The 56,582-nt window shown below is 66.9% G+C and carries 48 protein-coding genes (1 of these 48 running past the window's edge); 18 read left to right on the forward strand and 30 right to left on the reverse strand.

All coding sequences use genetic code 11. From position 1 onward, the window contains the following. Positions 1-125: 125 nt before the first annotated feature. A complete protein-coding gene (locus BMW87_RS31970; RefSeq protein ID WP_093082041.1) occupies positions 126-530 on the reverse strand; it encodes a YkvA family protein in 405 nt (134 codons plus the stop codon). Positions 531-785: 255 nt separating this feature from the next. Here BMW87_RS31970 and BMW87_RS31975 point away from each other — a divergent pair, with 255 nt between their 5' ends. From BMW87_RS31975 to BMW87_RS31985, 3 genes are read left to right on the forward strand one after another with little or no spacing between them, the layout of a single operon-like run. Then, entirely contained in the window at positions 786-1,829 is a 1,044-nt protein-coding gene (locus BMW87_RS31975) for an SAM-dependent methyltransferase (protein ID WP_093082044.1), read from the forward strand. Next, positions 1,826-2,629 (forward strand): DUF1295 domain-containing protein, encoded by an 804-nt coding sequence (locus tag BMW87_RS31980; RefSeq protein WP_093082046.1) that lies wholly within the window; start codon positions 1,826-1,828, stop codon positions 2,627-2,629. Before BMW87_RS31975 ends, BMW87_RS31980 begins: the two co-directional genes overlap by 4 nt. A 23-nt stretch (positions 2,630-2,652) precedes the next feature. Then, positions 2,653-3,654, forward strand: coding sequence for an alpha/beta fold hydrolase (locus tag BMW87_RS31985; protein WP_093082139.1), 1,002 nt, complete (start codon positions 2,653-2,655; stop codon positions 3,652-3,654). A gap of 9 nt (positions 3,655-3,663) precedes the next feature. Here the strand turns inward: BMW87_RS31985 and BMW87_RS31990 are convergent, their stop codons facing one another. From BMW87_RS31990 to BMW87_RS32000, 3 genes are all read right to left on the reverse strand, one after another. Further along, positions 3,664-6,708, reverse strand: coding sequence for an autotransporter outer membrane beta-barrel domain-containing protein (locus BMW87_RS31990; RefSeq protein WP_093082049.1), 3,045 nt, complete (start codon positions 6,706-6,708; stop codon positions 3,664-3,666). Positions 6,709-7,030: 322 nt separating this feature from the next. After that, positions 7,031-7,669, reverse strand: a complete 639-nt coding sequence (locus tag BMW87_RS31995) for a LysE family translocator (RefSeq protein ID WP_093082051.1) — start codon at positions 7,667-7,669, stop codon at positions 7,031-7,033. Continuing rightward, a complete protein-coding gene (locus BMW87_RS32000) occupies positions 7,657-7,962 on the reverse strand; it encodes a DUF2917 domain-containing protein (protein ID WP_177192894.1) in 306 nt (101 codons plus the stop codon). Before BMW87_RS32000 ends, BMW87_RS31995 begins: the two co-directional genes overlap by 13 nt. A 152-nt stretch (positions 7,963-8,114) precedes the next feature. Between BMW87_RS32000 and BMW87_RS32005 the strand changes: the two genes are divergently transcribed. Next, complete coding sequence (locus BMW87_RS32005; protein WP_093082055.1) at positions 8,115-9,554, forward strand: aminotransferase-like domain-containing protein; 1,440 nt, start codon at positions 8,115-8,117, stop codon at positions 9,552-9,554. Here the strand turns inward: BMW87_RS32005 and BMW87_RS32010 are convergent. Beyond that, positions 9,540-10,205, reverse strand: coding sequence for a TetR/AcrR family transcriptional regulator (locus BMW87_RS32010; protein WP_093082142.1), 666 nt, complete (start codon positions 10,203-10,205; stop codon positions 9,540-9,542). The two genes, BMW87_RS32005 and BMW87_RS32010, sit on opposite strands and share 15 nt — an antisense overlap. 274 nt (positions 10,206-10,479) lie before the next feature. Here BMW87_RS32010 and BMW87_RS32020 point away from each other — a divergent pair, with 274 nt between their 5' ends. Then, on the forward strand, positions 10,480-11,145 hold the full coding sequence (locus BMW87_RS32020) for an O-methyltransferase (protein WP_093082057.1): 666 nt from the start codon (positions 10,480-10,482) through the stop codon (positions 11,143-11,145). A 148-nt stretch (positions 11,146-11,293) separates the two neighbouring features. Further along, positions 11,294-12,502, forward strand: coding sequence for an MFS transporter (locus BMW87_RS32025; RefSeq protein WP_093082144.1), 1,209 nt, complete (start codon positions 11,294-11,296; stop codon positions 12,500-12,502). Here the strand turns inward: BMW87_RS32025 and BMW87_RS32030 are convergent. From BMW87_RS32030 to BMW87_RS32055, 6 genes are all read right to left on the reverse strand, one after another. Then, positions 12,465-12,806 carry a hypothetical protein gene (locus BMW87_RS32030; protein WP_093059460.1) on the reverse strand — a complete coding sequence of 114 codons (342 nt, stop codon included), beginning with the start codon at positions 12,804-12,806 and terminating at the stop codon, positions 12,465-12,467. The genes BMW87_RS32025 and BMW87_RS32030 overlap by 38 nt on opposite strands. Before the next feature lie 36 nt (positions 12,807-12,842). Continuing rightward, a complete protein-coding gene (locus tag BMW87_RS32035; RefSeq protein WP_093082060.1) occupies positions 12,843-14,150 on the reverse strand; it encodes a c-type cytochrome in 1,308 nt (435 codons plus the stop codon). Continuing rightward, positions 14,147-16,513 (reverse strand): xanthine dehydrogenase family protein molybdopterin-binding subunit, encoded by a 2,367-nt coding sequence (locus tag BMW87_RS32040; RefSeq protein ID WP_371258881.1) that lies wholly within the window; start codon positions 16,511-16,513, stop codon positions 14,147-14,149. Before BMW87_RS32040 ends, BMW87_RS32035 begins: the two co-directional genes overlap by 4 nt. Continuing rightward, positions 16,408-16,911, reverse strand: a complete 504-nt coding sequence (locus tag BMW87_RS32045) for a (2Fe-2S)-binding protein (protein WP_093082065.1) — start codon at positions 16,909-16,911, stop codon at positions 16,408-16,410. Before BMW87_RS32045 ends, BMW87_RS32040 begins: the two co-directional genes overlap by 106 nt. A gap of 164 nt (positions 16,912-17,075) precedes the next feature. Beyond that, entirely contained in the window at positions 17,076-17,297 is a 222-nt protein-coding gene (locus BMW87_RS32050; RefSeq protein WP_093059467.1) for a DUF1059 domain-containing protein, read from the reverse strand. A gap of 19 nt (positions 17,298-17,316) precedes the next feature. Beyond that, on the reverse strand, positions 17,317-18,378 hold the full coding sequence (locus tag BMW87_RS32055; protein ID WP_093082067.1) for a class I SAM-dependent methyltransferase: 1,062 nt from the start codon (positions 18,376-18,378) through the stop codon (positions 17,317-17,319). A 143-nt stretch (positions 18,379-18,521) separates the two neighbouring features. On the opposite strand from BMW87_RS32055, the gene BMW87_RS32060 reads away from it, so the two are divergent. Beyond that, on the forward strand, positions 18,522-18,992 hold the full coding sequence (locus BMW87_RS32060) for a helix-turn-helix transcriptional regulator (RefSeq protein ID WP_093082070.1): 471 nt from the start codon (positions 18,522-18,524) through the stop codon (positions 18,990-18,992). 34 nt (positions 18,993-19,026) lie between these two features. Here the strand turns inward: BMW87_RS32060 and BMW87_RS32065 are convergent, their stop codons facing one another. Continuing rightward, positions 19,027-20,340: an MFS transporter gene (locus BMW87_RS32065; protein WP_093059473.1), complete on the reverse strand. Its 1,314-nt coding sequence runs from the start codon at positions 20,338-20,340 to the stop codon at positions 19,027-19,029. A gap of 67 nt (positions 20,341-20,407) precedes the next feature. Beyond that, positions 20,408-22,048 (reverse strand): GMC family oxidoreductase, encoded by a 1,641-nt coding sequence (locus BMW87_RS32070; protein ID WP_093082072.1) that lies wholly within the window; start codon positions 22,046-22,048, stop codon positions 20,408-20,410. A 114-nt stretch (positions 22,049-22,162) separates the two neighbouring features. Here BMW87_RS32070 and BMW87_RS32075 point away from each other — a divergent pair, with 114 nt between their 5' ends. Further along, the gene (locus BMW87_RS32075) at positions 22,163-22,981 is read left to right on the forward strand and encodes an IclR family transcriptional regulator (RefSeq protein WP_093082075.1); all 819 of its coding nucleotides are present in this window, start codon (positions 22,163-22,165) and stop codon (positions 22,979-22,981) included. 16 nt (positions 22,982-22,997) lie between these two features. Here BMW87_RS32075 and BMW87_RS32080 read toward each other — a convergent pair whose 3' ends face one another. Further along, entirely contained in the window at positions 22,998-24,053 is a 1,056-nt protein-coding gene (locus BMW87_RS32080) for a DNA methyltransferase (RefSeq protein ID WP_093082077.1), read from the reverse strand. Then, entirely contained in the window at positions 24,046-25,230 is a 1,185-nt protein-coding gene (locus BMW87_RS32085) for a hypothetical protein (protein ID WP_218149800.1), read from the reverse strand. The genes BMW87_RS32080 and BMW87_RS32085 overlap by 8 nt, the downstream gene beginning before the upstream one ends. A gap of 103 nt (positions 25,231-25,333) precedes the next feature. Between BMW87_RS32085 and BMW87_RS32090 the strand changes: the two genes are divergently transcribed. Beyond that, positions 25,334-26,542, forward strand: coding sequence for a DUF2252 domain-containing protein (locus BMW87_RS32090; protein WP_093082082.1), 1,209 nt, complete (start codon positions 25,334-25,336; stop codon positions 26,540-26,542). Positions 26,543-26,570: 28 nt separating this feature from the next. On the opposite strand, the gene BMW87_RS32095 is transcribed toward BMW87_RS32090, so the two are convergent. The 8 genes from BMW87_RS32095 to BMW87_RS32130 all read right to left on the reverse strand — a co-directional run bounded on the left by BMW87_RS32095 (position 26,571) and on the right by BMW87_RS32130 (position 35,833). Then, on the reverse strand, positions 26,571-27,368 hold the full coding sequence (locus tag BMW87_RS32095; RefSeq protein WP_093082085.1) for a sulfite exporter TauE/SafE family protein: 798 nt from the start codon (positions 27,366-27,368) through the stop codon (positions 26,571-26,573). After that, positions 27,365-28,882, reverse strand: a complete 1,518-nt coding sequence (locus BMW87_RS32100) for an AMP-binding protein (protein ID WP_093082088.1) — start codon at positions 28,880-28,882, stop codon at positions 27,365-27,367. Before BMW87_RS32100 ends, BMW87_RS32095 begins: the two co-directional genes overlap by 4 nt. A gap of 2 nt (positions 28,883-28,884) precedes the next feature. Next, positions 28,885-30,321 carry an acylating sulfoacetaldehyde dehydrogenase gene (locus tag BMW87_RS32105; protein ID WP_093082147.1) on the reverse strand — a complete coding sequence of 479 codons (1,437 nt, stop codon included), beginning with the start codon at positions 30,319-30,321 and terminating at the stop codon, positions 28,885-28,887. A 17-nt stretch (positions 30,322-30,338) separates the two neighbouring features. Next, positions 30,339-31,328, reverse strand: a complete 990-nt coding sequence (locus tag BMW87_RS32110; protein ID WP_093082090.1) for a tripartite tricarboxylate transporter substrate binding protein — start codon at positions 31,326-31,328, stop codon at positions 30,339-30,341. Then, positions 31,325-32,137 carry an IclR family transcriptional regulator gene (locus tag BMW87_RS32115; RefSeq protein WP_093082093.1) on the reverse strand — a complete coding sequence of 271 codons (813 nt, stop codon included), beginning with the start codon at positions 32,135-32,137 and terminating at the stop codon, positions 31,325-31,327. Before BMW87_RS32115 ends, BMW87_RS32110 begins: the two co-directional genes overlap by 4 nt. A gap of 136 nt (positions 32,138-32,273) precedes the next feature. Next, positions 32,274-34,010, reverse strand: a complete 1,737-nt coding sequence (locus tag BMW87_RS32120) for a cobaltochelatase CobT-related protein (protein ID WP_093082096.1) — start codon at positions 34,008-34,010, stop codon at positions 32,274-32,276. Next, positions 34,007-34,990: an AAA family ATPase gene (locus BMW87_RS32125; protein ID WP_093082098.1), complete on the reverse strand. Its 984-nt coding sequence runs from the start codon at positions 34,988-34,990 to the stop codon at positions 34,007-34,009. Before BMW87_RS32125 ends, BMW87_RS32120 begins: the two co-directional genes overlap by 4 nt. Before the next feature lie 24 nt (positions 34,991-35,014). Then, positions 35,015-35,833, reverse strand: a complete 819-nt coding sequence (locus BMW87_RS32130) for an IclR family transcriptional regulator (RefSeq protein ID WP_093059496.1) — start codon at positions 35,831-35,833, stop codon at positions 35,015-35,017. A 172-nt stretch (positions 35,834-36,005) separates the two neighbouring features. On the opposite strand from BMW87_RS32130, the gene xsc reads away from it, so the two are divergent. After that, complete coding sequence (xsc, locus tag BMW87_RS32135) at positions 36,006-37,829, forward strand: sulfoacetaldehyde acetyltransferase (protein ID WP_093082101.1); 1,824 nt, start codon at positions 36,006-36,008, stop codon at positions 37,827-37,829. Between the two features lie 8 nt (positions 37,830-37,837). Further along, positions 37,838-39,040 carry an acetate/propionate family kinase gene (locus BMW87_RS32140; protein WP_093082103.1) on the forward strand — a complete coding sequence of 401 codons (1,203 nt, stop codon included), beginning with the start codon at positions 37,838-37,840 and terminating at the stop codon, positions 39,038-39,040. Positions 39,041-39,046: 6 nt separating this feature from the next. Here BMW87_RS32140 and BMW87_RS32145 read toward each other — a convergent pair whose 3' ends face one another. After that, on the reverse strand, positions 39,047-39,991 hold the full coding sequence (locus tag BMW87_RS32145) for a LysR family transcriptional regulator (RefSeq protein WP_093082105.1): 945 nt from the start codon (positions 39,989-39,991) through the stop codon (positions 39,047-39,049). An 82-nt stretch (positions 39,992-40,073) separates the two neighbouring features. Between BMW87_RS32145 and BMW87_RS32150 the strand changes: the two genes are divergently transcribed. From BMW87_RS32150 to BMW87_RS32165, 3 genes are read left to right on the forward strand one after another with little or no spacing between them, the layout of a single operon-like run. Beyond that, a complete protein-coding gene (locus BMW87_RS32150) occupies positions 40,074-43,013 on the forward strand; it encodes a molybdopterin oxidoreductase family protein (protein WP_093082107.1) in 2,940 nt (979 codons plus the stop codon). Further along, positions 43,010-43,885: a 4Fe-4S dicluster domain-containing protein gene (locus BMW87_RS32160; RefSeq protein WP_218149801.1), complete on the forward strand. Its 876-nt coding sequence runs from the start codon at positions 43,010-43,012 to the stop codon at positions 43,883-43,885. Before BMW87_RS32150 ends, BMW87_RS32160 begins: the two co-directional genes overlap by 4 nt. A 4-nt stretch (positions 43,886-43,889) precedes the next feature. After that, a complete protein-coding gene (locus tag BMW87_RS32165) occupies positions 43,890-44,822 on the forward strand; it encodes a dimethyl sulfoxide reductase anchor subunit family protein (RefSeq protein WP_093082114.1) in 933 nt (310 codons plus the stop codon). A 44-nt stretch (positions 44,823-44,866) separates the two neighbouring features. On the opposite strand, the gene BMW87_RS32170 is transcribed toward BMW87_RS32165, so the two are convergent. The 3 genes from BMW87_RS32170 to BMW87_RS32180 all read right to left on the reverse strand — a co-directional run bounded on the left by BMW87_RS32170 (position 44,867) and on the right by BMW87_RS32180 (position 47,380). Continuing rightward, positions 44,867-45,793: an IclR family transcriptional regulator gene (locus BMW87_RS32170; protein WP_256216997.1), complete on the reverse strand. Its 927-nt coding sequence runs from the start codon at positions 45,791-45,793 to the stop codon at positions 44,867-44,869. A 14-nt stretch (positions 45,794-45,807) separates the two neighbouring features. Further along, complete coding sequence (locus BMW87_RS32175; protein WP_093082116.1) at positions 45,808-46,770, reverse strand: Bug family tripartite tricarboxylate transporter substrate binding protein; 963 nt, start codon at positions 46,768-46,770, stop codon at positions 45,808-45,810. Positions 46,771-46,942: 172 nt separating this feature from the next. Then, complete coding sequence (locus tag BMW87_RS32180; protein ID WP_256216998.1) at positions 46,943-47,380, reverse strand: PaaI family thioesterase; 438 nt, start codon at positions 47,378-47,380, stop codon at positions 46,943-46,945. Between the two features lie 149 nt (positions 47,381-47,529). Between BMW87_RS32180 and BMW87_RS32185 the strand changes: the two genes are divergently transcribed. From BMW87_RS32185 to BMW87_RS32195, 3 genes are read left to right on the forward strand one after another with little or no spacing between them, the layout of a single operon-like run. Continuing rightward, positions 47,530-49,083: an acetate--CoA ligase gene (locus BMW87_RS32185; protein ID WP_093082119.1), complete on the forward strand. Its 1,554-nt coding sequence runs from the start codon at positions 47,530-47,532 to the stop codon at positions 49,081-49,083. A 49-nt stretch (positions 49,084-49,132) separates the two neighbouring features. After that, the gene (locus BMW87_RS32190) at positions 49,133-50,272 is read left to right on the forward strand and encodes an FAS1-like dehydratase domain-containing protein (protein ID WP_093059516.1); all 1,140 of its coding nucleotides are present in this window, start codon (positions 49,133-49,135) and stop codon (positions 50,270-50,272) included. Positions 50,273-50,316: 44 nt separating this feature from the next. Beyond that, entirely contained in the window at positions 50,317-51,522 is a 1,206-nt protein-coding gene (locus BMW87_RS32195) for a CaiB/BaiF CoA transferase family protein (protein ID WP_093082121.1), read from the forward strand. Here the strand turns inward: BMW87_RS32195 and BMW87_RS32200 are convergent. Genes BMW87_RS32200 through BMW87_RS32210 form a run of 3 tightly spaced genes read right to left on the reverse strand, consistent with a single transcriptional unit; the run spans position 51,519 to position 54,506 of the window. Then, a complete protein-coding gene (locus BMW87_RS32200; RefSeq protein ID WP_093082124.1) occupies positions 51,519-52,448 on the reverse strand; it encodes an SMP-30/gluconolactonase/LRE family protein in 930 nt (309 codons plus the stop codon). The two genes, BMW87_RS32195 and BMW87_RS32200, sit on opposite strands and share 4 nt — an antisense overlap. A 25-nt stretch (positions 52,449-52,473) precedes the next feature. Then, positions 52,474-53,922 carry a DUF2314 domain-containing protein gene (locus BMW87_RS32205; protein WP_143062643.1) on the reverse strand — a complete coding sequence of 483 codons (1,449 nt, stop codon included), beginning with the start codon at positions 53,920-53,922 and terminating at the stop codon, positions 52,474-52,476. 53 nt (positions 53,923-53,975) lie between these two features. After that, positions 53,976-54,506 carry an Lrp/AsnC family transcriptional regulator gene (locus tag BMW87_RS32210; RefSeq protein WP_093059524.1) on the reverse strand — a complete coding sequence of 177 codons (531 nt, stop codon included), beginning with the start codon at positions 54,504-54,506 and terminating at the stop codon, positions 53,976-53,978. 92 nt (positions 54,507-54,598) lie between these two features. On the opposite strand from BMW87_RS32210, the gene BMW87_RS32215 reads away from it, so the two are divergent. Next, positions 54,599-56,582: the 5' portion of an indolepyruvate ferredoxin oxidoreductase family protein gene (locus BMW87_RS32215; RefSeq protein ID WP_093082129.1), read on the forward strand. Its footprint extends 1,625 nt past the window's final position; the window shows 1,984 of its 3,609 coding nt (coding positions 1-1,984); the start codon lies at positions 54,599-54,601; the stop codon falls past the right edge of the window.

Here is a 56,582-nt window from a genome sequence, read left to right on the forward strand (position 1 = left end):
TCGAAGGATCCTAGCGGAGAACGCAGCCTGAGTAGGCCAGTACAACGTCTTTCGGATGTCTGCTATCGAGGATCGGGGACGTCTCTTTTGGGCCCAACACGGCCGTACGTTTTTCTCCGAAGCCGTCATTCAAGAACGTATAGATGCGGTTTAAGCCAAAACCATACTGCTGCGCCCACGGCCAGCCACAGGACCACGACGAGGAGTGCGCCGGCCCGGCTGCTTGGCTTCGAGCCCTTCGTCTGCATCCACTCGTCTGCTTGGCTGCGACATTCCGCGAGGACTTCAGGCGGCAGCAGCCTGATGGTCAGCCAGATTAGGACGGGAAGTAGCAGAACGTCATCGACGTAGCCCAGCACGGGGATAAAGTCTGGAATCAGGTCAATGGGACTCAGCGCATAGGCCACCACAAAAACACCCAATGCCTTCGCGTACCAAGGCGTTCGAGGATTTTTGCCTGCAAACCAAAGCGTCACGCCGTCGCGTTTGATTCGCTTGGCCCAAGTCTTCAAGTTGTCGCTGATTCGCATGGGCGCAAGCATGCCAGGGTCACGTGGCCGAACTCTGCCCGCGGCTTCGAAGGACTGCTGATCGCCGATAGTACCCGTCCGCACACACCCTATCGAACAACAGCGACGAGCCTGAAGCGGGGGCGGAGCCTGAACTCAAACGACCGTTCTTGGCACAGACGTCCACAATTGGCAAAGCCTCATCCAAAACCCATCCAGCCGCGTACACGCACCCACGGCACACACTCCGAAGTGCCCCCAACGAGGAAACCGCACATGCCGCAGGACATCGCATTCGCCATCCGCTGGGTCGAGAAGGGCCTGGTGCCCGACACCGTCGTCCGCCAGGGCATCCGCCGCCTGTTGAAAGACCGGCTCGCCGAACTGCACGCCGGCAACGCCCTGGCCGTGGCCGATCTGACGCAAGACTTCGTCGCCCGTATGGCCGCTGAGAACCTGGCACCCCTGCCCGAGAAAGCCAACGAGCAGCACTACGAAGTCCCCGCCGCCTTCTTTGCCGAGGTGCTGGGCAATCACCGCAAGTACAGCAGCTGCTACTGGCCCGAGGGCACCCGCACGCTGGAAGATGCCGAGTCCGCCGCGCTGGCTGCCACCTGCGAGCGCGCCGGCTTGGGCAACGGGCAAGACGTGCTGGAACTGGGCTGTGGCTGGGGTTCGCTCACGTTGTGGATGGCCGAGCGCTATCCGGGCAGCCGGATCACGGCGCTGTCTAACTCGAATTCGCAGCGCGAGTACATCGAGACGCAGGCGGCGCAGCGGGGGCTGGGCAACGTGCGCGTGCTGACGCGCGACATCAACGTCTTCGACACCGACGAGCGATTCGACCGGGTGGTGTCCGTCGAGATGTTCGAGCACCTGCGCAACTGGCCGCAGGCGTTTGCCAATGTGGCGCGCTGGCTCAAGCCCGAGGGGCGCTTCTTCATGCATGTGTTTGCCCATCGTGAGGCGCCGTACCCTTTCGAGGTGCGCGACCCGAGCGATTGGATGAGCAAGTACTTTTTCTCCGGCGGCATGATGCCCAGCGACGATCTGGCGCTGCACTGCCAGGACGACTTGCGGCTGCTGCGCCGCTGGCGCTGGGAGGGCAGTCATTACCAGCGCACGGCCGAGGCCTGGCTGCGCAACATGGACGATCGCCGCGACGCGCTGCGTCCGCTGTTCCAGGCCACGTACGGTGCCGAGGCCAATGTGTGGTGGACGCGCTGGCGGCTGTTCTTCATGTCGGTGGCGGAGCTGTTCGGCTTCGACCATGGGCAGCGTTGGTGGGTGAGCCACTATCTGTTCGAGCGCAGGGCATGAGCGGCGTGGCAGAGGTAGCGCTGGCGGGCCTGGCATGGACCGCATCGCTGGCGCTGCTGACGTGGGTGGCGAGCCTCGTGCGCCACGACGCCAGCCTTGTCGATCGCATGTGGCCGGTCTTCATCGTGGGCGCGGGCCTCGTGTATTTCGCGCTGCTGCCGGTGCAGACGGTGCGCGGGTTATGGATGGCCGTGCTCGGCGCGGCATGGGCGGTGCGGCTATGCCTGTACATCACTTGGCGCAACTGGGGCCACGGCGAAGACCGGCGCTATCAGGCGATTCGCGCGCGCAATCAGCCGAACTTCGGCTTCAGGAGCCTGTATCTCGTGTTCGCCTTGCAGGCGGTGCTGGCGTGGATCGTCTCCGCGCCTTTTCTGCCGGGCATGTTGGCGGCACGACCGCTGGGCGTGCTCGATGTGTTGGGCGCGGCACTGGCGCTGTTCGGCATCTTCTTCGAGGCCATCGGCGATGCGCAGATGGCGCGCTTCAGGGCCGACCCGAAGAATGCGGGCCAAGTGATGGGCCGCGGCCTGTGGCGCTACACACGGCACCCTAACTACTTCGGTGAGGCCTGCGTCTGGTGGGGCATCTGGCTGATGGCCATGGGCGGGGCAGGGTGGAGAGGCTCGTGGAGCGTGGTGTCGCCGCTGCTCATGACGTGGCTGCTGCTCAAGGTTTCGGGCGTGCGCATGCTCGAGGCCGACATCGGCGAGCGTCGCCCCGCATACCGCGAGTACATCGCGCGCACCAATGCCTTTGTTCCGGGGCCGGTGCGGCGGTGGCACTATCCGGATCAGTGAAGCCCTCGTTCAAAAGTCTGCTGATGCGCATCGTCCTCTGGAGCACGGCAATCGTCGTGCTGGTCGTCCTCGTGGGCGTGGTGTACGAGCAGGTTGGCCGCTACCGCGCGGCGCGCGACTTTCCCGCGCCGGGGAAGATGGTCGACATCGGCGGGCGAAAAATCCACCTGGATTGCCGCGGCTCGGGCTCGCCCACCGTCGTGTTCGAGGCGGGGCTGAGCGTCGACGGTTCGTTGAGCTGGTCGGCCGTGCAGTCGAAGGTCGCGGCACACACGCGTGCGTGCTCGTACAGCCGCGCGGGCTTGATGTGGAGCGACGCTTCGGATGCACCCTATAGCGCCAGGCAGGTGGCGCAAGACCTTCACGAGGCCCTGACCCGTGCGGGCGAGCACGGCCCCTTCGTGCTGGTCGGCCAGTCGCTGGGCGGTCTTTATGCGACGAGCTTCACGAAGTACTTCGGCGCCGAGGTGGCGGGGCTGGTTCTTGTCGACCCATCGCATCCGGACCAGGTCGCGCGTGTCGCGGCTTTCATGACGGAGACGCGGTCGCTGCGCTCTCGCATCGCCGTGTGGCTTGCGTGGTCCGGCCTGTTGCGCGCGGCGGCTCCCTCGCTGCTGCCGCAGGCACCGAACCAGACGGCGCGCGATTCACAGGCGGTTCACGCATTTGCGCCGAAGTCGATGGTCACGCAACTGGCGGAGAGCGATGCGACCGATGCGTCGCTCGCCGAGGCCGGTGCCTTTCGGAACTTGGGCAACCGGCCGCTGGTGGTGCTCACCGCGATGGCGCCTTACACCGAGGCTGAACTCCGGGGAATGAAGATCACGCCCGAGCAGGGCAAGCAGGTGCAGGCCATCTGGGAGAAGCTGCACGAGGACATGGCGACATGGTCCTCGCGCAGCACGCACCGGCTGTTGCCGAACGCCGGGCACGACATCCAGTTCGACGACCCGGCTGCGGTGATCGATGCGGTGATGTCAGTCGTCGAAACGGTCCGCGCGGACCGCGACAACGGGTCGCACTGACGCTGCGCCTCACCAGCGGATCTTCACGCCCACGCTGCCGTTGACTCCGCTCTTCGTGCGCGTCGCGCCGCCCGAGTCCCACAGCTTGCCGAGTTCCGCATACACGCTGGTGCTTGGCGTCAGCTGCAGCGTGGCGCCCACCGCTAGCTCGGTGCTCGTGCCGCCTGTGCGGGTGGCGATGTCGGTGTACGCGGCCGGGCCGATGAAGCGGCTGACGTCGGTGCCGCTGCTGCTGCGGTAGACATTGGCCCGCACATAGGGCTGCAGCAGGCCGGCGGATGTAGCGATCTCGCCCTTGACCCGCACGCCCGCGCGCGCCAGCCAGCCGTTGTGGCTGTCTTGTTGCACCAGGGCGCCCGTGATGCTGCCGTCGTCGAGGTTCACGCGCTGATGCACCAGCTGCAACTGGGGCTCGATGGTCCAGCCCGGGGCGATGTTGAAGGCCTGGCCCACCTCGATGGAGGCCAGCAGGCTGCTGCCCTTGCCGGAGCTGCCGAAGCCCAGCGTGGGCGACACGGTGTAGCGGTGGCGCCCGGCCTGCAGCACGCCGTCGACGTACAGGCCGCTGTCGTTCTTCCAGGTGGCGTAGGCGCCCAGGTACTGGCTGCGCAGGTCGTTGGAGCCGGCTGCGTAGTTCACGATGCCGCGCGCGAAGCCGGTCACGCTCATGTCGCCGTCGAGCTGGCCGACGTAGACGCCGGCGCGCCAGTTGGCATCGGCCCACAGGTCGGTGCCGGCCTGGAAGCCCGTGAGGCGCCCCTTGCTGGTGGGGCTGACGGTGCCGCTCTGGCTGATGGTGCGGTCGGTGCTGATGATGCGGGCCCAAGCCTGGCGGTAGCCCTGGTCTGGCGTGGCGGTGTTGGCGCCGGTCGGGCCGTCGTCGCCTACGCGCTGATGCATGTTGCCGAGCATCGCCAGGTTGGACTGGCGGAACTGCTCGGGCAGCGCGGCGTAGAGCGGCACTTCGGTGCGGTAGGTGGGCACGGTCACGCCGCCGCCGCTTCCGCCACCGCTGGCCGGTGGAACGACGGTGGCAGTGGAGCGCAAGTACCAGTTCTCGCCCGCGCCACTTGCGTCGGCGGCGTACAGCCGGTACTCGTAGGCGCCGGCATCGACGTGGCCGCCTGCCAGGGCGAAGGCGCTCTTCGTGGTCTGTGCGGTGGTCGTCGCCCCGTTCAGCGCGCTCACGACTTCGATGCCGCTGCCGCTGGTCAGCGCGCCCAGGCCTCCGAGGTTGGTGATCTGCACGTTGGTCGTGCCGCTGGCAATGGCGGTGCTGCCGCTGAGGATCAGCCGGTCGCTTGCGCTGCTGCTGTCGCCCAGCGCCGTGCCAAGGCGCAGCGTGCCGCCGCTGCCCACCCACGGGCCGGTCACCGTGAGGGTGGTGCCGGGCGCGGTACCCACCAGCGAGACGGTGCCGCCGTTGGCCATCGACGCGATGGTCTGGCTCCGGCCGGCCAGGTCGAGCGTGGCGCCCGATGCGACCGTGAAGGCGCTGGCGCTGCTGAGTGCGTTGGCCGCACCGGCGCGCAAGGTGCCGGCGGCGACGTTGGTGGCGCCGGTGTAGATGTTGGCGCCGGCCAGGGTCAGGGTGCCTGCGCCACTCTTCACCAGGTCGCCGGCGCCCGAGATCGGGCCCGACCAGCCCATGTCGTGGCCATTGGTGTTGATGGTGCCCGTGCCGCCCAGAAGCAGGGCATTGCTCATGCTCAGGCCGTCGGCGCCGGCAATCACGCTGGCGGTGGCGCCACTGTCGATGGCAACGGCGCCCGTCAGCGCCGCGCCGGCGTTCAGGGTCAGGCTGTTGCTGCCGCCGGTGAATTCCACGGCCGACGCACGGGTGAGGCCGTCGCCGGCCAGCCCGCCCGAGATGGCGCCGCTGTTGGCGATGGTGAGGTTGGCGCCCATCACGCCGACGCCGCCCACACCGTTGGCGCCGCTCGCGCCCCCGTTGCTGTTGGAGCCACCGGTGCTGCCGGCCCCGCCGGTGATGGAGCCGCTGTTGGTGATCGTTGCGCTGGCACCCGTGGCCCACAAGCCGATGCCGCCGTCGCCGCCAGCCCCCGGTGCACCGGTGCCGCCCGCGCCGCCGCCACCGGCTCCGCCTGCACCCCCTGCGCCACCGGTGACCGTGCCGGTGTTGGTCACCGACACCGCGCTGCCGGCCAGCGTGATGCCGTTGCCGCCGGCCCCGCCGCCGCCGCCCGATGCGTTGCTGCGCGCCGGCAGCAGTTCCGATCCGCCGGTGCCGCCCGCACCGCCAGCGATGGTGCCGCTGTTGGTGAAGGTGAGCCCCGCCGTCGTGGCATTCAGGAAGAACCCGCCGCCGCCGCTGCCGCCGCCACCGGCTTGCGAGAAGGCATTGCCGCCATTGCCGCCCGCGCCGCCCGTGGAACTGCCGGAGGCCGTGTAGTTGCCGGTCGGCCCGATGAGGATGGAGCCGAAGCCGCCCGCGCCGCCGCCGCCGGCAGCCCAATAACCGTTGCCGCCCACGCCCCCGGTGCCGCCGGTGTAGCTGTTGGGAGAGGAGGTAACGGCGCTGCCGATCGACGAGCCCTGGAATCCGCCGCCACCGCCGCCGCCATATCCGTTGCCGTTGGCGGCGTCGCCGGTCTGCGATTGGCCCGCGCCGCCGTTGTCGCCCTGCAGTACGCCGGGGCTGACGACGTTGCTGGTCGTGCCCGCCGCGCCGCCCGTGCCTGCGGTAGCGCCGGCAAAGGAGCCGATGTTGGCAGTGGAGCCCGCCGTAACGCCGGCATCGGTCGACGATCCGCCGGCTCCGCCGTTCGCACCCACCGTGGTGTCGTTGAGCCCGCCGCTGCCACCGCTGCCGTTGCTGCCGCCCGCGCCGGCGTGCAGCGAAGGGTCGCCGACGGGCTGCCCGCCAGCGCCGCCGGCCGCCATCGCCGGCCCGGCGCCCAGGAGCAGCACCGCGACGGCGACGGCCCCCAGTTCGCCTAGTCTGGCCGATCGCGCGTGGCCGCGAGATGTTTCAGGAGCGGCTACCCAAGTGCCGAGCGTCGGATTCCAGAGGGTGCGAAAAATCTTGTTCATGGCTTCAATTTGTTCGTTTGTTGTTACCTGACAGGCAGGCTCCCGTGCGCAGGTGCGCTCTCTCTTGCGTCTGCGCGTTCCGTCGTTTTCCATTTACAAGTCAAAAATGTAAGTACGCGTACACGCTGGCGATATGCCTGAAAGCGGGTACCCCCTGAGGGAGTGATTGGCGAGGAACGGGAGCACCAGGCCCGTCCCGAGGCTGCGTACTGAGGCCTACGGCACTACAGGCGCAGCGCCGCCTGACGCAGGTCTACCCTGAACTGCGTCTGAAAGTAACCAATGATTCGCGGCGGATACAAAGATCCGCCCGCAAGGCGAGCTAAGCGCCCGGCCTTTGGGAGATCGCCAGGCGCGCGGCCAGGCCGGCCAGCACCGAGCCCATCGCATAGCGCTGCACGGCCAGCCAATGCGGGTTGTGCTCGAACCATCCGGCAATGCGGGAGGCAGACATCGCCATGGTCAGCAGCACGACAAAGCTGATCGCGATCTGCGTGGCGCCGAGCATCAGGCTCTGCGCGAACAAGGAGCCGTGCTCCGGCGAAATGAACTGCGGGAACAGCGAGAGATAGAAGAACGCGACCTTCGGATTCAGCAGGTTCGTCAGCAACCCCATGACGAAGAGCTTGCGGGGCGAGTCGTGCGGCAGCTGCCGCCCCTGGAACGGTGAGCGCGCGCCGGGCCGAACAGCCTGCCAGGCCAGGTACGCCAAGTACACAGCGCCCGCCCACTTCAGCAGCTCATACGCCAGCGGCACGGTCACGAACAGCGCCGAGAGGCCCAGCGCGGCCGCCATCATGTGCGCGACGAACCCGGCGAGCACGCCGAGCAGCGAAACAAAACCGGCCTGTCGGCCCTGGCAGATCGACCGCGAGATCAGATACACCATGTTGGGCCCGGGCGTGATGGCCAGCAGAACCACGGCACCGGCAAAGATCGCCAGATCGGTCAGGGGGACCATGGCAGCCTCCGTGCGGAAGACGACGTGACGATGCGCAGCACCGCGGCGCTTGCGCCATCGCTCTGCACCACGACCGGTCCGTTGTGATGCAGCAGCAGCGATTCGCCGCTGGCGACGAAGTGGTCGTCGAGGTCGCCGGGTTCGGTGAGCCACACGCGGCCGCTCGTCACTTCGAGGCGTGCGCCGGCGCGGTGGCGCAGCGTGCGCGCCTCGCCGATGGGTAGCGTCATGAGAGACGGGGCGGATGCGCCGTGGCGTGTTCCGGGCGATGGGGTGTGGGTGAGTGTGTTCATGGACTCGACAGTAGAGATCGGGCGTCGAGTCGCACAGCCACAGGCATTCGCCATCTGGTGTGATACAGACCGGGCGCAGCCGCATCTGTGCCAGTCGCGGCGGCCGTCATCTGTACCTGTCGGGCCGCGCTGGTGCGGTACAGAATGCGGCCATGCCCGAGCACGACCAAGCCGAGGTGCTGTACCTGCAGATCGCCGAATCGATCGCCATGCCGATCCGCACCGGCACGCTCGCGCGGGGCGAGCGCATTCCGTCGGTGCGCGAACTGGCGCGGCATCACAGCGTGTCGCTGGGCACGGTGGTGCAGGCCTACCGCATGCTGGAGGATTCGCGCCTGATCGTGGCGCGCCCGCGCTCGGGCTACTTCGTCGCGGCCCGCCCGCCGAGGCCACCCGAGCCAGAAACCTCGAACCCGCCTGCGGACTCGATGGCGGTCGATGTCAGTTCGCTCGCAGCGCGCGTGATGCAGCTCGCGCACGACCCGGGCTACGTTTCCTTCGGCGCCGCATGCCCGAGCGCCGACCTGTTTGCCGAAGAGCGCGTGCGCCGCGCAACCAGCCGCGCCGTGCAGCGCCATCGCGCAACGCTCACCCAATACATCGTCGGCTCCGGCGATGAGAGCCTGCGCCGCGCAATCGCGCGCCATGCGCTGCGCATGGGCTGCCAGCTCGACGCGCGCGACATCGTCGTGACGAACAGCTGCCTCGAGTCGATCACGCTCTGCCTGCGCGCGGTAACGCAGCCCGGCGACGTGGTCGCGCTCGAATCGCCGACGCTCTTCAGCTTTCTGGAGATCCTCGAAGACCTGCACCTGCGTGCGCTGGAAATTCCGACGCATCCGCGCACCGGGCTCTCGCTCGACGCGCTGCAGCTGGCCTTCGAAACGCAGCCGGTGAAAGCCGTGCTCGCCGTACCCACGCTCTCCAATCCGATGGGCGCGAGCATGCCGCCGGCCGACCGGCGCCGCCTCGCGCAGATGGTTGCCGAACGCGGCATCCCGCTGATCGAGGACGTCACCTACAACGACCTTGCCGAGCAGGACGAGCAGCGCCGTGCCGTGCGCTCCTTCGACACCACGGGGCACGTGATGCTGTGCTCCTCGTTCTCCAAGACGGTCGCACCCGGGCTGCGGCTGGGCTGGGTCGATGCCGGGCGCTGGGGTACGAAGGTCGCGCGCATGAAGCAGGTGACCAGCGGCAGCCAGTCGGCGATGCTGCAGCGCGCAATGGCCGACCTGCTGATGCAGCCGGGCATCGAGGCCAACTACCGCCAGATGCGCTCGACCATCGCGGCGCGCGTCGATGAAGTGCGGGGGCTCATCGCGCAGCACTTTCCGAAGGGCACGCGCGTCACCGATCCTCCGGGCGGGTTCATCCTGTGGGTCGAACTGCCGCACGGCACCGATTCGCTCGCGCTGTTCCAGGCCTGTCTTGCCGAGGGCATCGTCATTGCTCCAGGCACGATGTTCAGCGCCACGAACCACTTTCGCCACTGCATCCGGCTGGGGCTCGCCGGCCGCTGGGACGACGCCCATCGCCATGCACTGCGGCGTGTGGGCGCGTTGGCAGAAGCCATGTCAACGCCGCGCTGAACGGCTGGTGCGTTTCTTCTGGCCGTGCCCGAGGCTTTGGAGGTACGCGCAGAACATGTCGGCCATGGCGTCTGCATAGGCTTCGATCTCCGCGTCGGTTCGCTGGCTTTCAGAGAACTGCTTTCCCACCGCGCTGAACGTCGTCGTGATCAGGTCGCCGGCCAACGCGCGCGTGGCTTCGGAGGCATCGGGCAGGGCCTCTTGCATGAAGGCCTGCACGGTGCGGTCTCCGGCGGCCCTGGCCTCATGCGCCTCGGGTGCGTCCCGGTAGAGCGGGGCGGCGTCGCTCAGCGCCACGCGCATTCCGGCTTCTTCGCACTCCGAGCGGATGAAGGCGTGCACCAGCATGCGCAGCCGCTCCAGCGGCGGCCTTTGTGCGTCTTCGAGGATGCCGCACAGCATCTCCGTCGTCTGCCGCCATTCGTCGCTCTGGAGGCGAAAGAGGATCGACGCCTTGTTCGGAAAGTACTGATACACCGACCCGACACTGACGCCGGCCCTCTCGGCCACTCGCGTAGTGGTGAAGCGGTTTGCGCCTTCTTTCGCCAAAACCTGAAGGGCGGCTTCGAGGATCGTGGCGACGAGCCCGGTCGAGCGGGCCTGCTTGGGCTGTCTTCTAGAGGAGATTGGTGCGCTTCGGCGTTCGGTCATCGGTGGGGCTCGCAACGCGAATAGGAAATGTGAATGTTCCTTCATAGCCACTCGCGTAGTGGTGAAGCGGTTTGCGCCTTCTTTCGCCAAAACCTGAAGGGCGGCTTCGAGGATCGTGGCGACGAGCCCGGTCGAGCGGGCCTGCTTGGGCTGTCTTCTAGAGGAGATTGGTGCGCTTCGGCGTTCGGTCATCGGTGGGGCTCGCAACGCGAATAGGAAATGTGAATGTTCCTTCATATTATGAGCACTCGTTCACTCCAACACGAAGACCCCTGTGACAACCCTGACCACCACACCGCTTGCGCCCTTGCTGGAGCGCCTGTTCGAAGAGGCCGCCGCCGCGTCGCCTGCAATGAGCTCCGCAGTCGCCGATCTCTCCAGCGAAGAGCGCACGCGCCTGATGCGCAGCAAGACCGACTACCTCGACTTCTACGCAAAGCTGAAGGACGTTCCGCTCCCCGTCTCGCGCGAGACCGGCGCACTGCTCTACATGCTGGCGCGCAACAGCGGCGCGCGAACTGTCGTCGAGTTCGGAACCTCGTTCGGCATCTCGACCCTGCACCTCGCCGCGGCCCTTCGGGACAACGGCGGCGGCCACCTCATCACCACCGAGTTCGAGCCGTCCAAGGTGGCGAGGGCTCGCCAGAACCTGGCGGCCGGAGGCCTCGACGACCTGGTCGAAATCCGCGAGGGAGACGCGCTGCAGACGCTTGCCGCCAACCTCCCGGATTCGATCGACCTGCTGCTGCTCGACGGCGCCAAGGCGCTCTATCCCGAGATCCTGGAGCTGGTCGAAAGCCGCCTCAGGCCAGGCGCTTTCATCGTCGCCGACAACGCCGACTACAGCCCCGACTACCTGGCGCACGTGCGCTCGCCTGAAGCGGGCTACATGTCCACGCCGTTCGGCGGAGATGTCGAACTGTCGATGCGGCTCGGCTGACAACAACACCAGCGCGGACACAGCGTCCGCGGTGCCAGTCGCACTGGCCGTAAGCGTCTGACGTCAAGCAACGCACTCAACGATCCTCGTCGGTCGGAGTGCGTGCGTTTGCGCGCTTCCGTCGATGGGGAACAGCCTGGACAACACCATGACTTCTCAATCGACACAGTCGACAACATCTTCGACACGCCATCCGGCGCAAGGCCGCCTGCTGCTGCTGACGGCCATCCTCTTCATTTCCTATCTTTGCGTCGGCATGTCATTGCCCATCGTGCCGATCTTCGTGACCGGGCGGCTGGGGCTCGGCAATGTGTGGGCCGGGCTCGGCGTCGGCATCGCCTTTCTTGCCACCGTCGTCAGCCGGGCGCATGCCGGCAGCCTTTCGGACCGTCGCGGGGCCAAGGTCGCGGTGGCGCGCGGGCTGTCTTTCTATGTGGGCGGGGCGGTGGTCTCGCTGATTGCGGGGCTGTCGTTCCTGGCGCCGTGGACGGCCTTTCTTGTCCTCATCGCCGGCCGGCTGCTCATCGGGCTTGGCGAGAGCCTTGTTGCGGTCGGCGTGATCGGCTGGGGCATCGGCCTCGTCGGCCCCGCCCGTTCGGGCCACGTGCTGGCATTGGTTGGCGCCGCCATCTACGGCGCTCTGGCAGTTGGCGGGCCCATCGGCCTGGCATTGCTCGACCGGTTCGGATTTGCCGGCGCGATGGGCGTCAGTGCGATCCTGCCCTGCCTCGGGCTGCTGACCGTCTGGCGCATCGCAGGCGTTGCCGTGCACCCTGGCACAGAGCGCCCGCCGTTCTGGCGCGTGATCGGCAGGATCTGGCCGCACGGTTCCATCGTCTGCCTCCAGGGCATCGGCTTCGCCGCGATCGGGGCGTTCTTCACACTCCATTTTCTGGATCAGCACTGGCGCTATGCCGGGCTGGGCCTGACAGCCTTCGGCAGCGGATTCGTTCTGGTCCGCGTGCTCTTCGGCCATCTGCCGGACCGCGTGGGCGGCCTGCCCGTGGCGATCGGATCGCTCGCCGTCGAGACGCTCGGCCAGGTCCTGATCTGGAGTGCGACCGATCCGGTGCTTGCCCTTGTCGGCGCGTTTCTCACAGGGCTCGGCTGCTCGATGATCTTTCCGGCCATGGGGCGCGAAGTCGTGCGCCTTGTGGAGCCGCATCTGCGCGGCACGGCGCTGGGCGGGTTCTCGGCATTCCAGGACATCGCCTACGGCCTGACGGGTCCCGTGGCCGGGTTTCTGGCCGACCGGGAGGGTTACAGCGGCGTCTTCCTCATCGGCGCAGGTGCTGCTGCGGCGGGTCTTGTGATTGCGATCAGTCTCCGCCAGGTGCAGAGAGTTGCTCCAGGTTGATTTCGCAGGCCGCCTTCAAAGCGGCCGCGACCTTCTCCGGCTCCAGGCGTAATTCCGCGATGTCGCGCTCCCCGACGCAAAGGCCGTCGAGCCGCACGTAGATGCGTGAGAAGTCGCCACCGAGCGCCCGCGCCACGTCGCTCAGGCAGTCGGCAAGCGTGGCGAAGCCGCCGTCGCGGTACGAACTGGGCGGTATCACGCCCTTGGACCGCGGCGCGCGAACGGAATACGCGTACGCCGCCGCTTCCTTCCGGAGCTCCACCACGGGCTGCAGGCAGCGTTGAACTTCCCCGGTCTTTTTCATGAACTCAGTTTAGATGCGGCGCTGCGCCCCATCCAGCTAGCGCGTGCGCTGCTTTGCAACGAATTCCGGCGTCACCGTGCCCTGCTTGTTGCCGAACTGCGCGATGACGTAGTTGGCGAGCGCCGCGACTTCGGTGTCGGTGTAGGCCTTGCCGAACGCCGGCATGTAGACCTCCCTGTCGTGCACGTGCATCCGCACGCCCTGCAGGATCATCTGCGTGACGTTGGAGCCGTCAGGGTCGTTCACGCCGCGCGTTCCAAGCAGCGACGCGTTGGCGGTCTGCTGGCCTTGTCCGTTCCACTGGTGGCAGCTCGCGCATGCCGCCGCGAAGAGCCTCAGGCCTTGCTCGTGGCCTTCGGCCGTGTTGGCGGCAGGCGCCGCCGCGCTCGCGGCCACGGCCCATGGCGCCTTTGCGTCGACCTCGATCGGGTCCTTGCCGGCCTTGGCAGGCACCGTGCGCAGATAGCTCACCAGCGCCGAGGCGTCCTCCGGCTTCAGGTACTGCAGGCTGTGCTCCACAGCCTCGCCCATGGGGCCAGAGGCCGAGCCGCGGCCATCGGCGTGCCCAGTTGTCAGGTACGAGGCAATCTCTGCATCGCTCCACGCGCCGATGCCGTTCTTCGCATCCGACGTGATGTTGTAGGCGCGCCAGCCCTGGATCGATTCGCCCGCGAGGTTGTTGCCCGCATCCATCGCGAAGGCGAAGTTGCGCGGCGTGTGGCATTCCGCGCAGTGGCCCAGCGCCGTGGCGAGGTACTTGCCCTGGTTCCACGCAAGCGGTTTCGACGCGTCGGCCTCGAAACGGCTGCTCTTGAAGAAGGCCGCGTTCCAGAAGCCCATGGCCCAGCGCTGGTTGAACGGGAAGCCCAGGTCGGCCTCCTTGTTCGGCTGGTTCACCTTGGGCAGGCTGAAGATGTAAGCCTTGATCGCGAGCACGTCGTTGCGGCTCAGCGTGGTGTACGAGGTGTACGGGAACGCCGGGTACAGGCGTTTGCCGTCGGCGCGCACACCGTCGTGCAGCGCGCGCACGAAGTCGTCGTCGCTCCATTTGCCGATGCCCGTTTCCGGGTCGGCCGTGATGTTCGACGAGTAGATCGTGCCGAAGGGCAGCACGAAGGGCAGGCCGCCTGCAAAGGGCTGCCCCTTGCCGCCGGGCACCGTGTGGCAAGCGATGCAGTCGGCGGCCTTGGTGAGGTATTCGCCGCGCACGAGCAGCGCCGCGTCGCTGGGCGCGCCGGCCAGCACCGGCGCCTCGCCCTCGGAATTGTCGGTGCGGTTCAAAAAGAAATACAGCGCCGCCCCAACGACGAACACCGCCACCAGAAATTTGAGAAGCCGCTTCATGCTGCGCTCCTTTCGCCGAGCCCGGTGGGCCCACTGGGTTCGGCACTGGCGATCTTTTTCTTCAGCGCCTCCTTGTCCTGCGCCAGCAGCGCGCGGTTCACCGGCAGCTCGCGCAGGCGCACGCCCGTTGCCGCGAAGATCGCGTTGGCCAGCGCCGGTGCGGCAATGGCGGTGCCGACTTCGCCAAGCCCGCCGGGGGCCTCGCCGCTCTTGACGGTGTGCACCTCTATCGGCGGTGCCTCGTTGATGCGCAGCATCCGGTAGTCGTGGAAGTTGCTCTGCTCGATGGCGCCGTCGCGCACCGTGATCTCGCTGAACAGCGCCGAGCTCAGCCCGAACAGCAGCCCGCCCTGGATCTGCGCCTCGATGGAGCTCGCGTTCACCGCAATGCCGCAGTCGAGCCCGACCACCGCGCGCCGCATGCGCACTTCGCCCTGCGGCGTGACCTCGGCCTCGACGATGGCGCACACGCGGCTGCCGAAGGCATCGCCCACCGCCACGCCGCGCCCGACACGCGCCGGCAGCGTGCCTTGCCCCCAGCCGATCTTGCTTGCCGCCAGGTCGAGCACCGCGAGCGTGCGCGGGTTTTTCTTCAGCATGGCGCGCCGGTAGGCCACCGGGTCTTTCTTCGCGCGGTGCGCCAGCTCGTCGATGAAGCTCTCCATCACGAAAAGGTTGTGCGTCGGCCCCACGCCGCGCCACCAGCCGACGTTCAGGCCGGCCGGCATGTCGTGCCGTACCCATTCGACCTTGAGGTTCGGCAGGTCGTAGCAAGGCTCGGCAACGCATTCGATCAGGTCGCCGTCCATGCCGTCCTTGCCCATGAAGGCGGGAGCCCAGCGGCCCAGCACCGTGCCGCCCGAGATGCGGTCGCCGAACCAGAGGATCTGGCCCTCGCCGTCGACCACGGCCGAGATGTCGTCGTGGTACATCGGCCGCACGATGTCGTGGCGGATGTCTTCCTCGCGCGTCCACACCACCTTGAGCGGGTAGGGCACCTGCTTGGCGAAGGCCACGGCCTGCTCGACCGAATCGGTCTCCAGCCGTCGGCCGAAGCCGCCGCCCAGGTACTGGTTGTGCACCACGACCTTGTCTTCGGCCAGGCCGGTGATCTTGGCGGCGGCGCTCACGCAGCGCGTGGGCACCTGCGTGCCGACCCAGATCTCGCACTGGTCGGGCCGCACGTGCACCGTGGTGTTGAGCGGCTCCATGGTCGCGTGGGCCAGCATCGGAAGGTCGTAGGTGGCCTGCACCAGCGTGCCCTCGGGCCGCTTGCCGGCTTCCTTGCCGATGATGGCCTTGTCTTTTGCCAGCGCGTTGGCCAGCGCCGCACGCAACTGCTGCGTGGTGAGCGTGGCGTTCTGCCCCGGCGTCCACTGGATCTTCAATGCATCGAGGCCGCGCTTCGCGGCCCAGAAATGCTCGCCCACCACGGCGACCGCGTCCTTGATGCGCAGCACGTCGATCACGCCGGGAATCGCCCGTGCCGCCTTGTCGTCCACAGAGGCCAGCACGCCGCCGAGCGTGGGAGAGGCCTTGACCGTCGCCACCTTCATGCCCGGCAGGCGCACGTCGATGCCGAATTGGGTGGTGCCGTTGACCTTGCCGGCCGAGTCGACTCGCCGCAGCGGCTGGCCGATCAGCTTGAAATCCTTCGGCTCCTTCAGCGTCACCTTTTCCGGCATCGGCAGCTTGGCGGCGGCGCTGGCAAGCGCGCCGAAGCCGAGCTGCCGGCTGGATGCCGCATGGCTCACCACGCCGCGCGCGACCGTGCAGCTCGCTGCGTCGACTTTCCACTGCGCGGCGGCGGCACTCACCAGCAGCGTGCGCGCCACGGCGCCAGCTTCGCGCAGCACGCCATAGGTGCCGCGCGTGCTGGTCGAGCCGCCGGTGATCTGCCCGCCGAGCAGCGGCATGCCGTAGAGCGCCTCGTTCGGCGGCGAATGCTCCACGCGCACCTGGTCGAGCTCGACGCCGAGTTCCTCGGCCAGCAGCATCGCCGAGCCGGTGTAGATCGCCTGGCCCATCTCGGCCATCGGCATCACGAGGCGCACGCCGCCGTCGGCATCGATGCGGATGAAGGCATTCGGCGCGAATGCCGGGTTGCCGTCGGCGAGCGCGGCGGCCGCGTCGGCCGGCTGCTGCCTGGGGCTGATTGCGGCGAAGGCCTTGCTGCCTCCGACCCAGGTGAAAGCCAGCGCAAGGCCGCCGGCCTGCAGGGCGGCGCGCCTGCTGATGCCACCGATGCCGGCGGCCTTCACGATGCGCTCCTTGCCGGCATCGCGACCACCGACTGCAGCACCTCGGCCTTGCCGGTGGCGGCCTGCTTGATGGCCGCACGAATGCGCGAGTAGGTACAGCATCGACAGACGTTGCCCGACATGGCCAGGTCGATGTCGGCGTCGCTCGGGTTGGGCGTGCGCTGTATCAGCGCTGCTGCCGACATGATCTGGCCGGACTGGCAGTAGCCGCACTGCACCACGTCGACATCGAGCCAGGCCTTCTGGATGCTCTTGCCCGCAGGCGTCTGCGAGACGGCTTCGATGGTGGTGATGGCCTTCTTGCCGATGGAGCCGACCGGCAGCACGCATGAGCGCACGGGCTGGCCGTCGAGGTGCACGGTGCAGGCGCCGCACTGCGCGATGCCGCAGCCGAACTTGGTGCCGGTCAGGCCGACGATGTCGCGCAATGCCCAGAGCAGGGGCATGTCCTCGGGCGCGTTGAGGGCAACGGACTGGCCGTTGATGTTGAGATCGATCATGGGCCCCGCCTTTTTTCTGGTTCGCCGTGGGTGGCAGCGCGAACCATAGCGCGACTTCGGAAAGTGCGCTTGGCGGGCAGGGCAACGCTCAACCGGGTTACCCGGATTTCATCGACGGGCGCCTATCGAAAGCACCCGAAGGTATTCATCGCCGCGCAGGATGGTCAGGCGGGCACCTTCTGCGCGGGTGCCTGCAGCGGCGGCGTGCCGGTCTTGAACAGGCTTGCCAGCTGCGTGCGCAATTCCGGCGTGTCGGCATGGCCGTGGACGGCCACGGCGTGTTGCACGGCAGCATCGAGCAGTTCGCTCTCGGAGTCGGCAGATAGCGCGACGCTGCAGTTCGTCGTGCTCGGATACTCGCGGCAGTCGATGTATTGGCGTGACATGGTGGCTCCTGGAATGTCCTTACGGACGTGCTTCGAAGATCAGGTTGAACGGGGTCTCGCTGGCGCGGCGGAAGTGCGAGAAGCCGCCTTGCGTGACCACCTCGCGAAGGCGCGCTTCGCCGGCCTGCGCACCCAGGCATAGGCCCACTTCCTGCGAGCGCGAGGCAGGCGTGCAGATGAAGCTCGAGGCCGAATAGAACACGCGCCCTACGGGGTTGATGTTGTCCTCCAGCCGGTCGTTGGCAAAGGGCTCGACGATCATCCAGGTGCCCTGCGGCTTCAGGCTGCGCCGCACGTGCGCCGCCGCGCCGACGGGGTCGCCCATGTCGTGCAGGCAGTCGAAGACCGCGACAAGGTCGTAGTTTTCTCCGGGGAAATCCTTGGCGCTCGCGACCTCGAAGCGCAGGCGCTTTTCATCGTCGACACCGGCCTTGCGTGCCGTTTCGCGGGCACGTTCGATCGAAGGCGCGTGATAGTCGAAGCCGACGAAGCTGGACTCGGGATAGGCCTGCGCCATCAGCAGTGTCGATGCACCGTGCCCGCAGCCCACGTCCGCCACGCGCGCGCCGCGCTTCAGCAGGGGCTCGATGCCTTCGAGCGCCGGGATCCACTGGCTCACCAGATTGGCCGCGTAGCCGGGCCGGAAGAAGCGCTCGGTGCCATGGAAGAGGGCCACATCATGCTCGTGCCAGCCGATGCCCAGGCCCGTGCGCATGGCCTGGACCATCTTGGGAATGATCTTGAACTGCGCCACCGCGATCTGGAAGGCGCCGGGCACGAAGGCCGGGCTGCCTTCCTCGGCGAGCGCGAAGGCCTGTTCCTCGGTCAGCGAGAACAGCTCGCCTTTGGGGTCGTACTCGACGTAGCCGCTGGCGGCCTGGGCCGAGAGCCATTCGCGCAGGTAGCGCGGATCGGTCTCGGTGCGGCGGGCCAGTGCCTCCGCGGTGGAGGGGCCTTCGGCCAGCGCCTTGTACAGGCCGAGCTGGTCGCCGACGACGATGGTTGCCGCGTGCATCACGGCGCCGATGTCGTGGACGAAGTTACCCATGAACGCGTTAAGCCGTGTTTCGTCGATAGCCATGTGTATCTCCTTCGCCGGTGGGCGGCCCGCGCGCCCCCCGCCTGCCTATACTGTTCGCGGCAAAGGGCCTGCAAGCATCCTGCGTCTCGATGCGTGCAGGCGCCATACGCAGCAATGCGTATGCACCGTGAAAGGGGCATGCCATGACGAACCTGACGCGCAACAATCGCGCGAGCGCACTTCGCCTGCTGGAACAACTGGAGTCCGGGCATTCGCCCGTGCGGCATCACGGCGCCGGCAACGATGGCTTGCGCGCAATCCACCGCATCGCAACAAAGTCGCCGGGCCGGCGCGAATTCCGCCGCGCTGCGCTGCAGGCCGACTACTACCGGCGCGCGGGGTTGGAGCACGCGGTGGCGGTTGCCTTCCTGTACCGGCTGGCCTGCCGCGCCGAGGCGCCGTTGCCCGAAGCCCCGGCTGCCGGCCTCACGCCCCGCGAGGGCGACGTCATGCACTGGCTCTCGCGCGGAAAGACCGACGCCGAGATCGCCGCCTTGCTGGAGATAAGCCCACGCACCGTGCACAAGCACCTGGAGCATGTGTACGTGAAGCTGGGCGTCGAGACGCGCACGGCGGCCGTGATGCGTGCGCTCGGCATGGACAGGAGCCCATAGGGAAGGAGCAGCCGGGGCCGGCCGGCCCTCGCCGTCAGCGCGAGGCCACCGCCACCGGCGCATCGGCCGGCGAGGCAGACCGCCCGATCATCCACGCGCACACCGCCGACACCACGCCCGCGAACAGCACGTACAGGCAGATCTGCCACGGCTCGCCGCCGCCAGACTTCAGCAGCGCGGTCGCGATGATCGGCGTGATGCCCGAGGCGAAGATGCCCGAGAACTGGTAGACGAAGCTGATGCCCGTGTAGCGCACCTTCGCATCGAACAGATCGCAGAACAAAGCAGCCTCCGGCCCGTACACCGATGCATACAGGATGCCGAAGGGCACGATGATCGACAGCCAGATGAGCATCACGTTGCCGCCGCTGTGCGTCATGAGCCAGAAGCCCGGGAACGCCGACACGGCAGTAATGAGCGAACCCCACATGTACACCCGGGGCCGACCCAGCCGGTCGGACATGCGCCCGAAGAAGGGAATGGCAAAGCACATCACCACGGCCGCCGCCATCACGCCCAGCAGCGCTTCGGTGCGGCTGATCTTGATGGTGGTCGTGAGGTAGTTGATGGAGAACACGCCGAAGATGTTGAAGAACACGCCGTCGATGTAGCGCGCGCCCATGCCCTTCAGAACATTGCCCGGGTAGCGCCGGATCATGTCCATGAACGGAATGCGCAGCTCGGCGTTGCGCGCCTTCACGGCGGCGAACTCGGGCGTTTCCTTCACGTGCAGGCGGATGTACATGCCCACCATCACCATCGCGCCGGAGATGAGAAAGGCGATGCGCCAGCCCCAGGCCAGGAACTGCTCGTCGGTGAGCAGCGACGACAGCAGCGCCACCACGCCCGAGGCCAGGCACAGGCCGATGGCCAGCCCGATCTGCGGCAGCGAGGCATAGAAGCCGCGCTTTTCCTTCGGCGCGTATTCGTACGCCATCAGCACCGCGCCACCCCATTCGCCGCCCAGGCCGATGCCCTGTGCCACGCGAAGCAGCAACAACAGCAAGGGCGCCGCGATGCCGATCTGTGCGTACGTGGGCACCAGCCCGATCAGGAAGGTGGCCACGCCCATGATCATCAGCGTGATGATGAGCATGCTCTTGCGGCCGATCTTGTCGCCGAAGTGGCCGAAGATCACGCCGCCCAGCGGCCGCGTGACGAAGCCTACCGCGAAGGTCGTGTACGCCAGCAAGGTCGACACAACCGGGTCGCTGCCCGGAAAGTAGAGCTTGTTGAACACGATGCCGGCCACCACGCCATACAGGAAGAAGTCGTACCACTCGATGGTGGCGCCCACCAGGGCAGAGACCACCACCCTGCGAATCGCTTTCTCGTCGCTTGCGCTCATGTCGTTGTCTCCGATGAGGTTGTCGTGGCGGCCTCTGCGGGCCTTGGGTTTGCAAAAAACAAAAAACTCAATGCGCGGCTGCCGCCGCTCTTGCGTCCTCTCTGATCATGTCGATGGCCTTCTCGGCCATCATCACGGCGGGTGCGTTGGTGTTGCCCGACACCAGCGTCGGCATCGCCGAACAGTCGATCACGCGCAGCCCCGCCACGCCGTGCACGCGCAGGCGCGCATCGACCACGGCGAGCGCATCGCTGCCCATGCGGCAGGTGCCGGTGGGGTGGAAGATGGTGGCGCCGTTGTTGCGGCAGAACTCCAGCAGGTCGGCGTCGCTCGCGGCATCGGGGCCGGGCTTCACCTCGCGCTTCACGTAGGGCCGCATCGCGGGTGAATCGGCGATGGCGCGCGCGGCCTTCACGCCGGCCACGGTGGTCGCGCGATCGAGCTCGGTGGCGAGATAGTTCGGCTGCATCTCCGGCGGCTCGGCCGCGTCGAGCGAGCGGATGCGCACATGGCCGCGCGACTCCGGCCGCAGCTGGCACACGGACATCGTGAAGCCCGAGTACGGATGCACCTTGCCGCCTGCCATGTCGGCCGAGAGCGTGGCCACGTGGAACTGGATGTCGGGCGTGGCTGCCATCGGGTTGCCGTTTTCATCCTTCAGCGCACGCATGAAGCAGCCGCCCTGGTTGATGCCCACCGCCAGCGGGCCGGTGCGGTGCAGCAGCCATTCCAGCCCCATGCCCATCTGGCCGAACCAGGAGTTGAGCTGGTCGTTGGTGGTGATGGGCTTGGTGCACTCGTAGCCGAGGCGTATCTGCAGATGGTCTTGCAGGTTCTCGCCCACGCCGGGCAGCTCGTGCACGACCGGAATGCCGAAACGATCGAGCAGCGCGCGCGGCCCGATACCCGAGAGCTGCAGCAGCTGCGGCGACTGGATCGAGCCGGCCGACAGCAGCACCTCGGCACGGCAGCGTGCAGTCTTCAGCTCGCCGCCTTGCCGGTACGTGACACCGGCGGCACGCCCGCCATAGAACACCAGCTTCTGCGCCATCGCCTCGGTCTCGATGCGCAGGTTGGGGCGGCGCTTCACGGCCGGCGTCAGGTAGGCCTGGGCCGTGCTGCAGCGCCAGCCCCTGTGCGTGGTCAGCTGGTAGTAGCCCGCGCCTTCCTGCGCGGCGCCGTTGAAGTCGTCGGTGCGCGGCACGCCTGTCTGCCCGGCGCCGTCGATGAAGGCCTCGATCAGCTCGTGCTTCGCGGCGATGTCCGAAACCTTCAGCGGGCCGTTGCCGCCGTGGAAGGCGTCGCTGCCGCGCTGGTTGCCCTCTGATTTGATGAAGTAGGGCAGCACGTCGTCGTAGCCCCAGCCGGCGTTGCCCAGCGCGGCCCAGTGGTCGTAGTCCTCGCGCTGGCCGCGGATGTAGATCAGCCCGTTGATCGCGCTCGATCCGCCCAGCGTCTTGCCGCGCGGCCAGTAGATGCGCCGGCCGTTCATGTTCGGGTCTGGGTCGGTCTCGAAGCGCCAGTTGTAGGTGGGGCTCCACATCGTCTTGCCGTAGCCGATGGGCAGGTGGATCCACAACGAGCGGTCGGCAGGCCCTGCTTCGAGCAGCAGTACGCGCGCGGCCGGGTCTTCGCTCAGCCGGCCAGCCAGCACGCAGCCGGCCGAGCCGGCGCCGACGACGATGTAGTCGAACTCTTCTTCAGGCATGAAGGGGTCCTGTAGGGGCCTGTGGGGTCCGGGAGTGGAACAATCGCTTCGCTCGGCCGCATCCTAGGCTAATGATTTTCGGAACGCAATGTTCCATTTTTAAGGTTTACCCGCATGCCCCGTTCCGCGCGCACGCCTGCCGCAGTGATCTCAGCAGTGATTTCTCCAGAGGAGGCGGAGTCCGCTTCCGGCTCCGGTTCGTCGGCCGAGCGCAGCCTGCGCCTGCTGGCGCTGCTGGCCAACGAAGGCCGCGCGCTCACGCTCGCCGAACTGGCCGCGCAGCTCGGCCTGCCCAAGGGCACCGCGCACCGCATCTGCACCCAGCTGCTGGCCACCGGCTTCCTGGCGCGCGACGTGGACGAGCGCTCGTTCAGCGTCGGCCCCGCGCTGCGCAAGCTCGCCTTCGACACGCTGAACCACGGCGTGGTGCGCGGGCTGCGGCACGAGGTGCTGTCGGAACTGGTGCGCCAGGTGGGCGAAACCTGCAACCTCACCACGCTCGACGGCGCGCAGGTGCTCTACCTCGACCGCGTGGAAGCGCAATGGCCGCTGCGGCTGACGCTCGACGTGGGCTCGCACGTGCCGCTGCACTGCACGGCCAGCGGCAAGTTGTTTCTCGCGCAGATGCCGAAGAAGGAACGCGATGCGCTCATCGACAAGCTGCCGCTGGAACGCATGACGGCCAACACCATCACCAAGGCCGCTGCGTTGCGCACCGAGTGCGAGGCGGTTGCGAAGAGTGGTTACTCGTGCGACCGCGAAGAGTTCATCGCCGGGTTGGTGGCCGTGGCCGTGCCGGTGTGCGATGCGGCGGGCGCGGTGCGCGCCGCGCTCGCGGTGCATGCGCCGACCGCGCGCATGTCGATGGACGATGCAGTGAAGCGCATCGATGCGCTGAAGGCGGCGGCGACGAAGATGAGCGGGCTGCTCTGAGCTTGCCGGCCTGCTCTTACTCTTCGTAGCCGATGTCCAGCCTCACCATGGCGCCGACGCTGTCGATTCTTTCCGCGCGGAAGTAATAGCGCCCGCGGTAGCTCTCGAAATGAAGGGGAAGGGCGACGGGTTCGTCCCAGCTTGTCAGCGCGAAGCCCTGGTTGCGCAGTTCATGCAACAGCGCATCCAGGCGCTGCGGATCGGGGTCGACGCGAATGTCGGCATCGGCCGGCGGTGTGCCTTGTGGGTCGCGCAGCCATCGCGCGAAGCTGCCGATCAGGGTGAAGACGTGGCCCTGTGCGCGGAGGGCGTCGAGCAACCGGGCTGTGCCCTGCAGGTCGATACGCGCGCGCTGCTTGCGAAACACCAGCGCGTATTCGTGGCGGCGATCCGTGCGCGCTGCGCAGGCTTCGCTGTCGGCGGTCGCTTTCTCCTCGTGCGGATAGATCAGCACACGCTCTTCTTCCATGGTGAAGAGCGCACCGAGGATGCGCGCGAGGTCGAAGGCCAGGGGCAGCACGCGATCGCCGAGGCGAATGTTCTGCACCATCGCAATGCAATGGCCGCCTTCGCGCAAGCGCGTGCGAACGGCGTGGAACACGTTGCGCAAGCCCTCCAGGTGCTGCGCATAGCTGCGGCTGTCGTAGAGCTGCGAAGCCGTGGAGGCGCCCGGCCATTGGCATCCGAAGTAAGGCACGTTGGTGAGGCAAAGCTCGAAGGGCTGCAGCGCGTCGCTCTCGAGCGTGTCGCATGAGCCGTGCAGCAGGGTGACGTCGTTGTCACCGATGCCGTGGCGCGTCAGTCGTTCGTGTATGAGCTGGATGCGGTCCGCGTCGATTTCGCAGCCTGCCGCCAGTCGGTTTTCCAGGCGCGCCGCAAGCAAGGTCGTGCCAAAGCCCGCGAAGGGATCGAAGACCGTGTCGCCGCGCTGCGAGAACTGGCGCACGAACGGCGTCATCTGCTCGACCCACCCGCAGTCGCGTGCGCCCAGCGGGTCACGCGCACGCAGATCGTCGGGCAGCCGATGAAGCGGCGACTCGTGGTCGAGCATCAGCCAGCTGTGGCTAGGCATCGGCATGCTCCTGCATCGAACGGGTGTCGAGCAGCACGTCGCGCCCGGGCTCCCAGCCGGCGCACAGCCGTCCATCGGGAAAGTAGACCAGCTTGTAGATGTCTTCGGTCGCATGGCGCGCGTGCATGGCGCCGTAGTCGGAACTCTCGAAGATCACGGACAGGCCATTCGCGGTGCGCAGGCGCAGGTTCCAGAAGTAGTAGCCCTCGGTCAGGCTCTCGACAGTCCATCCGCGCGAGACGGTGGCGTCGTCGAGGCAGGCTGTCAGCAGCGCGTCCATTGGCACCCGTTGGGCGTGCAGGTAGCGCGCCGTGGCGTTGTCCCGGTAGCTGCCGTCGAGCCGGGAGAACTCACGGAAGACGACGGTGCCTGCGCCGCAGCGCTGCTGGGTCCACGAGAGATAGGCCGAGACGTCCCGTGGCTGTGCGACGCCGCTGCGCTGAAGAATGCACACCAGGCGCAACGGCATCGCATCGGCCAGTTGCCGCGCTGTGCGTTCGAACACCACCTGATCGCTGATTTCCAGCCCGGGCCTGAAACGCATGATGGCCTGGTTGGTTGCACCTTCGTGGTGATGGCGGGACAGCTCCAGCCAGCTCAGTCCGAAGTCTTGCAGCGCACGCGTCAGAGTGGCGCCGCCTGCCTTGGCAAAGCCGGCACCGTTGGTGTACAGCACGCGGTCTTCGACGCGCGGGCCGTCGCTTGCTTCGGCCGCGGCCAGCGTGGCCAGCAGTTGCAGCATCCAGCCGGCGTCGTCGCTGGTCTCCAGGCCCGAGAGCGACCACGAGAGCGGCACGCCGCGCAAGGCCCGCAGCGCATGGGCAAGGCCATCGAAGTAAGTGCCGTCCGGCCGCAGCCGGGAGGCCGGCACACCGCCATCGGCCTTGCGAAGATTTTCCGAGCAGAAGCCGCAGCGCGCCGAGCATGGCTGAACGGCCGCATAGGGCGTGAAGGTCAGGGGTTGCGCAAGGCGCCGCCGGACACCGCCAATGGTGTGCGAGTGCCAGCGCGCCGCCTGCCGTGGGTCGGGCGCACGCAGGTTGACCTGTGCGGCGGCGGCGCGCAGGCGCTCGAAGAACGGAGAGCTTGCGCTGCGTGGCAGATCGGCGACGGCCACGCTGCCCATGGGGACGGTGGGGGAGCGCGTGGCACTGTCGGAAGGCGTTGCGGAAGGCATGTCGGGCGAAGGAGCCAGGAGTCGATGCACCCGCAACGATACGACACTGCGCTGCGCGCGTTGAACGAGAATCTGCCGCTCACCAACCGGGAGAAGCAACGCCATGGCGAACGTCGTCAAAACCATCCGCAACTTCAACGCCGGTCGCGACCCCGAGCGCCTGGCGATGAAGTACGAGAAGCTGCGCTCCAGTCCGTTCGTCTTCCTGCGCGGCACCTGCCACCTGTTTCACGACCGCCTGCCGGCCGATGCGCTGTTCACCAGCAAGGCACCAACGGCATGGCTGTGCGGCGACGCCCATCTGGAGAACTTCGGCAGCTACAAGGGCGACAACCGGCTCGCGTACTTCGATCTCAACGACTTCGACGAAGCGGCCCTCGCGCCGGTGACGTGGGAACTGGTGCGCTTCCTCACGAGCATCCTGGTGGCCGGCGACAGCCTGCGCGCCTCGCGCGGCGATGCGGATGCGCTGTGCAAGGTGTTTCTTGAAGGCTATGCCGGCGCATTGGCGCTCGGCAAGGCCGGCTGGGTGGAGCGCGACACAGCCAGTGGCCTGATCCATGAGCTGCTCGCGAAACTCAAGGCCCGCAGCCGCCCCGATTTCCTGAATAAGCGCACCGAACGGAAGAACGGTCGCCGAAGCATCCTGCGCGACGGCGAGCATGCGTTGCCAGTCGACAAGGTCGGGCGTGAACGGGCGAAGAATCTGATCGGCGCATTCGCGGCAACGCAGGACAACCCCGACTTCTTCAAGGTGCTCGACGTGGCGCGGCGCATCGCCGGCACCGGCAGCCTGGGCGTGGAGCGCTATGTTGTCCTCGTCAAAGGCAAGGGATCGCCCGACGACAACTACCTGCTCGACCTGAAGCAGGCGCCCGTGTCGTCGCTAGTGCCGCACCTGAAGAAGATCAAGCTGCCCGCGTGGCCGTCGAATGCACACCGCATCGTGGGGCTGCAGCGCCGCATGCAGGCCGTGTCGATGGCCTTCCTGCACCCGATCGTCGACGGCAAGTCTTCCTACGTGCTGCGCGACCTGCAGCCCAGCGAAGACCGGGTGACCCTCGACGTGCGCCACACCGGGCTCGACCAGGTCCGCGACGTGATCGGGGAGATGGGGCAGATGATGGCCTGGGCGCACCTGCGCAGCTCAGGACGCCAGGGTTCGGCCATCGCGGATGCGCTGGTCGACTTCGGCGCTTCGGCGAAGTCGTGGCGGCGCGACCTGCTGGATGCGGCGCACCAGTGCGCGGCGCAGGTCGAGAGCGACTGGGAGGTCTACTGCGAGGCCTACGATGCGGGGAAGCTGGCGTAGCCTTCCTGGTCGTGTCCTGGTGGCCGACTTACCCGATCAGCCCCACCACCGACCGCACCACACTCACCAGCGCCAGCGCAATCAGCAGGTTCAGCACATGCCTCCTGAACTGCTCCGGCGACACGCCCTTGAACGAACGCTGTCCGTACCAGATGCCGGCAAGCATCGCTGGTGCGAGCCACAGCGCCCACTTGAGCGTGTCCGGCCCCAGCAGGTTGCCGGACGCGTGGGTTGAAGAGGGCATCAGCGCCGCGCAGATCAGCGACACCACGTCGCTGAACAGCAGCAGCGCAATCAGCGTGGCCCGCAGCGCGGCCGGTGCCATCTTCGCCGTGCTGAGCAACACCGCGATAGCGATGCCGCCGATGGCCGCCACGCCATTGATGAAGCCAGAGGCCAGCCCTGCCGCCAGCCGCACGCCGCGCGTGGGCACCAGCGTGACGTGCGCGCCGCCGCGCAGCAGCAGCGCGGCCGCCATCAGCAGCGCGCCGATCAGCAGGCGCAGCGGCGTCTCGGGCAGCCATGCGAGCAGCGCCACGCCGATGGGAATGCAGATCAGGTTGCCCAGCATCAGCCAGCTGAGCCAAGGCATGTCGACATCGCGCGCGATGCCGCGCAGCTGGCTCAGGCTTGCCAAGATTTCGAGCATGAAGATCGCGGGCACGACCAGCGCGGGCGACACCACCAGCGACATGCCCGCCACGGTGATGGCCGAGAAGCCGAAGCCCGCGAAGCCGCGCACGATGCCCGCCGCGAAAACCACGCACAGGCTGTAGACCAGCGTTACCGGCGCCAGCGGCGGCACCAGCAGTTCAGCCGCCGTCATGCCTCGAAAAGCGGCAACAGCTTCAGGCGCTGCACCTTTCCAGAGGGGCCGCGTGGCAGGTCTTGCACGAAGCGGTAGTGGCCGGGCGCCTTGTAGCGGCCGAGCGCGGTGGCGCTGAACTCGCGCAGCTCGTCTTCGGTGCAGGCGCAGCCTTCGCGCAGCACGATGCACACGCCGATCTCCTGGCCGTAGTGGCGGTCGGGCACGCCTACGGCAGCGGCTTCGAGCACGGCGGGATGTTGCAGAAGGGCTTCGTCGATCTCGCGCGGCGCGATGTTCTCGCCGCCCTTGATGATCAGCTCCTTGATGCGACCGGTGACGAAGAAGAAGCCGTCCTCGTCGCGATGGCCGAGGTCGCCGGTGCGCAGCCAGCCATCGGGCGTGAAGCTCGCGCGGGTGGCTTCCTCGTTCTTGTAGTAGCCGAGCATCACGTTGGGCCCGCGGATCACGATCTCGCCGGTCACGCCGGTGGGTACGGCTGCGAGCGTGGCATCGACCACGCCGGCCATGCAGCCCGACGCGCGGCCCACCGAACCGAGCTTGCGCGCGGCCGGGTCCATGGGGTTGGAGAACGAGGGCGCGGCCGTCTCGGTGAGGCCCATGGTTTCGACGATGCCGATGCCGAACATCCGCTCGAACGCACGCAGGTGCTCGGGCGGCAGCGCAGCCGATGCCGAACGGCAGAAGCGGATGGCCAGCGTCTGCGCCAGCGGCGGCTTCGGGCCTTCGAGCAGGTACGAGATCATGGTGGGCACCACGTTGATCCAGCTGCACTGCGTTTGCGTGGCCTGCTCCCAGAAGCGGCCGGCCGAGAACTTCGGCGGCATCGCCAGGCTGCCGCCGTGCGCGAGCGGCGCGAGCATGGTCACGGCAAAGGCGTTGATGTGATACAGCGGCAGCACGGCGAGCACACGGTCGGAGGGGCGCAGCGCGTGCTCGACGCTGATGGCGTGCGCGTTGGCCGCGAGGTTGCGCTGCGTGAGCATCACGCCCTTGGGCACGCCCGTGGTGCCGGAGGTGTACATCAGCAGCGCGACGGCATCGGGCGAGGGCGGCGGTGTGTCGACGGCCGGTTCTTCCTCGTCGGGCAATGCATCGCCTTCGGGGTCGACCACGACCAGCGTCACGGGCCGGTCGAAGCCTTCGACGATGCCGCGCACACGCTCTTCCCACTCGGGCGCAACGCAGACCACGCGGCAGTCGGAGTGCGAGAGCACATAGCGCATCTGCTCCGGCTGCGAGAGCAGGTTGACCGGGTTCACGCAGAAGCCGCCGTGCATCGCGCCCAGCAGCAGCCGCAGGGTCTGCAGGCCGTTGGGCATGACGACGGACACCGTGTCGCCGGGCTGCATGCCGAGGCCGTGCAGTACGGCCGCCACGCGGCGGCAACCGGTCGCGAGCTCGCCGTAGCCCAGGTGGCGTTCGGTCTCGGTGGCGCGGGCATACACCGCGTGCGGCTGCTGCCGCGCCTGTTGCTCGATCAGCGCATGAACCGTTGTTGCAGCCGCCGTCATGCTTACTTCGCGCCGTGCTCGGCGAAGAAGGCGCCGAAGATTTCTTCCTCGCTCGGCACCTTCTCCGGAATCGGCCGTGACACGCGCGTGATGTTCAGGTAGTGGCGGTAGTTCATGTTGTCCGAGAAGTTGTTCTTGCCCCAGGTGCCGCAGCCCATCGACAGCGAGAACGGCAGGCCGTTGTCGAAGCTGCCGCCGGTGGCAATGCAGTGCGCCTGGTCGACGATGACGCGCGACACCGGCAGCGTGAGGCCCAGCGTGAGCGCGCGTTCGGGCACCGCACTGTGCAGGCCCACCGAGTGGCCCGCGCCTTCGTACGCGTAGATGCGTTCGACGGTGGCCATGGCGTGCGCGAAGTCGCGCGCCGCATACACCGCGAGCACCGGGCTCAGCTTCTCGCCCGAGAACGGATGGTCGTGGCCCACGCCGTCTTCGGCCACCATGAGGATGCGCGGATCGGCATCGGCAATTGCCAGCCAGGCGGCGCGGTTGGCGCCGTCGATGGCGGCCGCTCGCTCGGCGATGGTGCGTGCCGACTGGCCGATGACGGCGGGCGAGAGCTTGCCTTCGGGCCACATCAGCGCCTGCAGCGTGGCCTTCTGCGCGTCGGCGAGCATGACGGCGCCGCGATCTTTCAGCGCGGCGAGCGTCTGCGCGCGCACTGCGTCGATGATGACGAGGCTGTTTTCCGACGAGCAACTGGTCGCGTTGTCGAAAGTCTTCGAACGCACGATGCGGTCTGCGGCCGCGGCGATGTCCGCCGTTTCGTCGACGATGCCCGCCACGTTGCCCGCGCCCACGCCGAAGGCCGGCGTGCCGCTCGCATAGGCCGCGCGCACGTTGGCCTGCGAGCCGGTTGCAACCACAAGGTCGCACAGGCGCATCAGCTCGGCGGTCGATTGCTTGTTGACCGGCGAGGGCAGCAGTTGCACCAGGTCGCGCGGCGCGCCGATGCGGTCGAACTGCTGGTGGATGAATTCGATGAGCCGCGCCGCCGTTGACCAGCCCTTGGGCGATGGCGCGACGATGACCGCGTTGCGCCCCTTGAGCGCATTGATGATCTTGTTGGCCGGCGTGGCACCCGGGTTGGTCGATGGCGTGACGGCGCACACCACGCCCACGGGCCGCGCAATTTCGACGATGCCGCGTGCCGGGTCTTCTGCGATCACGCCGACCGAGCGCGCCCCGTGCAGGTCGCGCAGCAGGCCGAAGGTCTTGCGGTGGTTCTTGCGCACCTTGTCCTCGACGTTGCCCACGCCGGTGTCGGCCACGGCCAGTTCGGCCAATTCGCGGTTGCGCGCCGGCTCGATGATGGCCCAGCCGGCCGCGACCACGGCGGTGTCGACCTGTGCCTGCGACCAGGTTTCGTAGATGCGCTGCGCGGCGCGGGCGCGCGCCACGAGTTCGGCGATGGGGGAGGAGGGGGCTGCGTTTTCCATGAGTTTTTCCGTGTCGATCAATCGACCTTGATGCTGGCTTCCTTGGCGAGCTTTTGCCAGCGCACGAGTTCTGTGGTGACGACCTTGCCGAGTTGCTCGGGCGTGCCGCCGACGCCTTCGCTGCCCTGTGCGAGCAGCTTGTCGCGGATGTCCGGTTCCTTCACCACGGTGTTGATCACGCGGTTGAGCTTGTCGATGGCGGGCTGCGGCGTCTTCGCGGGTACGAACACTGCGTACCACGAGTCCACGTCGAAGTCGGGCACACCGGCTTCCTGCATCGTCGGCACGTCGGGGAATGCCGCGCTGCGCTTGGTGGTGGACACCGCGAGTGCCTTGAGCTTGCCTGCCTTCACGAACTGCGCGGCCGCCGGAATCGACACCCACAGCAGCGGCACCTGCCCGCCCATCACGTCGGTCACGGCCGGGCCGCCGCCGCGGTAGGGAATGTGCGTCATGTGCGTGCCGGTGCGCAGCTTCAGCAGCTCGCCCGCCAGGTGCCCGGGCGAGCCGTTGCCCACCGAGGCGAAGGCGATGCTGTCGGGCTTGGCCTTGGCCAGCGCGATGAGTTCGGCCACGGTGTTGGGCGCGAACTGCGTGTTGGCCACCAGGATCTGCGGCAGCGACGCGACCATGCCGACTGGCGCGAAGTCTTTGGCGGTGTCGAAGCTCAGCTTGGCGTAGATGGCCGGATTGATGGTGTGCGAAGACAGAGTGAACAGCACCGTGTAGCCGTCGGGCGCCGACTTGGCAACCACCTCGGTGCCGATGGAGCCGGCTGCGCCGCCCCGGTTGTCGATCAGCACCGGCTGGCCCAGCAGCGTTTGAAAGCGCTCCTGCACGATGCGCGCAATCACGTCGGTGCCGCCGCCGGGCGGGTAGGGCACGATCAGGCGGATCGGCTTCGTCGGGTAGTCGCTGCCGTTCTGCGCCTGTGCGGCGAAGGGCGACGACAAGGCGGCGAGAGCCAGCAGCCCGGCGTGCAGCCAGGGGGCGAAGAACAACTTCATTCCGATCTCCTTCTCTTTGTGATGGGCGTCGGCGGCAAGGGCACGGCCGGTGCGGCGTTCAAGCGATAGCCCAGCGTGACGCTGGCGTCGCGCGCGCAGGCCATCAGGTGATCTGCCAGCCCGCGTGCCTGTGTGCGTGCAAAGCGGATCGAGGGCACGCTCATGCCGACGGCCGCCACGGCTTCGCCGCGCGCATTGAGCACGGGCACGCCGAGGCCGCAGACGCCGATGCGCCACTCCTCGCGGTTCTCGGCATAGCCGCGGGCGCGCGAGCGTTCCAGTTCGCTGAGGAGGGCGTCGAAGTCGGTGATGCTGTTCTTCGTGTGCGCGACCAGCGTGCCCAGGCGCTCCTGCAGTGCCGGCACGTCGAGCGCGGCTGCAGCGAGCAGCGCCTTGCCCGAGGCCACGCAGTACGCCGCCGCACGACCGCCGATGCGTGAGTACGCGGCCACGGGCAGCGGGCTGTCGAACTTGTCGAGGTAGACGATCTCGGCGTCGTCCAGCACTGCGAGGTGGATGGTCTCGCCCGTGGCTTGTGCCAGCAGCGCGAGGTGGGGCCGCAGCAGTGCGCCGATGTCCGATGCATCGGACACCATGGCCCCCAGCTCGAACAGCCGCAGGCTCGGCCGGTAGGCGCTCGTGTCCGGGTCTTGCACGGCCCAGCCGCATTCGACCAGCGTCTGCAGCGTGCGGTGTGCATTGCTGCGAGCCATGCCGAAGGCCTGGGCCAGTTCGGTGACGCGGCAGTCGCGCTGCTGGCGCACCATCCATTCGATGGCGGCGAGGCCCTTGGCAAGCGTGGAGTCCATGAGGCTTTCTATGGGATATCCGATGTTCCAAATATTGGAACTGCGTTCCCGGATGTGAAACGCAATGTAAGAACGCTGGGTGCCCTTTGTCAATCAGGGACTTGGATGTAATGCCAAACGCCTCAGGTTGCAGGCCTCAGCGGCGATGGCGCCCGGCCATGAGTTCGATCACCTCGCGGAAGAGGGTGTTGCCGCTGGAGGCGGCCAGGTCGAGCACATGGCTGCGGCTGTAGTAGGGGCTCAGGTCGAGGCCCACGCCGATGCCCGCAATGGCGATGTCGCCGCGCTGCTCCTGGCGCGCGACCACGTCGCGCAGGTGGTGGTCGAGGTAGTGCGCGTCGTTGGCCAGATGCGTGGCGCTGTCCATCGGCGAGCCGTCGGAAATCACGAGCAGCAGCTTGCGCGCCTCGCTGCGCTGGCGCAGCCGCATGCAGGCCCAGTCGATGGCCTCGCCATCTATGCCTTCGCGGAACAGGTCGGCTTTCAGCAGGGCCGCCATCGCGGGGCGCGCGCGCCGCCATGGCATAGCAGCACTCTTGAAGACGAGGTGGCAGCGTTCGTTGAGCCGGCCCGGATGCGGTGGCCGGCCGGCGCGCACCCATTCGCGCTGCGGGCGTCCGCCGTTCCACGCGCCGGTGGTGAAGCCCAGCACCTCGCTGGTCACTCCGGCCTGTTCGAGTGCACGCGCGAACACGTCGGCCATCATCGCGACCGACTCGGCATGCTCCTTCATCGAGCCCGAGCAGTCGATGAGAAAGGTGACGATGCAGTCGGCCACCGGCTCCATGCGCTCGGTGCGGAACAGGCGGCGCTCGGTAGGCGAGGCCACGAGCTGCGCGAGGCGGCGGCCGTCGATCAGGCCTTCTTCCTGGGCACCGTCCCAGCCGTCGCGCTCGGGCTCGGCCAGCAGGGCGCGCAGCTCACGCGCGAGGCGGGCGATGTTCACGCCCTGCGCGGCGATGCGGCGGTCGAGCTTTTCGCGGTGGTCGGCGAGCACTTCCTTGCGTGCGAGCGTGGCGGCGTCGTGTTCGCGGTCGTAGGCGTTGGAGAAGACGCGGTATGCGCCACCTGCGTTGTCGAGCACCGCGCTGCGGCCCGACTCGGCGGTGGTGAAGCGCTCGACGATCTCCTGGTCCATGTCGGCCACAAGGCTGAACACGCTGCGCTTGTCGTCCACATGCGGGTCGCGCGCGGCGTTGCTGCCTTCTTCATCGGCTTCGTGCAGCATCGCGGCGACGGTGCGCGCGATGGCACGGGCGTGCACTGAGTAGGCGGCCTGGTCGGCGCGGTCCTTGCGCAAACCTGCCAGCGCATGGCCGATCAGCGGTGCGAGCGCGAAGCGCGTGGCTTCGAGCATGTCTTCGGTTTCTTCCACCACCTGCTGGCCGCTGACGCGGGCGCGGCAGATCTGCGCCACAGCGTACAGCAGCAGCCCGCGCGCGGTGTCGGTCTGGCCCGAGTGATGAAAGGCGAGCGACCACTGCTCGTGCCGGTGCCGCAGGTTGTGCCGCATGCCGGCCATGACTTCGGGCGCCATCGCCTCGACGCGGAACTGCTCGAGCATTTCGAACAGCATGCGTTCGACCGGCTCTTCGGGGCGCAGGCTTTCGTGCAGTGCTGCATCCGATTCGGTGAGCCGCAGCGCGAGCCCGTCGGCTACGCCACGGAACGAGGCGAAGTCGTCGGTGTCGGGCGAGGGATGCAGGTGCGGCGCAAACCACGGCAGCGCCACGCGGCCACGGTGCAGCCGCCGACCGCGAAAGTGCAGGTCGCTCTCGCCGCTGAAGGCGCGCACCACGCCCGCGCAAAGCTCCGCGACCTGTTCTTCTTGCCGCACGCGGCGCTGCATCGCGCTCGCGGGTTCGGCATTCATTCGCGCGGGCCTGCAGAGAGCTGGTGCGACTCCTTCAGTTCGCGGTCGAAGCAGCGCTGGAAGTATTCGGCGACCAGGGGCCGCTCGGCGTCGTCGCACTTGTTGACGAAGGACAGGCGAAACGCCAGCGCCGGGTCCTTGAAGATCTCGATGTTCTCTGCCCAGGTGATCACGGTGCGTGGCGACATCAGCGTAGAGAGGTCGCCCGCCGCGAAGCCCTTGCGAGTGAGGTCGGCCACCGCCACCATCGACGCGACCAGCTTCGTGCCCGCCTCGTCGGCCAACGATGGCACGCGCGCCTGCACGATGGCGATCTCTTCATCGGCCGGCAGGTAGTTGAGCGAGGCCACGATGTTCCAGCGGTCGATCTGCGCATGGTTGAGCCGCTGCGCGCCGTGGTACAGGCCGTTGAGGTTGCCCAGGCCCACCGTGTTGGCGGTGGCGAACAGGCGGAAGAAGGGGTGCGGCCGCAGCACTTTGTTCTGGTCCATCAGCGTGAACTTTCCGTCGCGCTCCAGGATGCGCTGGATGACGAACATCACGTCGGGCCGGCCCGCGTCGTACTCGTCGAAGACCAGCGCCACGGGGCGTTGCAGCGACCACGGCACGATGCCTTCCTGGAACTCGGTGACCTGCTTGCCTTCGCGCAGCACCACTGCGTCCTTGCCGACGAGGTCGAGCCGGCTGATGTGGCCGTCGAGGTTGAGCCGCACGCAGGGCCAGTTCAGCCGCGCCGCCACCTGCTCTATGTGCGTCGACTTGCCGGTGCCGTGCAGGCCCTGCACCATCACGCGCCGGTCGCGCGTGAAGCCCGCGAGGATGGCGAGCGTCACGTCGGGGTTGAAGCGGTAGACCGCGTCGACCTCGGGCACGTGGTCGTCACGTTCGCTGAAGGCTGGCACCCGCAGGTCGGTGTCGATGCCGAACACATCGCGCACGCTGAGCATCCGGTCGGGTCGAAGGTCGGCGGTATCGGTCACGGTGGGCTTTCAGGGAGTGTGGGGTCAGGCCTGCGCGCGGTCGGAGGCTGCGTCGGCATCGATGCGGCTCAGCGCCTGTGCGGCGCGTTGCAGGGCGGGCAGCAGCGTCTTCGCCTTGGCGGCGTCGAGCCGCATCACTGGCGCCTGCACCGCGATGCACAGGTTTGAGGGCGCGTCGTCGCCCGAAGGCACCAGCGTGGCGATGCACAGCAGGCCCGGCAGGAACTCTTCGTGGTCGATGGCGTAGCCGTCCTTGCGCACGCGCTGCACTTCCTTCTCCAGCGCCTCGGGGTCGGTCAGCGTCCTGGGTGTGTACGGCTCCAGCGGCGCGTTCGACAGCAGCCGGCGGCGCTGCGCCGCGCTCATCTGCGAAAGAAAGATCTTGCCGCTGGCCGAGCAGTGCACCGGCACGCGCGAGCCCGAGTGCAGGTAGAAGCGCAGCGGCGCGGCGGTTTCCACACGGTCGAGGTACACGACCTCGCTGCCCGAAAGGGCGGTGAGGTTGCAGCTCTCGCCGATCTCTTCCACCAGCTGGCGCAGCACCGTGTGGCGCGCACCGTGCAGGCTGTCGTTGAGCAGCAGGTTCTCGGCCAGCCGCCGCAGCCGCGTGCCGATGCCGTAGTGCCGGCCATCGCCTTCGCGTTGCAGCAGCCCCGCGCCTTCGAGCTGCTGGAGCATGCGGTGCAGCGTGGGCTTGGGCAGGCCGGTTTCTTCCACCAGGCCCTGCAGCGAGTAGCGCTGGTCTTTTGCGGCCATGACTTCGAGCAGCGCGAACAGGCGCATGGTGGGCGTGTCGCCCGCCGGCTCCTGCGCTTCAGGTGAGAGGCCTTTGACGATCTTCATGGGGCCGGATCATATTCTTTTTACGAAAAACAAGACAATACGTTCCGATTTTTGTAAATTGTTTGACGCCGCGGCGATGCCGACCTATATTCCGCCGGAATGAAATCCGGAACGAGAAGTTCCGACTTTTGACGCGCAACCACTGCCCACTTTCCTTCAGGAGACGCCTTCCATGAGCCAGAAGCAACCCGCAGCACCCGCACGCGAAGCCGTCACCGGCGTGCAGAAGATGACGCCCTCCGAGGCCTTCGTCGAGACCATGGTCGCCAACGGCGTGACCGACATCTTCGGCATCATGGGCTCGGCCTTCATGGACGCGATGGACATCTTCGCGCCCGCCGGCATCCGCCTGATTCCGGTGGTGCACGAGCAGGGCGGCGCCCACATGGCCGACGGCTATGCGCGCGTGTCGGGCCGTCACGGCCTCGTGATCGGCCAGAACGGCCCCGGCATCAGCAACTGCGTGACGGCCATCGCGGCCGCCTACTGGGCGCACAGCCCGGTCGTGATGATCACGCCCGAGACCGGCACCATGGGCATGGGCCTCGGCGGCTTCCAGGAGGCCAACCAGCTGCCGATGTTCCAGGAGTTCACCAAGTACCAGGGCCACGTGAACAACCCCAAGCGCATGGCCGAGTACACGGCGCGCTGCTTCGACCGCGCCATCTCCGAGATGGGCCCCACGCAGCTGAACATTCCGCGCGACTACTTCTACGGCGAGATCACCACGGAGATCCCGAAGTCGATGCGCGTGGAGCGCGGCGCGGGTGGCGAGAACAGCCTGAACGCTGCCGTCGAGCTGCTGGCCTCGGCGAAGTTTCCGGTCATTCTCTCGGGCGGCGGCGTGGTCATGGGCGATGCGGTGGCCGAGTGCCAGGCACTGGCCGAGCGCCTGGGTGCGCCGGTGGCCAACGGCTACCTGCGCAACGACTCCTTCCCCGCGAGCCACCCGCTGTGGGCCGGCCCGCTGGGCTACCAGGGCTCCAAGGCCGCGATGAAGCTCATCGCGCAGGCCGACGTGGTGCTCGCGCTCGGTTCGCGCATGGGTCCCTTCGGCACGCTGCCGCAGCACGGTATGGACTACTGGCCGAAGGACGCGAAGATCATCCAGGTCGAGGCCGACCACACCAACCTCGGCCTCGTGAAGAAGATCACCGTGGGCATCCACGGCGACGCCAAGGCCACGGCGAAGGAACTGCTCAAGCGCCTGCAGGGCAAGACGCTGGCCTGCGACGCCAGCAAGGCCGAGCGCGCCGCGAAGATCAAGGCCGAAAAAGCCGCGTGGGAAAAAGAGCTCGACGAGTGGACCCACGAGCGCGACCAGTTCAGCCTCGATGCCATCGAAGAAGCCAAAGGCGAGAAGACACCCACCGGCGGCAGCTACCTGCACCCGCGCCAGGTGCTGCGCGAGCTCGAAAAGGCCATGCCGCCGCGCGTGATGGTCTCGACCGACATCGGCAACATCAACGCCATCGCCAACAGCTACCTGCGCTTCGAGGAGCCGCGCAGCTTCTTCGCGCCGATGAGCTTCGGCAACTGCGGCTACTCGCTGCCGACCATGATCGGCGCCAAGTGCGCGGCGCCCGACCGTCCGGCCGTGGCCTATGCCGGCGACGGCGCCTGGGGCATGAGCATGGTGGAAATCATGACGGCCGTGCGCCACGACATTCCGGTGACGGCCGTGGTCTTCCACAACCGGCAGTGGGGCGCGGAGAAGAAGAACCAGGTCGACTTCTACAATCGACGCTTCGTGGCCGGCGAGCTCGAAAGCGAAAGCTTCGCAGGCATCGCCAAGGCCATGGGCGCCGAGGGCATCGTGGTCGACAAGCTCGAAGACGTGGGCCCGGCGCTGAAGAAGGCCATCGACATGCAGATGAACGAAGGCAAGACCTGCGTGATAGAGATCATGTGCACGCGCGAGCTGGGAGACCCCTTCCGCCGCGACGCGCTGTCGAAGCCGGTGCGCTTCCTCGACAAGTACAAGGACTACGTCTGAGCCATTCCATGACCGACTCGCTGCTGACGCTGAACGCGGGTTCTTCGTCGATCAAGGTTGCATTGTTCGATGCGGCTGGTGACGGCGATGCCTCGTTGCCGGCAGCGCGTTGGTCAGGGCAGGCGGATGGACTCGGCGCGGGCCTGAAGGCGCGGCTGCGTGTGCGCGATGCCCAGGGGCAGACGCTGCACGATGCGGCGCTCGATGGCGCGCAGGCTTCGCATCAAGGCGCGCTTGCGGCCCTGCTCGAATGGCATGCGCAGCAGGCCGATGGCCGGCGCATCGCGGCGGTCGGGCACCGCATCGTGCATGGTGGTGCGGACTTCGTTGCGCCGGTGCGCATCGATGCCTCGGTGCTCGATGCGCTCACCAAGCTTGAGCCACTGGCGCCGCTGCACCAGCCGCACAACCTTGCGGGCGTGCGCGCTGCAATGGCAGCGTTCGAAGGCGTGCCGCAGGTCGCGTGCTTCGACACGGCCTTTCATGCGGTACAGCCCGAGGTCAACCGCCGCTTCGCGCTGCCACGTGCGCTGCATGACGCGGGCGTGCGGCGCTATGGCTTTCACGGCCTCTCCTACGAATCGATCGTCGCGCAGTTCGCCGGCATCGCGCCCGAGCTGGCGCAGCGGCGCGTGATCGTCGCGCATCTCGGCAATGGTGCGTCGATGTGCGGCATCGCGCAGGGCCGATCGGTTGCGACGACCATGACCTTCTCACCGCTCGACGGGCTGACGATGGGCACGCGCTGCGGCCACATCGACGCGGCCGTCGTGCTGTACCTGATGCGCTCGCACGGCATGTCGGCCGACCAGGTCGAGGCGCTGCTGTTCCGCGAATCGGGCCTGCTCGGCATCTCGGGCGTGTCGAGCGACATGCGCGCGCTGGAGGCATCGGCCGAGCCTGCTGCGGCCGAGGCCATCGGGCATTTCGCCGAGCAGGTGGTGCAGCACATGGGCAGCCTCGCGGCCGCGCTGCGCGGTGTCGACGCCATCGTGTTCACCGGCGGCATTGGCGAGAACGCGGCCCCGCTGCGTGAGCGCATCCTCGAAGACTGCGAATGGTTGGGTGTGAACGTCGATGCGGCCGCTAATCGCAGCGGCGCCGCGCGGCTCACCACTGCCGAGAGTCCTGTCAGCGCGTGGGTGCTGCGCACTGACGAGGAGGCGGTCATTGCGCGCCACACGGCGAACGTGCTGCGCGCTGCTGGCTGAGGGCTTCTAGCGCGCCGACGACGCGCGCGGCACGCTGGCGCCGCAGTGGCGCAGGAAGTCGGCCGTCGCGCGGCCCAGCAGCTTGTCGCGGTGCATCACCGTTGCCAGCCGCCGTGTGCCTGCCGGTAGCCGCGTGCGCAGCTCGATCAGATGGCCGTCTTCCAGCGCCTGCGCCACCGTGTAGCGCGACAGGCACGCCAGCCCGGTGCCCGAGGCCACCACACGCTTGATCGCCTCGGTGCTGCCCAGCTCGAAGCCCACGCGCACCTGCTCGAGGTTCTGGATCAGCCATGCGTCCGTTACCTGCCGTGTGCCCGAGCCATGCTCGCGCAGCACCCACGTGGCTTGCGACAGCTGCCTGTGCGTGGCGATACGGCCCGCCAGTGCATGGTTGGGCGCGGCGACGATCACCAGTTCGTCTTCGCGCCAGGCGCGCACCACGAGGTCGGGATGCGTCTGCGGGCCTTCGATGAAGCCGACGTCCACGTCGAAGCCCGCGACCGCCTGGATCACGTCGTGCGTGTTCGCGATGTGCAGGTGCACCTGGCTTTGCGGATGCAGGTGCGTCCATTGCGACACCTTCTCGGGCAGCAGGTACTCGCCGATGGTGAAGCTGGCCGCCACGCGCAGCGGCGCCGCATGCTCGCCGCTGAAAAGCGCCTCGACCTCGCCCGCCTGATCGAGCAGCGCCTGTGCCTTGGGCAGCAGCGCGCGGCCGTTCTCGTTGAGCACCAGCCGGCGCCCGAGCCGGTCGAAGAGCAAAGCGCCCACCGAAGACTCCAGGTCGGCCAGCGCGCTGCTCGCGGCCGATTGCGAACGCGCGATGCGGTCGGCTGCGGCGCGGGTGCTGCCTTCGCGCGCGGTGGCGACGAACACCTCCAGCTGCCGCAGGTTGAGGCGCAGGCGCTGGCTCGAAGTCTGACTCTGAAGCTGATCTGTTTTTCCGGTCATGGTGAGCGATATTCTCTGCTTTTTCGTTTGATCGAGGCTGCATAACATCGCACGGACCCCGCCTGAAAACAAAGGACCGCCAGTGTTCAGCTTCCTGTCTCGCGAGCCGGTGCACGACCCGCTGGTCGCGCCCACGCCCACGGCCGACACCACGGTCAAGACCACCACCTGCTACATGTGCGCCTGCCGCTGCGGCATTCGCGTGCACCTGCGCGAAGGCGAAAAGGGCCCCGAGGTTCGCTACATCGACGGCAACCCGAACCATCCGCTGAACCAGGGTGTGATCTGCGCCAAGGGCTCGTCGGGAATCATGAAGCAGGTGTCGCCGGCACGTATCACGCAGCCGCTGCTGCGCAAGGCCGGCAGCGAGCGCGGAGCCGGCGAGTTCGAGCCCATCAGCTGGGAGCGCGCCTACGACATGCTCACCGAGCGGCTCGGCAAGATCCGCGCGACCGACCCCAAGAAGTTCGCGCTGTTCACGGGGCGCGACCAGATGCAGGCACTCACGGGCCTGTTCGCGCGGCAGTTCGGCACGCCCAACTACGCGGCGCACGGCGGCTTCTGCTCGGTCAACATGGCCGCGGGAATGATCTACACCATCGGTGGCAGCTTCTGGGAATTCGGTGGGCCCGACCTGGAGCGCGCCAAGCTGTTCGTGATGATCGGCACTGCCGAAGATCATCACAGCAATCCGATGAAGATCGCGATCAGCAAGTTCAAGCGGGCTGGCGGTCGCTTCATCTCGATCAATCCGGTGCGCACGGGCTACTCGGCGATTGCCGACGAGTGGATTCCGATCAAGCCGGGAACGGATGGCGCGCTCTTCATGGCGCTGCTGCACGAGCTGATAGCCAACGAGCTTGTGGACCACGCCTTCCTCAAGCGCTTCACCAACGCACCGCAGCTCGTGATGCTCGACAACTGCGAGCGCGAAGGCCTGTTCGCCTTCGACCCCGAGCGTGGCCCACCGGGCGACGGTCGCAACCCGCACAACAAGCTGGTGTGGGACAAGGCCAGCGGCACGGTGATGCCCGCGTATCCCGAAGGCATTGCCGACGGCTGCGATCCGGCGCTCGAAGGCCACTACACGCTGGCCGACGGTACGCGCGTTGCGCCGTCGTTCCAGTTGCTGCGCGAGCGCGTGGCAAGCTGCACGCCCGAGTGGGCGCAGGCCATCACCGGCATCGACGCGGCGCGCATCCGCAAGCTGGCGCGCGAGATGGGCGAGACGGCACTGCAGCAGGCCTTCGAGTTGCCCATTCCGTGGACTGACGCATGGGGTAAGCAGCACCCGACCACTCAGGCGCGCCCCGTGGCCTTCCATGCGATGCGCGGGCTGGCGGCGCACTCCAACGGCTTCCAGACCGTGCGTGCGCTGGCCGTGCTGATGAGCGTGCTCGGCACCATCGACGCACCGGGTGGCTTCCGTCACAAGGCACCGTATCCGCGTCACATCGTGCCGAACTACCGGGCCTTCAACGACCCCGGAATGATCCAGCCGAACACGCCGCTCAATGCGGCACCGTTGGGTTTTCCGGCCAGCCCGGAAGAGCTGGCGATCAACCCCGATGGTTCGCCGATCCGCATCGACCATGCGTTTTCGTGGGAGCACCCGTTGTCGGCGCATGGACTCATGCACAACGTGATCACCAATGCGGCAAAGGGCGACCCGTACCGCATCGACACGCTGCTGATCTTCATGGCCAACATGGCGTGGAACTCCAGCATGAACACGATGGCGGTGCGCGAGATGCTCAACCGCAAGGACGAGAAGGGCGAGCACATGATTCCCTTCCTCGTGGTGTGCGACGCCTTCCAGAGCGAGACAGTGGCCTTTGCCGACCTGGTGCTGCCCGACACCACGTACCTCGAGCGCCATGACGTGATGGGCATGCTCGACCGGCCGATCTCCGAGTTCGATGGGCCGGTGGATTCGGTGCGCGTGCCGGTGGTGCCGCAGACGGGGGAGTGCAGGCCCTTCCAGGAGGTGTTGATCGAGCTGGCTTCGCGGCTGAAGTTTCCGGCTTTCACCACGCCGGAAGGCGGGCGCAAGTTCACGGGCTACCCCGACTTCGTCGTCAACTTCGAGCCGCAGCCGGGCATCGGTTTTCTCATGGGCTGGCGCGGCAAAGACGGCACCGAGCACCTGCGCGGCGCGCCCAATCCGAAGCAGTGGGAAGCGTATGCGCAGAACAACTGCGTGTTCCAGTACCACATGCCCGAGAACATGCACTACATGCGCAACTGGAACCGGGAATACCTGGACTTTGCAAAAGACAAGGGCTGGCGCCAGCGCAACGACCCGGTGCAGCTGGCGCTGTACTCCGACACGCTGCAGAGCTTTCGCCTTGCGGCGCAGGGCAAGAGCCCTGGGCGGCAGCCGCCCGATGCGCTGCGCGAGCGCATCGACAAATACTTCGACCCGTTGCCGTTCTGGTATGCGCCGCTCGAGGAGGCTGCGACCGATCTCGATGCCTATCCGCTCAATGCGCTCACGCAGCGGCCGATGGCGATGTACCACTCGTGGGACTCGCAGAACGCATGGCTGCGGCAGATACATAGCCACAACTACCTGCACGTGAATCCGCTGACCGCGCAGGCCGCTGGCATCGCCGATGGCGGCTGGTGCTGGGTCGAGAGCCGCTGGGGCAAGGTGCGCTGCATGCTGCGCTACAGCGAGGCGGTGGAGCCTGGCACTGTGTGGACGTGGAATGCCATCGGCAAGGCGGACGGCGCATGGCAGCTGGCGCCTGGAGCGGACGAGGCGCGCAAGGGCTTTCTGCTGAACCACCTGATCAGCGAGGAACTGCCCTGCGCCGGCACTGCGAGCGGGACCATCAGCAACTCCGACCCGATCACCGGGCAGGCCGGCTGGTATGACGTGCGCGTGCGCATATGGCCGGCCGAACCGGGCGAGCCCGAAGAGAGCTATCCGCAGATCGCGAGCATGCCGGCGGTGCCCGGGGTGCTGGGCAAGGCGGCGAGCGTGTTGACGTACTTTGCGGGGAGGGGGAAGAAATGATGCAGTGGTTGAAGGACCTGATGTCGTCGGCTCCGGTCTTGCCCCCTCTCCCGCAAGCGGGAGAGGGCTGGGGTGAGGGCGGCGGCGCTGGAGCTGGAAGCCTTGCCGTCATGAAGGCCGCTGCACCCTCACCCCAACCCTCTCCCGCCAGCGGAAGAGGGAGCAACACAGTGCGTGCGGCACAGGGCGAGACACTCGCCAAGCAACTCGCCCTCGTCATCGACCTCAACGTCTGTGTCGGCTGCCACGCCTGCGTCACCTCGTGCAAGCAATGGAACACCTCCGGCAGCGCAGGCCCGCTCGCCGACGAGCGGCCCTATGCCGCCAACCCCACCGGCACCTTCTTCAACCGCGTGCAGACCTACGAGGCCGGCGCCTTCCCGGTCACTGAAACCATCCACTTCCCCAAGAGCTGCCTGCACTGCGAAGACCCGCCCTGCGTGCCCGTGTGCCCCACGGGCGCGAGCTACAAGCGAAAAGAAGACGGCATCGTGCTGGTCGACTACGACAAGTGCATCGGCTGCAAGTACTGCGCATGGGCCTGCCCCTACGGCGCACGCGAGCTCGACGAAGAGCGCCAGGTCATGACCAAGTGCACGCTGTGCGTGGACCGCATCTACGACGAGCAACTGCCGAAGGAAGACCGCAAGCCGGCCTGCGTGAAGGCCTGCCCCACGGGCGCGCGCATCTTCGGCGACGTGAAGGACCCGGACTCCGAAGTGTCGAAGGCTATCCGCGAGCGCGGTGGCTACCAACTGATGCCCGAGTGGGAGACCAGCCCGGCCAACCAGTACCTGCCGCGTCACATCACGCAAGCCACGCAAGCCACGCAAGCCACGCAAGCCACGCAGGCAACGGACGCGCGGGAGTAGCAGGATGCATCCCGCGTTCTCGATTCTTTTCTTCACCACCCTGGCCGGCGCGGCTCAGGGGCTGGTCTTCACGCTCGCGCTTGCGACGCTGTTCGGCCTTGCGCTGGCACCCGGCTTCCTGACGTTGGCGCTTGGTGTTGCCGAAGTGCTGCTCGTGGCCGGGCTTGCCGCATCGTTCATGCACCTGGGGCGCAAGACTCGTGCGTGGCGTGCAGTGCTGATGTGGCGCACCTCGTGGATGTCGCGCGAGGTGATCGTGCTGCCAGCCTTCATCGCGCTGGTGGGGCTGTGGTGGCTGTCGCTGATGCTGGGTATCGGCACGCCGTGGTCGTGGCTGCTGCCCGTGCTGGTGCTGTGCGGGGCCGTCGCGCTCTGGTACTGCACCGCGATGATCTATGCCTGTCTGCGCTTCATCGAGGAATGGGCGCATCCGCTGACTATCGTCAACTTCACGCTGATCGGGTTGTCGTCGGGGCTGGTGCTGGCCTGTGCAATGGCGGCCTTGAGCGGTGAGGCGCGCTTCGTGCAAGTCTTCGGGCCGTGTGCGCTGGTTGCCACGCTGGCAGCGTGGGCTGCGCGCGGGCAGGCGCTCCGGCGCAACGCGGGCATCCGCCACAAATCGACGCTGCAGTCGGCCACTGGCATCCGCACGCAGAAGCTGGTTCAGAAGTCGATGGGCATGTCGGCCGGTTCGTTCAACACGCGCGAGTTCTTTCATGGCGCATCGCTGGCTGCGCTGAAGAACATGAAGCTTGGGTTTCTGCTGCTGGCCTTCGTGTTGCCGGCGTTGCTTTTGGTGTGGGGCCTTGCGAGTGCTGCGGTGTTGCCGTGGTTGCTCGCGGTGCTGGTGCAGGCACCGGGCCTGCTTGCCGAGCGCTGGTTCTTCTTCGCGCAGGCGAAGCACCCGCAGAACCTGTACTACCAGGTGGTGTCTTAGCGAGCAACAGCGTGATCACGCTCGGCCCGAGAAGGCGGGCCTGCTTACCTGCGTGATGGAAGCAGCGTCGACAGCGCATCTGCTTCCTTCTTCATGGCCAAGGCCAGAGCGGTGCCGGCCGCACCGGCCAACTTGTCAGAAAGGCCAGTGGCGACAAGTGTGTGCGCTACCCGCCCGGAGGCATCGAGCAGCGGCACGGCAATCACCGTCACGCCGCTCATGTAGTAGCCGCGATCGATGCTGAAGCCGCGCTTGCGGACCTGCTCGACCTCGCGCTTCCAGGTGGCAAGATCGATTGGCTTGTCCCATCGCAGGGCCTTGAAACGCTTTTCGATCTGCGGCCACGTCTCGCTGCTGAAGGCCGCCACCAGGCGCCCCGTGGCACTGACCAGCGCAGGGAAACGACTGCCGACATCCACGTGCAGGCGGAAGGGAGCGTTGGAGCGCGACAAGGCCAGCACGACCATCGGCTCCATGTCATGGGTTTCGACGCCGATCATCGTTACGTTCCACTCGTTGGCCAGAACGTCGAGTACTGGTTGTGCGAGGCTGGCGAAGCTGCTGCTTTCGATCGCGCTGCGGGCCAGGCTCAACATGCCGGTTCCCAGCGAGTAGCGCTTGGTGTCGCTGTCGATCTTGACCAGGTCTTCAACGATGAGTGCACGAAGAATATGCAGGCAGGTGCTGGGGACGAGTTCGAGTTCATCGGCAATGGCCTTGACGCCCATCGCATGCGCGGAGCGCCCGAGAAGTCGCAGGATCGCGATAGCCCGCGTGACGCCGGGCACCGGCCTGACACGCACGGGCTTGGTGGGCTTGGCGCCTGTTTTCGTTGGCTTCGAGGCGGAAGAGGAACTGGACTTCATGGGGCTTGCGATTGGCGGGCGCAAGCTTATCCCAGAAGGCGTGCGGCGAACCAGGCCAGCCCAGGTGTTCCCGATAGCGGCGAGAGGGTCGGTCAGCGCAGTCATGGTGTCCATCGGTCCTAGTCCGCCTTCATTCCCGACGTCTTGATGATCGGCTCCCACTTTCGGCGCTCGCTCTGCACGAACTCGGCGAGCTGCTGGCGCGTGCCGCCGCCCGGGTCGAAACCGTACTCCAGCAATTGCTGGCGGGTCTCGGGCTTCTTGAGAATCCGGTTCATTGCTTCGTTCAACACGTCCAGCGTGGCCGAAGGCGTGCCGTGTGGCGCGAAGAGCGCGTTCCATGCGATGACCTCGAATCCCGCATAGCCCTGTTCCGCCACCGGCTTGATGCCCGGGACGAGCGCGCTCGGCACCGCAGAGGTGACGGCCAGAGCGCGCACGTGGCCTGCCTGCAGCTGCGAGCGCAATGCAGTGGGGGTATCGATCAGCAGCGGCAACTGCCCGCCGAGCACATCGGTCATCGCACTGCCGGAGCCCTTGTACGGCACCTGGAAGATCTGGAGCCTGGAGCGCTCCTTGAGCAGTTCGATGACCAGGCGGGCGCTCGTGCTCGGTGTCGCGATGTCCGCGGAGCGAGGGTCGCTCTTGAGCGCACTCACCAGATCGCCGATGGATCGCATCGGCGACTTGGCGTTCACAACCAGCACCATCGGAAAGCTGCCCGTCAGAACGATCGGTTCGAAGTCCTTCTCCGTCTTGATGCGCTGGCCGGCATAAAGGTACTGGTTGACCGCATGCGTGGCATTGGTCCCCATCGTGAGCGTGTAGCCGTCGGGCGGCGCGTCGGCGGCAAGCTCGGTGCCGAGATTGCCACCGGCGCCCGGCCGGTTGTCGACGATGACCGGTTGCCCCAGCTCCTTGGCCAGCAGGTTGCCGAGGTAGCGCGTGGCGATGTCGGTGCCTTGCCCGGCCTGGTAGGCCACGATGATCCGGATCGGCTTGGTGGGGTAGGTCTGTGCCGGCGCACCGTGCGAACAAAGAGCGATTGCGCAGCCCGTGGCGAGCAGTTTCCAAAGTCTCATTTTTGTCTCCTGTGAAGGCATCGTCGGTCCGGGCCTGACGCCCTTTTCGGGTCTGTGTCACAGGCCTGGCCTCCGTTCGGAGTGTTGTGATTCGATGGCACACCACGGTCGGACGGGTTGAATCAAGTATCAAAGTCGCGGATGTAATTGTCAAAGAAGATGCAAATTTGTACTAAGACAAAATTAATTTTTTCACTTTCATGAGCGCCTGCGCGACCAGAACCTCCTGACCCGCAGCCCGCAGCTGGCCGCGCATGAACAGCAGGCTCGAGGTGCGGCGCACCAGCTGCGCTCGAGCTTCCACGAGCACGCCGGCTGCTACCGGCGCCAGAAATTGCGTGTCCAGCTGCACCGTCACGCAGGGCATGCGTGAGGCGGCCTCCCAGGCCACGGTGCTGATCGCGTGATCGGTCAAGGTGGCCAGAAGGCCACCGTGCACGACACCCGCCGGGTTCAGATGAGCGTCGGTCGACCAGACGGCGTAGACCCAGCTCGTGCCTTCGCGCCTGGTCCATAGCGGTCCGGCGGTCGACATGAAGGCACCCGCTGTGCGGATGCGACGCCAGCCTGCAGCGGCAAGGTTCTCGAATGAATCGATGGGTTCTTCCATGGCATGAGAGGTGTTCGTTGGAGGATGTCGAAGGTCTTCTTTCTACCGCAACCGAATCTGATGTTTTGTCTATATACAAAACAGAGTCGTATTTGACAATGAAACATCGTGAGCCGCATAGTTCAGGCATCGCAAGAGGACCTGAACTGATGACCCACCTGACCGACTACACCTCCTTCTCAGACGCACAGTCGCATTGCTCGACGGAGACGCTCTGGGCGCTTTTCGACGGCGACCGGCAGTCGTTCAACATCGCCTACGAGTGCGTCGACCGCCATGCGAGCGAAGGAAAGGTGGCCATCGTGGTGGCGTATGCGAATGGCAGCGAAGAGGTCATCACGTTCAAGGCGCTGTCGCGCCTGTCGAATCGCTTCGCCAATCTGCTGGTGGCGCGTGGCGTCCAGCCCGGCGATCGCGTCGCGGTCATGCTCGAGCCCTCGCTGGCCTTCTACGTGGCGATCTTCGGCGCGATCAAGACGGGCGCGATCGCCGTGCCGCTCTTTACGCTCTTTGGCCCGGACGGCATTCGTCTGCGCGTGGAAGACTGCAAGCCGAAAATTCTCGTGACCAATGCCGAGAAGGCGCCGGTGTCCCAAGGCATCGACGGTGTCGAGGTGCTCGTGGCCGATGGCGGCTTCGTGCAGAGCCTGAGTGCGTTCCCCGACACCTTCGAGGTTCGGACAACGGCCGAGGACTACGCGATATTCCAGTACACGTCCGGCACCACCCGCGAATTGCCGGCGGCCGTCAAGCACAAGCAGCGCGCACTCGTCACGTTGATGCTGGCGGCGCTCTACGGCACCGGCGTCCGGCCCGGTGACCGCTTTTTTTGCCCGTCGTCTCCCGCATGGGGGCATGGGCTCTGGCACGGCACGCTGGCACCGCTGGCGCTCGGGGTGACCATCGGCGCCTACTCCGGAAAGTTCGATGCGGCACGGCTGCTCAAGGCCCTGCAACACGGCCGCTTCAACAACATTTCGGCCGCGGCAACGCACTTCCGGATGATGCGCAACTCAGGTGCCGCGGACAAATACAAGTACTACCTGGAAAAGGTTTCCTTCACCGGCGAGCCGATGGACAGCGAAACAGAAGATTTCGTCCGCGCCACTTTCGGGCGACCTGTGTGCAGCATGTACGGCACCACCGAGATCGGCGTGATTCTCGTGAACTACCCCGGCGCTGTGGATTTCAAGGTGAAGCCCGGTTCGCTCGGCAAGCCCATCCCCGGAGGGCAGGTCGATGTTCAGGACCCGGAAGGCAAGACATGTGCACCGGGTGTCGTGGGCGAACTCAAGATCTGGCGCAACGACGCCTGGGTGCCCACCAAGGACCTGGGCAAGGTCGACCAGGACGGCTACTTCTTTCACGCTGGCCGGGCCGACGACGTGATCATCTCCGCGGGCTGGACCATGAGCGCGGTGGAGATCGAAGACGCGGTGCTCAAACACCCCGACGTGCGCGAGGCCGCTGCGATTGGCGTAGCCGACGAACTCCGGGGCCAGGTGGTGAAGGCCTTTGTCGTCACGGAGCGCGAGGGCAGTGATGCCTTCACCAAGGAAATCCAGGACCTCGTGCGCAGCCGACTGAGCCAGCACGAGTATCCGCGCCACGTGGTCTTCGTGTCGGACCTTCCCAAGACACCCGCCGGCAAGGTGCATCGCAAGGTCCTGCGAGACCGCGAGCGGCAGCCCGCGAGCGTCTGACCCCTTTTATTCCCCAACCCTCTTATCTACAACCACCAGGAGACCAACGATGTCTGTGCAAAGCGAAAGAACCTTCCCGAAGATCACCGAGCGCGGCCTGGACGAATTGCGCGAGCGCATCGGCCAGAAGATCGAAAACACCCAGGAGCCATGGTGCTACGAAGCCACGCGCGACAACATTCGCCATTACGCACACGGCATCGGCGACGACAACCCGCTCTGGTGCGATCCGGCCTATGCCGCAAAGACGAGGTACGGCAGCGTCGTGGCACTTCCGAGCTTCCTGTTCTCGACCAGCCGGATCGTGTCGGGCTATGTGGGTGGCCTGCCGGGTGTGCATGCGATGTGGTCGGGCGCCGACTGGACCTGGCACAAGCCCGTACTGCGCAATGATGAGATCCGCACCGAGGCCTACCTCAAGGACCTGGTCGAGCACCAGACGCGTTTCGCGGGCCGCGCGGTCCAGCAGATCTATCACGTCGACTTCTACAACCAGAAGGGCGACAAGGTGTCCGAGGCCGACAGCTGGTGCTTCCGCACCGAGCGCGATCATGCCCGGGAGCAGGGCACGAAGTACAAGGAAGTGCGCGCACGCACGCCCCGGCAGTACTCGCCCGAGGAGATCCAGGAGGCCTTCAAGCTCTATCGCAACGAGGAAGTGCGCGGCGCGACCCCGCGCTACTGGGAAGACGTGGTCGAAGGCGAGGCGCTGCCTGTGATGTTCAAGGGCCCGATGACCGTGACCGGCTTCATCGCCTATGCGCAGGGCTGGGGCGGCCTTTATATCCGTGCCAACAAGATGGCCTGGAAGCTGATCGACGCGCATCCCGGCGTGGGCATTACCAACCGCTTCGGCATTCCCGACGTGCCCGAGCGCGTGCATTGGGAAGAAGACTTCGCGCTTGAAGTGGGCGCGCCGGGCGCCTACGACTACGGCCCGGAGCGCACTTCCTGGCTCACGCATCACCTGACGAACTGGATGGGCGACGACGGCTTCCTGCGCAAGGCCAGCTGCAAGATCCGCCGCCACAACCCCGAGGGCGACATGCTGTTCATCAAGGGTCATGTGAAGCGCAAGTACGTCGAGGACGGCAAGCATCTGGTCGAGATCGAGCAGGAAGCGCGCAACCAGGACGATGAGCTCTCCGTGCTCGGTTCCGGCGTGGTTGAATTGCCCAGCCGCGGCTAGTATTTGCGGCCGGAAACAAAAAAGGCCAACAAGGAAGACAAACGATGCGTGGTGCGCTCAGCGGCATTCGGGTAGTGGATCTGTCGCGCGTGCTGGCGGGGCCGATGTGCTCGCAAATGCTCGCGGATCACGGCGCGCATGTGATCAAGGTGGAGCCGCCCGGTGGTGACGACACCCGCACGCTCGGGCCGCCCTTCGACCGGCATGGTGACGCGTCCTACTTCAGCGCGATAAACCGGGGCAAGCAGTGCATCAGCATCGATCTTTCGAAGCCGCCGGGACGGCGGATCCTCGAACGGTTGCTCGAGGAGGCCGACGTCCTGATCGAGAACTTTCTGCCCGGTACGCTGGAAAAATGGGGAATTTCTTACGAAGGGTGGATCAAGGAGCGCTTCCCGCGCCTCATCCACTGCAGCATCAGCGGCTTTGGCGCAGACGGCCCGCTGGGTGGGCTGCCCGGCTATGACGCGGTGCTGCAGGCGCTGTGCGGACTCATGAGCGTCAATGGCGAACAGGCGAGTGGCCCGACACGGATCGGCGTGCCCATCGTCGACCACCTCACCGCCTACACCGCGCTGTCGGGCATCCTGCTTGCGCTGCAAGGCCGCAACGTCTCGGGCCAAGGGCAGCACGTGGAGGCTACGCTGTTCGATGCGGCGCTGAGCCTGCTGGTCCCGCATGCGGCCAACTACTTTCAATCGCATCAGGAGCCGGGTCTGCTCGGCAGCGCCCATCCCAACATTGCGCCTTACGACCGCTTCACGTGCGGCGACGGCGAGATCTTTCTCGGGATCATGAACCGTGGCCAGTTCGAGCGCTTCTGCGGCGTGGTCGAACGACCTGACCTTGCGGTGGACGAACGCTTCGCCGACAACGCTGGGCGTCTGCAGCATCGGGATGCCCTTCGGGTCGAGATCGAACACGCCATCTGCCACCGCGCGCGCAAGATGCTGTGCGATGCGTTGATGGCGGCGGGGGTGCCCGCGGCGCCGGTGCATTCGGTGTCGGAGGCCTTTGCCCAGCCTCACGCAAAGCATCGCGAGATGGTGGTCGCTCGCGATGACTACAAGGGAATCGGTCTTCCTGTCCGGTTGCACGGCACGCCAGGCTCGCCGGGCGCGAGTCCTCGGCCTTTCAATTCAGACGCCGTCTGCGTCCTGGAATCGCTCGGATTCACCGCGCTCGAGATCGAGCAACTGTTTGCCGACGGCGTCGTGCCCGCGCCGAACACGGCCATTCCCTTTGCTTAGGCTTCGAAGTTCAACGTGAGCCCGGGCGTCGGCCAGTCATCGATGGCAATCAGCCTCCCGCTGCCCGAGAGCGTGACGTAGGCCGTGCGCCGGTCGCGCCCGCCGAAGCAGATGTTGGTGGTGTAGCGGTCGGGCAGCGGCACATGCTCGACGGAGCTGCCATCGGGCGACACAATGCTGATGCCGCCGTGCAGCAGCGTCGCCACGCAAAGGTTGCCAAGTGCGTCGACCGCCATCGAATCGAAGCGCTGGTAATGCCCGCCCGGCGAGGCACAGAGCATGCGGCCGCCATGCGGCGAGGGCCAGCCGTCCTTGCGAACGCGGCCCGGCGCGGTGATGTCGAAGGCCCAGACGCGGGCGCCCTCGGTCTCGGCGTAGTAGAGCGTGTTGCCGTCCGGCGAAAGGGCGATGCCGTTGGGCGTCATCACCGGCCGGGCGATGGTGCTTGCGGCGCTGCCATCGGCATGGCCGTAGAAGAGGCCACCGCGGTCCATGTCGCGCTCGCGCACCTTGCCCAGGTCGGTGAAGTAGAAGTCGCCCTGTGCGTCGAACACGATGTCGTTGGGGCCGCACAGCGCGCCGCCTTCGACTGTGTCGTACAGGCGCTCGGCGCGGCCAGTGGCGAGGTTCACGCGTTCGATGCGGCCGCCCGAATAGTCTTCGGCCTGGCCGACCGGCCGCAAGCAGCCGTCGGCTTCTGTGTGCCACTTGAAGCCACCGTTGTTGCAGACATAGACCGCACCATCGGGCCCGATGGCCGCGCCGTTCGGCCCGCCGCCGAGGTCGGCAACCACTTGCACCAGTCCGTCAGCACGTACGCGGGTGAGCGTGCCACGCGCGATCTCGACCAGCAGCACCGAGCCATCGTCCATGGCGATCGGGCCTTCGGGAAACTGCAGGCCGCTGGCGAGTTCGCGAATGTGCATTGGAGGGCCTCGGTGATTGATCCTCTTACTTTTTCGGATTCTGCATGCGCGCGATGATCTTGGAGGTCTCGTTGCCTTCCTCTCGACCGTCCGCGTAGCGGCGCATGTAGTCGAACACCTTGGCTTGCGACACCTTCACCATCTGGCCCGCGTGCAGGTTCGGTACCTCGACCGGTTCGTTCTTCAGCAGGCCTTCGATGACATCGCCGTTCCAGCGCGCGACTTCGACCCACATCCATTCGTTGCTGCCGCTGCGCGTGGTGAAGGGCGCCTTCACGAGGATGTATTCGCCGGGCTGCAGGCCCTTGGCGAAGGCGTCGCGCAGCTTGGGCAACTGGGCGTTGGCTGCCTTGCTGGCGGCGAGCAGTTCGTCGTTGTGCTTGAGCCGCGTGACGCTGTCTTCGTCAGCACCGAAGACCGAGACCAGCATTGCGGTCTGCTGCGCATAGCGGTCGGGGCCCTTGTAGCGATTGAAGCGGATCTCGTACAGCCGGTTCTGCGGATCGCCGCTTTCCCATGTGCCGTTGACCAGCGAGAGCTTTGCCACCGCTGCGGCATTGGGCTTCAGGTGCGTGAGCTGCGGGTCGCGCGCGGCAGCGTGCTTGAGTGCGCGCAGGTCCAGGTCGTACTGGCCGGGCTGCGCCAGCGTGGCGCCTTCGACCATTGCCTGCGAGAACATGTTGACGAGATTGCCCATCGGGCGGTTGCTCGACCACGAGAAATCGCTCACCACCACGTCGGGCAACCCGAACTTCGACATGCCGAGCGTGATGGCCCGCACGAGGTCGCCGCTGCGGTAGGCATGAATGGTCGTGTGCTGCGACATGTCGGGCACGCCGCCGGCCCAGGTGTCGATGCGGCGCTTCTGCCATTCGTCGGGCGAAAAGACCTCGCGTGTTTCTTCGTCCCACAGAAGGCCGTTGGTGTCGCGCGCCACCTGCAGTGTGAGCTGCAGGGCTTTCTGCATCGCGGCCGAAGACTGCTGCGCCGGGTGCGCGAAATCGATGATGAGTGCCTTGTCCGCGGTCTGCAGGGCTTCGGCCTGCTCGCGCGAGATGCCGCGGCCGAAGCGCTGCAGCATCTCCATGCTCGGCGCGCGGTACTCCTTGAGCACCGTGGTGGTGTTCCAGTTCGCGAAGACCACGGGCTCGGTGGCCGTCGCTGGCGTGGGTGCCGCCTTCAGCAGCTTCGCGCTGCCGCCGAGCTTGGCGAGCCGGCTGCGCAACGCGGCCATCGGGTCGGTGGCCGGGGTCTTGGCGTAGTAGATGGCGAACTGGAAGTGGACCGGGCCGGTCTGCTGCGGCGAGCCTGCGGGCACCGGAGCGCCTGGTACGGCCTTGGCTGCGCTTTGCGCAGTCGCTGGTGCCGCGGTCGCGGTCGGCGTGGCCGCGAAGGCGACAGCACCGGCAGAAGAAAGAATCAGCGCGGCGAGCGCGAGGCGGGGGAAGAAGGCGGTCGTTTTTGGTGAGGGCATGGTCAGGACGTCTTCGTTGCTGCGGATGCCGGCATTCTCCACACGGCCCGGCCTTAGCTTCGCCGGCCCCCCGTCGCGCGAGGCTTGCCCGGCGTGCCGGGCAGCAGGTGGTCGAGCGGCAGCGCCGTTTCCGACTTGATCTCGCGCAGCACGATGCTCGAACGCACGTGCGTCACGCCGGGCAGGCTGAACAGCACCTCGTGCAGGAAGCGCTCGTAGTGCTTCATGTCCGGCACGGTCACGTTCAGGATGTAGTCCGCGGGCCCGGTGGCCGACACGCAGCGAATGATCTGCGGGCTCGCGGCCACGGCCTCTTCGAAGCGCTGCACCATCGCCTCGCTGTGGCGGTCGAGGTTCACCTCGGCCACGGCAGACACGTGCAGGCCCACCAGTTCGGGGTCGACCAGCGCCGTATAGCCGCGGATGACGCCGGCCGTTTCCATGTCTTTTATGCGCTTCCAGCAGGGCGTGGGCGACAGGCCGATGGTGTCTGAAATCTGCTGCACCGTCTGGCGGCCATCGTGCTGCAGTGCAGAAAGGATCTTGAGGCAATGCTCGTCAAGGGAAAGAGAATCGACGTTCATGGCAAGTTCCGAGAAGATTATTCTTCAAACAAGGGTCTGCGCCAGTGTATTGAAGAAGCACTTCCCTGGTGTGTCGCAGAACAATTCCGGGCATGAACGCCCCACATGACACAGCCGCACTCAGACGGCCCGGCTACCAGCTCTCCGACAACCTCTGGGCCCCTTCGGGCTCGGTCTTCATTACCGGCACGCAGGCGCTGATCCGCGTGCTGGTGATGCAGGGCCGGCGCGACGCGCAGCGCGGCCTGCACACGCAGGGCTTCGTCAGCGGCTACCGCGGCTCGCCGCTGGGCATGGTCGACCAGGCCATCTGGAAGGCCGGCGAACGCTTCAAGGAAACGGGCATCCGCTTTGTGCCGGCCGTCAACGAAGAGCTGGCGGCCACGCAGGTGCTGGGCACGCAGCGTGTCGAGTCTGATCCGGAGCGCACCGTCGAAGGCGTGTTTGCCATGTGGTACGGCAAGGGGCCGGGCGTGGACCGCGCGGGCGACGCCCTCAAGCACGGCAATGCGTATGGCTCGTCGCCGCACGGCGGCGTGCTGGTGGTGGCGGGCGACGACCATGGCTGTGTGTCGTCGTCGATGCCGCACCAGAGCGACCATGCCTTCATGGCCTGGCGCATGCCGGTGATGCAGCCCTCGTGCGTGGCCGAGTACCTGGAGTTCGGCCTGTACGGCTACGAGCTGTCGCGCTACTCGGGTGCCTGGGTCGGCATGGCGGCGCTGTCTGAAGTGGTCGAAAGCGCCGGCACCGTCGACCTGGACGTGATCAACGAGCGCGTCGAGGCATGGGAAGACGCCGATACCGTAAGCGCCGCCACCGGCCACCGCGCGCCGCCCGATGGCCTGCACTACCGCTGGCCCGACCTGCCGTCGCTGCGCATCGAATCGCGGCTCGAAGACAAGCTCGCGGCCGTGGCTGCTTTCGCCAAGCGCAACAGCATCGACCGCGATGTGATCGTGAGCCCGCACGCCAAGGTAGGCATCGTCACCTGCGGCAAGGCGCATCACGACCTGATGGAAGTGCTGCGCCGGCTCGAACTCTCGCCGGAGCAACTGGCCCGCGCCGGTGTGCGGCTCTACAAGATCGGCCTGAGCTTTCCGGTCGAGCAGACGCGCATCAAGGCTTTTGCGCAGGGGCTCGAAGAGATTCTCATCGTCGAGGAGAAGGGCGCGGTCGTCGAGACGCAGCTGCGCGACATCTTCTACAACGCACCGCCCGATGCGCGGCCTGTGCTCGTGGGCAAGCATGACCGCGACGGCCAGCCGCTGGTGTCGGCGCTCGGCGAGCTGCGCCCGTCACGGCTCATCGAGCTGGTAGCGCACTGGCTGGCCGTGCACTTTCCCGAAAACCACGACCTGGGTGACCACCTGCAGCACGTGCGCGACTTCACGCCGCCCGAGCTGCTCGGCAACGCAAGCGATGCGGTCAAGCGCGTGCCGTATTTCTGCGCCGGCTGCCCGCACAACACCAGCACCAAGGTGCCGGAGGGTTCGACGGCGCGTGCCGGCATCGGCTGCCACTTCATGGCCAACTGGATGGACCGCAGCACGGCGGGGCTGATCCAGATGGGCGGGGAGGGCGTCGACTGGATCTCGCACGCGATGTTCACCAAGACGCCGCACGTGTTCCAGAACCTGGGCGATGGCACGTACTACCACTCGGGCTACCTCGCGATCCGGCAGGCCGTGGCGGCCAAGGCAACGCTCACCTACAAGATCCTCTTCAACGACGCGGTGGCGATGACTGGCGGGCAGCCGGTCGATGGCGTCATCAGCGTGGATGCCATCGCGCGGCAGGTCGAATCGGAAGGGGTGCGCAAGGTCGTCGTCGTCAGCGACGAAATCGGCAAGTACGACGACATCAAGGACCGCTTTCCGAAAGGCACCGAGTTCCACGACCGCGCCGCGCTCGACGACGTGCAGCGCCGCCTGCGCGAGATGCCGGGCGTGACGGTGCTCATCTACGAACAGACCTGCGCGGCCGAGAAGCGCCGCCGCCGCAAGAAGGGCGAACTGGCCGACCCGCCCAAGCGCCTGTTCATCAACGAGGCTGTGTGCGAAGGCTGCGGCGACT

Source organism: Variovorax sp. OV084, from assembly GCF_900111625.1.
Taxonomy (GTDB): domain Bacteria; phylum Pseudomonadota; class Gammaproteobacteria; order Burkholderiales; family Burkholderiaceae_C; genus Variovorax.

Bases quoted from the DNA above. Each gene is read 5' to 3' on its own strand.
- BMW87_RS32030 (WP_093059460.1), bottom strand. From the start codon at position 12,806: ATGAAAAAGACCGGGGAAGTTCAACGCTGCCTGCAGCCCGTGGTGGAG.
- BMW87_RS32130 (WP_093059496.1), bottom strand. From the start codon at position 35,833: ATGAAGATCGTCAAAGGCCTCTCACCTGAAGCGCAGGAGCCGGCGGGC.
- BMW87_RS32095 (WP_093082085.1), bottom strand. From the start codon at position 27,368: ATGACGGCGGCTGAACTGCTGGTGCCGCCGCTGGCGCCGGTAACGCTG.
- BMW87_RS32025 (WP_093082144.1), top strand. From the start codon at position 11,294: ATGACTTCTCAATCGACACAGTCGACAACATCTTCGACACGCCATCCG.
- BMW87_RS32170 (WP_256216997.1), bottom strand. From the start codon at position 45,793: ATGACTGCGCTGACCGACCCTCTCGCCGCTATCGGGAACACCTGGGCT.
- BMW87_RS32200 (WP_093082124.1), bottom strand. From the start codon at position 52,448: ATGCACATTCGCGAACTCGCCAGCGGCCTGCAGTTTCCCGAAGGCCCG.
- BMW87_RS32175 (WP_093082116.1), bottom strand. From the start codon at position 46,770: ATGAGACTTTGGAAACTGCTCGCCACGGGCTGCGCAATCGCTCTTTGT.
- BMW87_RS31970 (WP_093082041.1), bottom strand. From the start codon at position 530: ATGCGAATCAGCGACAACTTGAAGACTTGGGCCAAGCGAATCAAACGC.
- BMW87_RS32005 (WP_093082055.1), top strand. From the start codon at position 8,115: ATGCCCGAGCACGACCAAGCCGAGGTGCTGTACCTGCAGATCGCCGAA.
- BMW87_RS32140 (WP_093082103.1), top strand. From the start codon at position 37,838: ATGACCGACTCGCTGCTGACGCTGAACGCGGGTTCTTCGTCGATCAAG.
- BMW87_RS32035 (WP_093082060.1), bottom strand. From the start codon at position 14,150: ATGAAGCGGCTTCTCAAATTTCTGGTGGCGGTGTTCGTCGTTGGGGCG.
- BMW87_RS32120 (WP_093082096.1), bottom strand. From the start codon at position 34,010: ATGAATGCCGAACCCGCGAGCGCGATGCAGCGCCGCGTGCGGCAAGAA.
- BMW87_RS32010 (WP_093082142.1), bottom strand. From the start codon at position 10,205: ATGACCGAACGCCGAAGCGCACCAATCTCCTCTAGAAGACAGCCCAAG.
- BMW87_RS32165 (WP_093082114.1), top strand. From the start codon at position 43,890: ATGCATCCCGCGTTCTCGATTCTTTTCTTCACCACCCTGGCCGGCGCG.
- BMW87_RS32195 (WP_093082121.1), top strand. From the start codon at position 50,317: ATGCGTGGTGCGCTCAGCGGCATTCGGGTAGTGGATCTGTCGCGCGTG.
- BMW87_RS32040 (WP_371258881.1), bottom strand. From the start codon at position 16,513: ATGCTGTACCTACTCGCGCATTCGTGCGGCCATCAAGCAGGCCGCCAC.
- BMW87_RS31990 (WP_093082049.1), bottom strand. From the start codon at position 6,708: ATGAACAAGATTTTTCGCACCCTCTGGAATCCGACGCTCGGCACTTGG.
- BMW87_RS32090 (WP_093082082.1), top strand. From the start codon at position 25,334: ATGGCGAACGTCGTCAAAACCATCCGCAACTTCAACGCCGGTCGCGAC.
- BMW87_RS32075 (WP_093082075.1), top strand. From the start codon at position 22,163: ATGCCCCGTTCCGCGCGCACGCCTGCCGCAGTGATCTCAGCAGTGATT.
- BMW87_RS32110 (WP_093082090.1), bottom strand. From the start codon at position 31,328: ATGAAGTTGTTCTTCGCCCCCTGGCTGCACGCCGGGCTGCTGGCTCTC.
- BMW87_RS31985 (WP_093082139.1), top strand. From the start codon at position 2,653: ATGCGCATCGTCCTCTGGAGCACGGCAATCGTCGTGCTGGTCGTCCTC.
- BMW87_RS32205 (WP_143062643.1), bottom strand. From the start codon at position 53,922: ATGCCCTCACCAAAAACGACCGCCTTCTTCCCCCGCCTCGCGCTCGCC.
- BMW87_RS32180 (WP_256216998.1), bottom strand. From the start codon at position 47,380: ATGGAAGAACCCATCGATTCATTCGAGAACCTTGCCGCTGCAGGCTGG.
- BMW87_RS32115 (WP_093082093.1), bottom strand. From the start codon at position 32,137: ATGGACTCCACGCTTGCCAAGGGCCTCGCCGCCATCGAATGGATGGTG.
- BMW87_RS31975 (WP_093082044.1), top strand. From the start codon at position 786: ATGCCGCAGGACATCGCATTCGCCATCCGCTGGGTCGAGAAGGGCCTG.
- BMW87_RS32065 (WP_093059473.1), bottom strand. From the start codon at position 20,340: ATGAGCGCAAGCGACGAGAAAGCGATTCGCAGGGTGGTGGTCTCTGCC.
- BMW87_RS32210 (WP_093059524.1), bottom strand. From the start codon at position 54,506: ATGAACGTCGATTCTCTTTCCCTTGACGAGCATTGCCTCAAGATCCTT.
- BMW87_RS32145 (WP_093082105.1), bottom strand. From the start codon at position 39,991: ATGACCGGAAAAACAGATCAGCTTCAGAGTCAGACTTCGAGCCAGCGC.
- BMW87_RS32045 (WP_093082065.1), bottom strand. From the start codon at position 16,911: ATGATCGATCTCAACATCAACGGCCAGTCCGTTGCCCTCAACGCGCCC.
- BMW87_RS32105 (WP_093082147.1), bottom strand. From the start codon at position 30,321: ATGGAAAACGCAGCCCCCTCCTCCCCCATCGCCGAACTCGTGGCGCGC.
- BMW87_RS32050 (WP_093059467.1), bottom strand. From the start codon at position 17,297: ATGTCACGCCAATACATCGACTGCCGCGAGTATCCGAGCACGACGAAC.
- BMW87_RS32185 (WP_093082119.1), top strand. From the start codon at position 47,530: ATGACCCACCTGACCGACTACACCTCCTTCTCAGACGCACAGTCGCAT.
- BMW87_RS32160 (WP_218149801.1), top strand. From the start codon at position 43,010: ATGATGCAGTGGTTGAAGGACCTGATGTCGTCGGCTCCGGTCTTGCCC.
- xsc (WP_093082101.1), top strand. From the start codon at position 36,006: ATGAGCCAGAAGCAACCCGCAGCACCCGCACGCGAAGCCGTCACCGGC.
- BMW87_RS32100 (WP_093082088.1), bottom strand. From the start codon at position 28,882: ATGACGGCGGCTGCAACAACGGTTCATGCGCTGATCGAGCAACAGGCG.
- BMW87_RS32080 (WP_093082077.1), bottom strand. From the start codon at position 24,053: ATGCCTAGCCACAGCTGGCTGATGCTCGACCACGAGTCGCCGCTTCAT.
- BMW87_RS31995 (WP_093082051.1), bottom strand. From the start codon at position 7,669: ATGGTCCCCCTGACCGATCTGGCGATCTTTGCCGGTGCCGTGGTTCTG.
- BMW87_RS32085 (WP_218149800.1), bottom strand. From the start codon at position 25,230: ATGCCTTCCGCAACGCCTTCCGACAGTGCCACGCGCTCCCCCACCGTC.
- BMW87_RS31980 (WP_093082046.1), top strand. From the start codon at position 1,826: ATGAGCGGCGTGGCAGAGGTAGCGCTGGCGGGCCTGGCATGGACCGCA.
- BMW87_RS32060 (WP_093082070.1), top strand. From the start codon at position 18,522: ATGACGAACCTGACGCGCAACAATCGCGCGAGCGCACTTCGCCTGCTG.
- BMW87_RS32055 (WP_093082067.1), bottom strand. From the start codon at position 18,378: ATGGCTATCGACGAAACACGGCTTAACGCGTTCATGGGTAACTTCGTC.
- BMW87_RS32000 (WP_177192894.1), bottom strand. From the start codon at position 7,962: ATGAACACACTCACCCACACCCCATCGCCCGGAACACGCCACGGCGCA.
- BMW87_RS32190 (WP_093059516.1), top strand. From the start codon at position 49,133: ATGTCTGTGCAAAGCGAAAGAACCTTCCCGAAGATCACCGAGCGCGGC.
- BMW87_RS32070 (WP_093082072.1), bottom strand. From the start codon at position 22,048: ATGCCTGAAGAAGAGTTCGACTACATCGTCGTCGGCGCCGGCTCGGCC.